The organism is Paenibacillus polysaccharolyticus, from assembly GCF_023714295.1.
GTDB classification, from domain to species: domain Bacteria; phylum Bacillota; class Bacilli; order Paenibacillales; family Paenibacillaceae; genus Paenibacillus; species Paenibacillus polysaccharolyticus_A.
The window spans coordinates 1,268,773-1,326,443 of record NZ_JAMAUN010000001.1; the positions used below are offsets into that span (position 1 = coordinate 1,268,773).

The 57,671-nt window shown below is 45.2% G+C and carries 42 protein-coding genes, 3 pseudogenes and 1 riboswitch (2 of these 46 only partly in view); of the genes and pseudogenes, 36 read left to right on the forward strand and 9 right to left on the reverse strand.

Features of this window, described 5'->3' with window-relative positions:
* Both M3629_RS06070 and M3629_RS06075 read left to right on the forward strand, forming a co-directional pair.
* On the forward strand, positions 1 to 130 hold the 3' end of the coding sequence (locus M3629_RS06070; protein WP_251503303.1) for an NmrA family NAD(P)-binding protein. Its footprint begins 746 nt before the window's first position; the window shows 130 of its 876 coding nt (coding positions 747-876); the start codon falls outside the window, past its left edge; it ends in the stop codon at positions 128 to 130.
* A 163-nt stretch (positions 131 to 293) separates the two neighbouring features.
* A complete protein-coding gene (locus tag M3629_RS06075; protein WP_251503304.1) occupies positions 294 to 902 on the forward strand; it encodes a DUF1349 domain-containing protein in 609 nt (202 codons plus the stop codon).
* Between the two features lie 233 nt (positions 903 to 1,135).
* Here the strand turns inward: M3629_RS06075 and M3629_RS06080 are convergent, their stop codons facing one another.
* Complete coding sequence (locus tag M3629_RS06080; RefSeq protein WP_251503305.1) at positions 1,136 to 1,597, reverse strand: SET domain-containing protein; 462 nt, start codon at positions 1,595 to 1,597, stop codon at positions 1,136 to 1,138.
* Between the two features lie 193 nt (positions 1,598 to 1,790).
* Between M3629_RS06080 and M3629_RS06085 the strand changes: the two genes are divergently transcribed.
* From M3629_RS06085 to M3629_RS06105, 5 genes are all read left to right on the forward strand, one after another.
* The gene (locus M3629_RS06085; RefSeq protein WP_251503306.1) at positions 1,791 to 3,347 is read left to right on the forward strand and encodes an ABC-F family ATP-binding cassette domain-containing protein; all 1,557 of its coding nucleotides are present in this window, start codon (positions 1,791 to 1,793) and stop codon (positions 3,345 to 3,347) included.
* A gap of 406 nt (positions 3,348 to 3,753) precedes the next feature.
* Positions 3,754 to 8,487: an S-layer homology domain-containing protein gene (locus M3629_RS06090; RefSeq protein WP_251503307.1), complete on the forward strand. Its 4,734-nt coding sequence runs from the start codon at positions 3,754 to 3,756 to the stop codon at positions 8,485 to 8,487.
* A gap of 273 nt (positions 8,488 to 8,760) precedes the next feature.
* Positions 8,761 to 10,596: an assimilatory sulfite reductase (NADPH) flavoprotein subunit gene (locus M3629_RS06095; protein ID WP_154984161.1), complete on the forward strand. Its 1,836-nt coding sequence runs from the start codon at positions 8,761 to 8,763 to the stop codon at positions 10,594 to 10,596.
* Between the two features lie 53 nt (positions 10,597 to 10,649).
* Positions 10,650 to 12,371 (forward strand): assimilatory sulfite reductase (NADPH) hemoprotein subunit, encoded by a 1,722-nt coding sequence (gene cysI / locus M3629_RS06100; RefSeq protein WP_251503308.1) that lies wholly within the window; start codon positions 10,650 to 10,652, stop codon positions 12,369 to 12,371.
* Between the two features lie 152 nt (positions 12,372 to 12,523).
* Positions 12,524 to 13,240 carry a YebC/PmpR family DNA-binding transcriptional regulator gene (locus M3629_RS06105; RefSeq protein ID WP_090924069.1) on the forward strand — a complete coding sequence of 239 codons (717 nt, stop codon included), beginning with the start codon at positions 12,524 to 12,526 and terminating at the stop codon, positions 13,238 to 13,240.
* 175 nt (positions 13,241 to 13,415) lie between these two features.
* On the opposite strand, the gene M3629_RS06110 is transcribed toward M3629_RS06105, so the two are convergent.
* The 4 genes from M3629_RS06110 to M3629_RS06125 all read right to left on the reverse strand — a co-directional run bounded on the left by M3629_RS06110 (position 13,416) and on the right by M3629_RS06125 (position 16,272).
* Entirely contained in the window at positions 13,416 to 13,910 is a 495-nt protein-coding gene (locus tag M3629_RS06110; RefSeq protein WP_154889595.1) for a DMT family transporter, read from the reverse strand.
* Positions 13,911 to 13,928: 18 nt separating this feature from the next.
* Positions 13,929 to 14,627 (reverse strand): Crp/Fnr family transcriptional regulator, encoded by a 699-nt coding sequence (locus tag M3629_RS06115; protein WP_154889435.1) that lies wholly within the window; start codon positions 14,625 to 14,627, stop codon positions 13,929 to 13,931.
* Positions 14,628 to 14,660: 33 nt separating this feature from the next.
* Positions 14,661 to 15,086: a DMT family transporter gene (locus M3629_RS06120; protein ID WP_090924008.1), complete on the reverse strand. Its 426-nt coding sequence runs from the start codon at positions 15,084 to 15,086 to the stop codon at positions 14,661 to 14,663.
* Positions 15,087 to 15,447: 361 nt separating this feature from the next.
* Positions 15,448 to 16,272, reverse strand: coding sequence for a Nif3-like dinuclear metal center hexameric protein (locus M3629_RS06125; RefSeq protein WP_251503309.1), 825 nt, complete (start codon positions 16,270 to 16,272; stop codon positions 15,448 to 15,450).
* A 380-nt stretch (positions 16,273 to 16,652) separates the two neighbouring features.
* On the opposite strand from M3629_RS06125, the gene M3629_RS06130 reads away from it, so the two are divergent.
* From M3629_RS06130 to M3629_RS06215, 18 genes and pseudogenes are all read left to right on the forward strand, one after another.
* A complete protein-coding gene (locus M3629_RS06130; protein WP_251503310.1) occupies positions 16,653 to 17,249 on the forward strand; it encodes a biliverdin-producing heme oxygenase in 597 nt (198 codons plus the stop codon).
* Between the two features lie 87 nt (positions 17,250 to 17,336).
* A complete protein-coding gene (locus M3629_RS06135) occupies positions 17,337 to 19,877 on the forward strand; it encodes a diguanylate cyclase domain-containing protein (protein ID WP_251503311.1) in 2,541 nt (846 codons plus the stop codon).
* Between the two features lie 217 nt (positions 19,878 to 20,094).
* Positions 20,095 to 21,675 (forward strand): TerB N-terminal domain-containing protein, encoded by a 1,581-nt coding sequence (locus M3629_RS06140; RefSeq protein WP_251503312.1) that lies wholly within the window; start codon positions 20,095 to 20,097, stop codon positions 21,673 to 21,675.
* Positions 21,676 to 21,680: 5 nt separating this feature from the next.
* Positions 21,681 to 23,072 carry an ATP-binding protein gene (locus tag M3629_RS06145; protein ID WP_251503313.1) on the forward strand — a complete coding sequence of 464 codons (1,392 nt, stop codon included), beginning with the start codon at positions 21,681 to 21,683 and terminating at the stop codon, positions 23,070 to 23,072.
* Positions 23,069 to 25,276, forward strand: a complete 2,208-nt coding sequence (locus M3629_RS06150; protein ID WP_251503314.1) for a DEAD/DEAH box helicase — start codon at positions 23,069 to 23,071, stop codon at positions 25,274 to 25,276. The genes M3629_RS06145 and M3629_RS06150 overlap by 4 nt, the downstream gene beginning before the upstream one ends.
* Before the next feature lie 135 nt (positions 25,277 to 25,411).
* Positions 25,412 to 25,522, forward strand: a riboswitch (purine riboswitch).
* Between the two features lie 105 nt (positions 25,523 to 25,627).
* The gene (locus tag M3629_RS06155) at positions 25,628 to 26,593 is read left to right on the forward strand and encodes an EamA family transporter (protein ID WP_251503315.1); all 966 of its coding nucleotides are present in this window, start codon (positions 25,628 to 25,630) and stop codon (positions 26,591 to 26,593) included.
* A 102-nt stretch (positions 26,594 to 26,695) separates the two neighbouring features.
* Positions 26,696 to 27,121: a cupredoxin domain-containing protein gene (locus tag M3629_RS06160; protein ID WP_251503316.1), complete on the forward strand. Its 426-nt coding sequence runs from the start codon at positions 26,696 to 26,698 to the stop codon at positions 27,119 to 27,121.
* Positions 27,122 to 27,274: 153 nt separating this feature from the next.
* On the forward strand, positions 27,275 to 28,297 hold the full coding sequence (locus tag M3629_RS06165; RefSeq protein WP_251503317.1) for an SDR family oxidoreductase: 1,023 nt from the start codon (positions 27,275 to 27,277) through the stop codon (positions 28,295 to 28,297).
* Between the two features lie 206 nt (positions 28,298 to 28,503).
* Entirely contained in the window at positions 28,504 to 29,214 is a 711-nt protein-coding gene (gene treR, locus M3629_RS06170; RefSeq protein WP_251503318.1) for a trehalose operon repressor, read from the forward strand.
* A gap of 309 nt (positions 29,215 to 29,523) precedes the next feature.
* Positions 29,524 to 31,593 carry a bifunctional aldolase/short-chain dehydrogenase gene (locus tag M3629_RS06175; RefSeq protein WP_251503319.1) on the forward strand — a complete coding sequence of 690 codons (2,070 nt, stop codon included), beginning with the start codon at positions 29,524 to 29,526 and terminating at the stop codon, positions 31,591 to 31,593.
* Positions 31,594 to 31,607: 14 nt separating this feature from the next.
* Positions 31,608 to 32,864: an L-rhamnose isomerase gene (gene rhaA, locus M3629_RS06180; protein WP_251503320.1), complete on the forward strand. Its 1,257-nt coding sequence runs from the start codon at positions 31,608 to 31,610 to the stop codon at positions 32,862 to 32,864.
* 365 nt (positions 32,865 to 33,229) lie between these two features.
* On the forward strand, positions 33,230 to 33,835 hold the full coding sequence (locus M3629_RS06185) for a hypothetical protein (RefSeq protein WP_251503321.1): 606 nt from the start codon (positions 33,230 to 33,232) through the stop codon (positions 33,833 to 33,835).
* A 555-nt stretch (positions 33,836 to 34,390) separates the two neighbouring features.
* The gene (locus M3629_RS06190) at positions 34,391 to 36,064 is read left to right on the forward strand and encodes a ribonuclease J (protein ID WP_251503322.1); all 1,674 of its coding nucleotides are present in this window, start codon (positions 34,391 to 34,393) and stop codon (positions 36,062 to 36,064) included.
* 284 nt (positions 36,065 to 36,348) lie between these two features.
* Positions 36,349 to 36,913, forward strand: a pseudogene (locus M3629_RS06195) (terminase B); the annotation flags it as partial.
* Positions 36,914 to 37,225: 312 nt separating this feature from the next.
* Entirely contained in the window at positions 37,226 to 37,744 is a 519-nt protein-coding gene (locus tag M3629_RS06200) for a hypothetical protein (protein ID WP_251503323.1), read from the forward strand.
* A gap of 279 nt (positions 37,745 to 38,023) precedes the next feature.
* Positions 38,024 to 38,728: a hypothetical protein gene (locus tag M3629_RS06205; RefSeq protein WP_251503324.1), complete on the forward strand. Its 705-nt coding sequence runs from the start codon at positions 38,024 to 38,026 to the stop codon at positions 38,726 to 38,728.
* 116 nt (positions 38,729 to 38,844) lie between these two features.
* On the forward strand, positions 38,845 to 39,570 hold the full coding sequence (locus M3629_RS06210; RefSeq protein WP_251503325.1) for a hypothetical protein: 726 nt from the start codon (positions 38,845 to 38,847) through the stop codon (positions 39,568 to 39,570).
* 209 nt (positions 39,571 to 39,779) lie between these two features.
* A pseudogene (locus tag M3629_RS06215) lies at positions 39,780 to 39,962 on the forward strand (terminase B); the annotation flags it as partial.
* A 223-nt stretch (positions 39,963 to 40,185) separates the two neighbouring features.
* On the opposite strand, the gene M3629_RS06220 reads toward M3629_RS06215, so the two are convergent.
* Positions 40,186 to 40,485 carry a hypothetical protein gene (locus M3629_RS06220; RefSeq protein ID WP_251503326.1) on the reverse strand — a complete coding sequence of 100 codons (300 nt, stop codon included), beginning with the start codon at positions 40,483 to 40,485 and terminating at the stop codon, positions 40,186 to 40,188.
* A 299-nt stretch (positions 40,486 to 40,784) separates the two neighbouring features.
* Between M3629_RS06220 and M3629_RS06225 the strand changes: the two genes are divergently transcribed.
* The 5 genes and pseudogenes from M3629_RS06225 (at position 40,785) to M3629_RS06240 (ending at position 46,692) form a co-directional block, all read left to right on the forward strand.
* Positions 40,785 to 41,363: a hypothetical protein gene (locus M3629_RS06225; RefSeq protein WP_251503327.1), complete on the forward strand. Its 579-nt coding sequence runs from the start codon at positions 40,785 to 40,787 to the stop codon at positions 41,361 to 41,363.
* 123 nt (positions 41,364 to 41,486) lie between these two features.
* Positions 41,487 to 41,693: pseudogene (locus M3629_RS28810) on the forward strand (IS3 family transposase); the annotation flags it as partial.
* 336 nt (positions 41,694 to 42,029) lie between these two features.
* Positions 42,030 to 43,013 carry a LacI family DNA-binding transcriptional regulator gene (locus tag M3629_RS06230; protein WP_251503328.1) on the forward strand — a complete coding sequence of 328 codons (984 nt, stop codon included), beginning with the start codon at positions 42,030 to 42,032 and terminating at the stop codon, positions 43,011 to 43,013.
* A gap of 176 nt (positions 43,014 to 43,189) precedes the next feature.
* Positions 43,190 to 44,680 (forward strand): glycoside hydrolase family 32 protein, encoded by a 1,491-nt coding sequence (locus M3629_RS06235; RefSeq protein ID WP_251503329.1) that lies wholly within the window; start codon positions 43,190 to 43,192, stop codon positions 44,678 to 44,680.
* Between the two features lie 26 nt (positions 44,681 to 44,706).
* Positions 44,707 to 46,692, forward strand: coding sequence for a sucrose-specific PTS transporter subunit IIBC (locus M3629_RS06240; protein ID WP_251503330.1), 1,986 nt, complete (start codon positions 44,707 to 44,709; stop codon positions 46,690 to 46,692).
* Between the two features lie 84 nt (positions 46,693 to 46,776).
* On the opposite strand, the gene M3629_RS06245 is transcribed toward M3629_RS06240, so the two are convergent.
* Entirely contained in the window at positions 46,777 to 47,676 is a 900-nt protein-coding gene (locus M3629_RS06245; protein WP_090924024.1) for a manganese catalase family protein, read from the reverse strand.
* A 58-nt stretch (positions 47,677 to 47,734) separates the two neighbouring features.
* Positions 47,735 to 49,462: a cellulase family glycosylhydrolase gene (locus tag M3629_RS06250; protein ID WP_435368180.1), complete on the reverse strand. Its 1,728-nt coding sequence runs from the start codon at positions 49,460 to 49,462 to the stop codon at positions 47,735 to 47,737.
* Positions 49,463 to 49,674: 212 nt separating this feature from the next.
* Here M3629_RS06250 and M3629_RS06255 point away from each other — a divergent pair, with 212 nt between their 5' ends.
* From M3629_RS06255 to M3629_RS06270, 4 genes are all read left to right on the forward strand, one after another.
* Positions 49,675 to 50,505, forward strand: a complete 831-nt coding sequence (locus M3629_RS06255) for an amidohydrolase family protein (protein ID WP_251503332.1) — start codon at positions 49,675 to 49,677, stop codon at positions 50,503 to 50,505.
* A 290-nt stretch (positions 50,506 to 50,795) separates the two neighbouring features.
* Positions 50,796 to 52,238 (forward strand): 6-phospho-beta-glucosidase, encoded by a 1,443-nt coding sequence (locus M3629_RS06260; protein ID WP_251503333.1) that lies wholly within the window; start codon positions 50,796 to 50,798, stop codon positions 52,236 to 52,238.
* A 294-nt stretch (positions 52,239 to 52,532) separates the two neighbouring features.
* Positions 52,533 to 53,363, forward strand: coding sequence for a BglG family transcription antiterminator LicT (gene licT, locus M3629_RS06265; protein ID WP_251503334.1), 831 nt, complete (start codon positions 52,533 to 52,535; stop codon positions 53,361 to 53,363).
* A 397-nt stretch (positions 53,364 to 53,760) separates the two neighbouring features.
* A complete protein-coding gene (locus M3629_RS06270) occupies positions 53,761 to 55,686 on the forward strand; it encodes a beta-glucoside-specific PTS transporter subunit IIABC (RefSeq protein ID WP_251503335.1) in 1,926 nt (641 codons plus the stop codon).
* A gap of 152 nt (positions 55,687 to 55,838) precedes the next feature.
* Here the strand turns inward: M3629_RS06270 and M3629_RS06275 are convergent, their stop codons facing one another.
* A complete protein-coding gene (locus M3629_RS06275; RefSeq protein WP_251503336.1) occupies positions 55,839 to 56,426 on the reverse strand; it encodes a biotin transporter BioY in 588 nt (195 codons plus the stop codon).
* Positions 56,427 to 56,539: 113 nt separating this feature from the next.
* Here M3629_RS06275 and M3629_RS06280 point away from each other — a divergent pair, with 113 nt between their 5' ends.
* Positions 56,540 to 57,397: an energy-coupling factor ABC transporter ATP-binding protein gene (locus M3629_RS06280; RefSeq protein WP_251503337.1), complete on the forward strand. Its 858-nt coding sequence runs from the start codon at positions 56,540 to 56,542 to the stop codon at positions 57,395 to 57,397.
* Positions 57,394 to 57,671: the 5' portion of an ATP-binding cassette domain-containing protein gene (locus M3629_RS06285; protein WP_251503338.1), read on the forward strand. 1,534 nt of this gene lie beyond the right edge of the window; only the first 278 of its 1,812 coding nucleotides appear in the window; its start codon is at positions 57,394 to 57,396; its stop codon lies off the right edge, out of view. The genes M3629_RS06280 and M3629_RS06285 overlap by 4 nt, the downstream gene beginning before the upstream one ends.

The window sequence follows — 57,671 nt, forward strand, 5'->3', positions numbered from 1 at the left end:
TATTAGAGAGGACGGGAGAGAAGCTCAGGTAACGGATACTGTTCTTCGCGTAACGGGTAAACTTCCGTTATCCATCGAGGGCTTGTTTTCAAAACAGATGATGGAGTACCATAGTGGAGAAATTTCATGAGAAAATCTTGGTGAGTATTAGATCAATGCATAATCTATTATTACATGAGGTAAGAGCATAAGTGAAGCATATAAGGTAGATTATGAGGTAGTTTACAAGGTAAATGTACAGAGTATGTCGAATTCGTACACGTATAGACAAAGCAGAAAGGATGAGAATGAAGATGTCCGCCAACTTTACAAATCTTGAACGAGGAAGCTGGACAACCGAGCCTGTTCATACCCAACATGATGGAGAGCGGTTGATTGTACAGGCTCAGGAGGGTAGCGATTTCTGGGAAGAGACGTTCTATGGTTTCTGTCACCGAAATGGCCATGCCTTGCTTGCGCCGTGGGACGGGGAACAAGCTGTTGAAGTTTCGTTTGATCTAAGTTCATTCACAGAATTATATGATCAGGCGGGATTAATGCTGTGGCATGGAGAACATCAGTGGATTAAAGCCGGGGTTGAAGTTAATGATGGCATTGTGCATGTGGGCGCTGTTGTCACAGATCAATTTTCAGATTGGTCACTCTCACCTGTACCGGAGTGGGGGGGACAAATCGTTACCATTCGTGCATCGTATCACCAGGAATCCGTTGTCATTCGTGCGCGTACAGATGAGCATCCGTGGCGTACGATTCGAGTGGCGAGATTTGCTTATCCAACCGATAAGCAGGCAGGACCGTTCCTTTGCTCGCCCAAACGGGCCGGGTTTGAAGTTGCTTTTACAAGATGGATATACACTGCACCAGATGCAGACTTGCATACCGATCCACCGATCCATGATTAAACAGGGAGTGGTGCATGAACATTATCGTAAAGGCATACTATGCGTAGAGGATGAGTTGTCACAAGAGCATGTAATCCAATGGCATAGAAAGAAAGGAAGCCAGTTTCTCTATTGGAAACTGGCTTTTTTGTATTTTTGTTTCTCTCAATGAATACTCAAGCTTAATGAGTGAGTGGGCATGATTCGTTTCATACATGCTTAATGAATCATAGTACCGGGATTAGAGAGCAGAACTACGCATTATTTTTTTCGGATTCCTGAGTAGGTTCGGCCTCTTGTTCTTCCTTGTCCTGCATTTCGCGCATACGTTCTTCGTAATCGTCCAGGAACCATAGTGGGTCCATATTATCTTCTTCGCCGTTATAGTTAATGAGGATTTCTTCGCCAGCCTTGATGTCTTTATACGCATAGAAATCAAAGGTGTGATTTTCGAAGTTGATATCATACGTGGCATTAGGCTCGTAGGAATGATTAATCAGACTGCCGTATCCTAACAGGATCGCGGTATGATTGGCCCCGTATTCGAAGACGTAATCCTCCAGAATCGTTTTCTCAATATGTTCGTGATCTTCATTCGGATAAGGCACCACGGGGGCCTGATGGATCAGTTGACCTTTTGCAATATCCACTGTAGCAAATACCCCGCGATTAAACTCACCGCCGTCACCCAGCTTGGACTGTTTTACTTCAATCATGACATTCACCTGATGCTCTCGCTGAGAGCTCCGTTCTATATAATAGTTGTAATTGGTTTAAGGCAAAATTTTACCGCATACGCCGGGATAAGGCAAATGGAACATCACATTTTTAAAATAGGGCGTTGAGTTGTGCGGCAGATAACGCTTATAATATACAAAGAATTAAGTCTATATAGAAAAGGTGTCATGAATGAGCATATTGAATGTAGAAAAATTAAGTCACGGTTTTGGTGACCGTGCTATCTTTAACGACGTTTCATTCCGCCTCCTTAAAGGCGAGCACATTGGTCTGATCGGGGCGAATGGAGAAGGTAAATCGACCTTCATGAACATTATTACAGGTAAACTTCAGCCTGACGAAGGTAAAGTGGAATGGTCCAAACGTATGCGTGTAGGTTATCTCGACCAGCATGCGGTACTGAGCAAAGGACTATCGATCCGCGATGTGCTACGTGGCGCATTCCAATATCTGTTTGACATGGAACAAGAAATGAATGAGATGTACGGCAAGATGGGTGACGTTACGCCAGAGGAACTGGAGCAGTTGCTTGAGGATGTAGGCACCATTCAGGATACACTGACGAACCAGGACTTTTACATGATCGATGCCAAAGTCGACGAAACCGCGCGTGGTTTGGGCTTGACCGACATTGGTCTGGATAAGGACGTTAATGACTTGAGCGGTGGACAACGGACCAAAGTATTGCTTGCCAAACTGTTGCTGGAAAAACCGGATATTCTGCTCCTCGACGAGCCGACGAACTATCTGGATGAACAGCATATTGAGTGGCTGAAACGATATCTCCAGGAATATGAGAATGCCTTTATTCTCATCTCGCATGATATTCCGTTCCTGAACAGCGTTATCAACCTCATTTACCATATGGAAAATCAGGATCTGACTCGTTATGTGGGCGATTACGACCACTTCCAGGAAGTCTATGAGATGAGGAAACAGCAGCTGGAATCGGCTTACAAGCGTCAACAGCAAGAGATTGCAGATCTGAAAGACTTCGTAGCGCGTAACAAAGCGAGCGTTGCCACACGTAACATGGCAATGTCCAGACAGAAAAAGCTCGACAAGATGGATGTCATCGAACTGGCCAAGGAGAAACCAAAGCCACAGTTCAACTTCCGCGATGCGAGAACGTCAGGCAAGCTTATTTTTGAAACGAAAGGCCTGGTTATCGGCTATAACGAACCGTTGTCCAGACCGCTTGATCTGCGTATGGAGCGCGGCCAGAAAATTGCTCTTGTCGGTGCGAACGGTATCGGTAAAACAACCCTGATGCGTAGCATTTTGGGTGAAATTCAGCCTTTGGAAGGAAATGTCCAGCGCGGCGAGAATCTGGAGATCGGATACTTCCAGCAAGAGATGAAGGATGCCAACTACAATACGTGTATCGAAGAGATCTGGCAGGAGTTTCCTTCCTACACCCAGTTTGAAGTTCGTGCCGCACTTGCCAAATGCGGACTTACAACCAAGCATATCGAGAGCAAGGTCGCAGTCCTCAGTGGTGGCGAGAAAGCGAAAGTGCGTCTTTGCAAGCTGATCAACAATGAGACCAACCTGCTTGTGCTTGACGAGCCGACGAACCACTTGGACGTGGATGCGAAGGATGAGTTAAAACGTGCGCTTCAAGCGTACAAAGGCAGCATTTTGCTGATTTCACACGAACCTGAATTTTACCGTGACGTCGTGACAGATACATGGAACTGTGAATCCTGGACGACGAAAGTATTCTAAAAGGCGCGTATTTCACTTGCATATAGCATGTGGAATACGCGTTTTTTGTCAGTTTAGAGGGTGGGGAAATAGGACCAAAGAATGGTTGACAGGTCTAAAAGCAAACGATATTCTAATTCTAGAAAGCGGTTACATTTTGTGGTTAAGAAACCTGTTTTACGACATGGGCAAAAAAGAAACGGTTCTCGGTATTCCGTAACGTGCATGATTGCACCTGCCTGAGTAAACGGGTCTTTTTTTGCCTTTGAATGAAACCGGTTTCATTGAATGGGGAGGTGTGACCAGCGGAAGAAGTATGGTCTGTGCTCTGATTGACTGATTCATGTGTACTGGGGCGTGTTTAACCACTACGCTGGATGTGTAAGGAACCTGCTTATATGTTCAGACGCAAAGGAGCGAATCGAGATTGGATAAACTGAGAAAACCGGTTGCAATTCTATTATCCGCTGCACTGATGTTGACTTCCGGGCCGTTGATGTACCCGAACAAGGCTCTTGCAGATGGAGCGCTTATTCCCGGATTGTGGATTCAAGACGATTTTTCCGATGGAGACTATACCGTTTCACCAGAGTGGCATGTGATCTCAGGCCAGTGGCAAGTGACATCAGATCCGGCGGACGCAGCCAATCAGGTTCTTTTTCAAAATGGGACGGATGAAGGTTTTATCACAACCGGGGATTCCATACCGGATAAGACAGTGTCAATGCGTTTTTATACAGGAGCGGGTGAGGGATTTCCCGGCATTTTGCCGCGGTTTCAAGACAAGAGCAACTATTACTACTTCCAAATGCAGGTGCCCGCCAACAAACTCGTTTTCAGCAAAAGAGTAAATGGCGCAGAAACGACACTAAAATCGATGGACTATACATTCAGCAAAAATACATGGTATACGCTTAAAGCGGTAGTATCGGGAACCTCCATCCGCGCTTATATCGTCGAAAATGGAACTGACCGATTGATTTTTGATCTGAACGATACATCTATTGCAACCGGTACCGTTGGCATTCGAAATAAGTGGCAGACCCTACATATCGATGATGCAATGATCGCGGAGCCGCCTCGAGTGAATGAAGCTGTGCTTGCAAAGGATGGAGAGACGGCATCTTCAATTTCATTGCATTGGCCGGAGATTGAAGGGGCAACGGGTTACCGTCTGTATCGTTCGAACAAGCAGGAAGGCGGCTACTCTTATGTAAGTCAGACGTCATCAACAAGTTATGTAGATGAAGGACTAAGCTCGGATACAGCCTATTATTACAGACTTGCCTATGACTACGGGGCATTAACCGAGTCACAGTTGTCTGTCCCGCTTGAAGCTAAAACGGCTGCCGAGGCACCACAGGCACCGGGGGACTTGAAGGCGACAGCGTTGACAGCGACAAGTGTCAAATTGAGCTGGAATACGGTCAGTAAGGCGAATGGTTATCGTGTCGTTCGCGCCGAGCAAGGAACGGAAGATTATGAACAGGTATATGACGGCAACCTATTGTCTTTTACAGATCAGGCACTTGAGCCTGGAAAGAACTACAGTTATCGGGTGACGGCGTACAATGCTGCGGGTGAATCGGCCTTTAGTACAGCGGAAGCGCAGACGTACACGGTAGATTCTCCTTCAGGATTTGGTGTTACTGCTATAACGGATACGTCCATTTCCTTAGGATGGGCTGCACTGCCCGGATCGGAAGTCTCCTACACGGTTTCAAAGGCGACAAGCGCTTCGGGGACGTATCAGCAAGTCTACACAGGGAAGTCTACTTCGTTAGACGATACAGGTTTGACGATGGGCACGGGATACTTTTATACAATTCAGGCCAAAGTGGACGGAATGGACACTCCTGTATCTGCACCGCTTGGTGTATCCACGGTGCGCACAAGTATTACGCCAGGACAAATCTGGCCGGATCAAAACGGCAAACCGATTGATGCTCATGGCGCAGGTTTCTTTTACGATGAAAAAACAGAAAAATATTACTGGTATGGCGAATATCATACCGGGGGGTGGCCAGCTGCAGGGGTGCGTGCCTATTCTTCCAAAGATCTGATGAACTGGACAGACGAAGGCATGGCATTGACGATGCTGCAATCGATGGATGATTTTGACACAAACCCGTTAATCAAGGAACTCTATGCAGGTCGTGAGGATCGTGTGGACATCTGGGCCGATATTCGCAAAGGACGGATTATCGAACGGCCAAAGGTCATTTACAATGATAAAACGAAAAAATATGTCATGTGGGCTCATATGGATGGAGACAAGGACCCTTACAACAATAATGCGAATTACGGTAAAGCGAAGGCCGGTTATGCAATCAGTGACTCACCTGCTGGACCTTTTATATATCAGAAAAGTTACCGTATGGACATGGCCCCTGAAGGCGAGAAGGACTATTTCCCAAGTGACAGAGGTATGGCCCGTGACATGACGCTATTTAAGGATGATGACGGCACGGGTTACCTGATCTACTCCAGCGAAGAAAATCTGACGTTATACATTTCCAAGCTCACCGAGGATTACAGTGACGTCACAGGCTGGCATAAGCAAGGTCTTAAGGATGATAAAGGCAATCCTGTTCGCGATAGCGTGTATAAGGCGGAATACGGCGTAGACTATGTCCGGGTATTCCCGGGTGGACAGCGTGAAGCACCGGCCATGTTCAAGTATCAGGGCAAATACTATATTATCACATCGGGTGCAACAGGCTGGGCTCCTAATGAAAACAAAGTTACGGTCGCGGATCACATCTTCGGACCTTGGTCGGCGATGACAAATCCGTTTGTCCGCACACTGCCGAGTGATCCTGATCCCGGGAAGGCATTTGGTACACAGGCAACTTCAATCATCCCGGTTGATCCGGAAAAGGGAAAGTTTATTTATGTAGGAGATATGTGGAACGGAGGCAATTTCGCCAACGATGCAGCCAAGTACGTGTTTTTGCCAATCGAATTCGGTATAGGGTCAGACATTGCGATCAAGTGGTATAACAGCTGGACACCCGATCTGCTGGATTCGATGGGTAAGGTAGATATCGCAGATAAACTGCCTGAAGCGGTGAAGCTTGGCGAAGTTCCAGTCCTTCCTTCCACGGTAAAGGTGCGTGATGGAAATAATCTCGTGTCAACGCCAGCCGTCTGGACGATTAATCATCGTGCGATGACAGCGGAGGATTTTGCTAAACCAGGCCCCCTCACACTGCAGATTACGACACCTGAGTATAACAACAAAACACAGGCAGTTCGTGTGTTTGTCATTCCCGAGAATACACTATACTTTGTGAACAGCGGTGGTTATGATACGGCAGATTACAAGCTGATGAGTAGCTATATGAAAGATACGCTCATGCATCCGGGAATTGTGGATCAGATGTACGCTCCGGCTGAAGGCCGAACATGGGGATATGTCAGTGCCGATGCGCTGCCTTCCGGTTCGAACGGCGGGGATATATTCTCAACCGTGCGATACCTGAATGGAGGCAATGTCAGCAATTCGCCTAAAGGCAAGGATTTGACGTATAGCTTTGATCTGCCAAACGGTGAGTATGATGTGTACGCGGGATTCAATGATCCGTGGACAAATACTTCACGCCGAGCGGATTTGTTAATTAACGGTAAGAACACCGGGGCGGTTACCTATATCCCTGCAAGTGTTCGGGCGCAAAAGGGTATTCAAGTGTCAGACGGTAAACTGGATATCACGGTGCGTAATACTGCTTCCCAGGACCCGCTGATCAGCTGGATTATGGTTGTAAAACCTGAACCAAAGTCTCCGGGCGGTAACGATCCAGGAGGAAATCCGGGGGGAGGTTCGGGAAGCAACCCTGGAGAAGGATCTGGAAATAACTCGGGCGGGAATAATGGAAATGCTTCGAATCCGGGCAGTAACGGTGTCCAAATAGGCAACAGTAACAGTAATTCAGGACCAGAAACATCGCAGTCTGGGGCTCAACCTCAAACGGAAAAGGACCGCGCTGTTGTGGAACTGCAGACTTCGTCAGATGCCAAGGGTAACGCACAGTCCAAAATCGAAGCTTCTGCGATTGAAGCTGCAGTCCAAGCCGCACCACTTACAGGTGCAGGTCAACGACTGGTTGAATTTCGCTTGAAGTCTGTTCCTGAAGCGACGGCATATGAGCTGGTCCTGCCTGTTTCATCTCTGCTGGAGCAGAAGCCATCCGACGTTTTCCGAATCGTATCAGCGTTTGCAACGGTTGAGTTGCCTGCTGATTTCCTGGCTAAAGAGGCAAGCAAAGAGGGTACAGCGGCAATACGTTTGATCCGCATACCGCTTCCACAAGGGATAACGGATCGTTACGGAGCAGAGCATGGTGTACAGCTCGAATTTACCCTAGATCATCAGACTTTCTCGCCGACTAGTGGGATTTCCATTGAAATACCGTATTCCCCATCGAAAGATACCGTGGCCGATAAAGTCGTAGTTGTGCAAATTGGAGCAAGCGGGGAAATCATACCGCTTCCACAGAGTTATTACGATCCGGCACGCGGTGAGATTATATTTTCTGCAAAAGCTTTATCCTTGACTGGTGCATATGCTGTCTTATCTATGGAAGAGAACTTTTTGGATCTAACCGGAGTACCATGGGCACAAAAAGCGATGGAGGCACTCGCTGTTCGGGGCGTGGTGGATGCAACAGGTAGTGAGGACACCAGACAGCTTCATCCAAAGCAAGATATGACACGCGGGCAATATGTGCAGTGGCTTGTAGCTTCGCTTGGTCTAAACGGGGGTTCTACTGAACCATTCAAGGATGTGAATGAACAATCTTCTTATTATAAGGCTGTTAACATAGCACGATCACTCGGTATTACGGATGGGGCTGGAGATGGACGTTTCAAGCCAGAATCCGCAATTACTCGTCAAGAGATGATGACCTTAACAGTAAGGGCGCTCGTCGCGGGTGGATTCATTGATGATGAAGCACAGAATTCTTCCGCAACTGATCTCGCTCGTTTCCGGGACGCAGGTCAGATCAACTCGTATGCAAGAGAAAGTGTAGCTGCGCTTGTGAACCTGGGCATCGTAGGTGGTTACAACGGTGAAGTAAAACCTGCGGTTGAAGCCAGCCGAGCCGAATCTGCTACGCTGATCTATGCAATGATGAGCAAGCTGGTCTGGAAAAAGTGATGAATCACTGTAACTTATAAAATAGAAAGAAGCTTGTTTTCACCTGAAGTCAGGTCAAAGCAAGCTTTTTTTGCTGTTCATTGTCGATTGTTGTTGATGTATTTGCAACGAGGTGATTTTCACGTTTTGTTCCTTTATCAGTGAAACTGATAAATGGTATAAAATCATTGAAATTGACCCTCAACCCCCGGTGTGTTAGGTTCTAGAGAGAAGAAATTAATATGATCATTTTAGTAGGAATTAAAATCGAAGTAATGCGTGAGGTGGCAGATGGTGGAACTTCAAGTGACAAATAGTCCTTTTAATCAAGAGCAGGTAGAATTGCTCAATCGACTTATTCCTACATTAACGGACGGACAAAGACTCTGGCTTGGTGGGTATATTGCAGCGTATCAAGCAGGTGTGGCAACAGCACAGACTGGCCTGATTGGGCAAGTTGGACAAAATCCGGTAGCAGCGCCAGTCAGTGCTCCTGCCGTTTCCCGTGAAGTTACGGTGCTGTACGGTTCCCAGACAGGGAATTCCATTGGATTATCGAAAAAACTCGGTAAGAAGCTGGAAGAACAGGGACTGCAAGTAACCTTGTCATCCATGGGAGATTTCAAACCGAACGGACTGAAGAAAATTGAAAATCTTCTGATTGTGGTCAGCACACATGGAGAAGGCGAACCGCCGGATAATGCAATTCCTTTTCATGAGTTTTTGAATAGCAAACGTGCTCCAAAGCTGGACGGACTTCGTTATTCCGTATTGGCGCTTGGAGATACCTCTTATGAGTTCTTCTGTCAAACGGGTAAGGATTTTGATAAACGACTACAGGAACTGGGCGCAACAGCTTTGGTTCCGCGCGTAGACTGCGATGTTGATTTTGATGAGCCGGCTGCAGCGTGGATGAACGATGTGCTTGCTTCGCTTAGCGGCGCAGCAACTACAGCCGGTGCGGTAACCAGTGAAGCAATCACAGCAGCGGTAAGCAGTGGAGAATCGGAATTCAACCGTACCAACCCGTTCAAGGCAGAGGTGCTGGAAAATCTCAACTTGAACGGCCGAGGATCGGATCGTGAGACACGCCATATTGAGCTGTCTTTGGAAGGCTCAAATCTGGATTATGAGCCAGGCGATAGCCTGGGCGTGTTCCCGGAGAACCACCCGCGTCTGGTAGATGAATTAATTGCAGCAATGGGTTGGAATGCAGATGAACAGGTTACGGTGAACAAAAATGGAGATCAGGTATCGGTTTACGAAGCACTGCTGCGTCATTACGAGATTACAGCAGTAACCAAACCGGTGGCAGAGCAACTCGCCAAGTTGAGTTCAGGCAACGAATTAACAGCATTACTCGCCAATGATTCCGAATTCCGTAACGTCATGAATAGCTCCGATCTGCTAGATGTGGTTCAGGACTACGCACTGAAGGGCATTCCAGCCGCTCAATTTCTAGCGGTTCTTCGGAAAATACCAGCACGTCTGTATTCCATTGCAAGCAGCTCGAAGTCTTTCCCGGATGAGGTTCATCTAACGGTTCGGACTGTACGTTATGAAGCACGTGGCAGACAACGTTATGGTGTATGCTCGGTACATCTCGCTGAACGTATCGAAGCTGGTGACACTTTGCCAGTATATATTCAGCATAATCCCAACTTCAAATTACCCGAAAATCCGGATACACCCATCATTATGGTTGGACCTGGAACAGGGGTTGCTCCATTCCGCTCTTTCCTTGGCGAAAGAGAAGAAACGGGTGCAGAAGGAAAAACATGGCTCTTCTACGGGGACCAGCACTTCTCTACAGACTTCCTTTACCAAACGGAGTGGCAGCGTTGGCTCAAAGATGGCGTTCTGACGAAAATGGATGTTGCCTTTTCTCGTGATACGGAACAGAAAGTATATGTACAGCACCGTATGCTGGAACATAGCAAGGAATTGTACCAATGGCTTCAGGATGGAGCAAGCGTGTATATCTGCGGCGATGAGAAAAAAATGGCTCATGATGTACATGCGGCGCTGATTACGATTCTACAGCAGGAAGGCGGCTTGTCATCCGAGCAGGCTGTGGAATACATGACACGGTTACAACAGGAGAAACGTTATCAGCGGGATGTGTATTAATCCAAGGCTAAGCCGAAAGGTTATATTCCGCAGAAACGAGAGGAGAAAGCGGCATGGCTTATAATAACTTACTTAATCCGCAACGTACCAACAGCGATGTGGAAGATATAAAGATCAAGAGCAATTACTTGCGTGGAAGTCTCACGGAGACACTGGCCGATCGCATTACTGGCTCAATTCCCGAAGATGATAACCGGCTGATGAAACATCATGGCAGCTATATGCAGGATGATCGTGACCTGCGCAATGAGCGTAATAAATCCAAGCTGGAGCCTGCATATCAGTTCATGCTACGTGTGCGTGCTTCCGGGGGAATCGTAACGCCGGAGCAGTGGCTGATGATGGACCGGGTTGCCCACAAATATGCGAATCAGACGATCCGTCTGACCACTCGTCAATCTTTTCAGTTGCACGGGGTGTTGAAATGGGATCTCAAAAATACGATTCGTGAGGTCAATGACTCTTTGCTCAGTACACTCGCTGCATGTGGAGACGTTAACCGTAACGTGATGTGCAACCCGAATCCGAATCAGTCTGAAGTTCATGCTGAAGTGTATGAATGGGCTTGTCAGGTGAGTAATCATCTCGATCCGCGAACTCGTGCATATCATGAGCTGTGGCTCGATGGGGAGAAGATCATTGACTCCCAGGATTCGGACGAAGAGGTTGAACCGATCTACGGCAAAGTATACTTGCCACGTAAGTTCAAAATTGGTATCGCGGTACCGCCTTCCAATGATGTGGATGTATTTTCACAGGATCTCGGTTTTATCGCCATTGTAGAGAACGGCAAACTGCAAGGGTTCAACGTATCTGTTGGCGGAGGAATGGGCATGTCTCACGGCGATTCGAAGACATATCCTCAAGTATCCAAAGTCATTGGTTTCTGCACGCCGGAGCAGATGATTGATGTTGCAGAGAAAACGGTCATGATTCAGCGTGACTACGGGGATCGTGCGGTTCGTAAACATGCGCGTTTCAAATATACCATCGATGACCATGGTCTGGAGTGGTTTGTTGATGAGTTAACGAGTCGTCTTGGCTGGAGTCTGGAAGCGGCACGTGCATATCATTTTGACCATAATGGGGATCGTTATGGCTGGGTGAAAGGCAGTAATGGCAAATGGCATTACACGTTATTCATTCAGAATGGACGGGTAAAAGATGTAGATGGTTATCCGCTCATGACGGGTTTGCGTGAAATTGCCAAAATACACACCGGAGATTTCCGTCTGACGGCGAACCAAAACCTGATTATCGGTAATATCAGCAGTCAGAAAAAGAAAAAGATTGAAGCACTGATGCAACAATACAATCTGACGGATGGCGCGCATTATTCAGCACTTCGCAGAAGTTCCATGGCTTGTGTTGCGCTTCCAACTTGTGGCCTGGCTATGGCTGAATCTGAGCGTTACCTGCCGTCCTTAATCGACAAACTGGAGCCTGTACTGGATGAAGCGGGTTTGAGGGATGAAGAGATTGTCATTCGTATGACAGGTTGCCCGAATGGGTGCGCCAGACCGATGCTGGCAGAGATTGCTTTTATCGGAAAGGCACCAGGCAAGTACAATTTCTATCTCGGTGGTAGTTTTACAGGTCATCGCCTGAACAAATTGTACCGTGAAAATATCGGCGAAAACGAGATTCTAGACACACTGACACCGATGATTAATCAATATGCCAAAGAGCGCAATGAAGGCGAGCATTTCGGAGATTTCGTGATCCGTGCGGGTTATGTCCCTGAAGTGCTCGATGGAAGACAGTTCCACGCGTAACTTGACGTTTACTCAAAAAGCATTCCTTATGGAGTGCTTTTTGTTTCTTCGATGCAGAATCGTTTGATGAGATGAACTTGTTGAACCAAGCGCAACACGATATAATGACAAAGTAGAAAGCAGATTACATGTTGAAAGTGAGCGGAAACGATATGGGTCGTAAGTGGAATAATATTAAGGAAAAGAAAGCGTCAAAAGACGCAAACACAAGCCGGGTCTATGCGAAATTTGGCGTTGAGATCTATGTAGCGGCGAAGAAGGGCGAACCGGACCCTGAAGCGAACCGTGCACTGAAGGTCGTTCTGGAGCGTGCCAAAACGTATAACGTACCTAAAGCCATCATTGATCGTGCGATGGAAAAAGCAAAAGGCAGCGGCGATGAGAACTATGAAGAGTTGCGTTACGAAGGCTTCGGACCAAACGGTGCGATGGTCATCGTGGATGCGCTCACGAATAACGTAAACCGTACAGCACCTGAAGTGCGTTCTGCGTTTAACAAAAACGGAGGCAACATGGGCGTGAGTGGTTCTGTTGCTTACATGTTTGATCCGACAGCAGTCATCGGCGTTGAAGGTAAAAATGCGGAAGAAGTGCTGGAAATCATGTTGGAAGCAGATGTAGACGTTCGTGATATCGTGGATGAAGATGAAGCGGTTATCGTATACGCAGAACCAGACCAATTCCACGCGGTACAGGAAGCATTCAAGGCTGCGGGTGTGAACGAGTTTACCGTAGCCGAGCTGACGATGCTGGCGCAAAACCACATTGAACTGCCTGCAGACGCCCAAGTTCAGTTCGAGAAGCTGATCGATGCGCTCGAAGACTTGGAAGATGTGCAGCAAGTGTATCATAACGTGGAGTTTGTGTAAGCGAGCTAATTACTCACTCAGTCTGATATTTTTTGATTGATTAATATCGTGACTCCAGAGCAATCTACTTAACTTACTTACGTATGTTCTAAATTTAATTAGGCTCTAAATTGTCTGAATTAAAAAGAGTGTCTATCCAATCCAGTTTGATTGGAAGACACTCTTTTTTTTATGGTTAAGATTTACTCGGCACAGTGTGGGCTTGCTTATCCGATGAATCGGATGTTTCTTTTTTCAGTCCGCCAAATTTGAAGAGCACGATGCCACCTACAATGACAAGTACACCAATAAGTTGGTTCCATGAGAACGGAATTTGCTCCAGACCGAGCCAGCCCATCGAATCAAATAGTAAAGCGAAGCTTAACTGAGAGGTTAATACGATGGAAATTGCATAGGTTGGGCCAAGTAACTTCATGCCTTGAACGAGACAGAAGACGACGCCTACACCAATCGCACCACTCAGCCAGTACCACGACTGCATGTGCTGAATGCTAAATGTATTTTTTCCTTCAACGAGTAAGGAGATTACAAAAGAAGCAATAAATCCGGTAAACAACACCATCGTTGTGGTCGACCATGAACCGGTGCGCTCATTGACTTTACTATTAAATATCGTTTGCAGACTGACCAGTGAACCGGCAAGCAGCGCAAGTAAAATACCTGTAATGATCATGCGTGTCCTAACTCCTTATTCATAAATGTTATGTCCCGCAATGTGCCTAAGGCCTGCACGATTTTTTATTCGGATTAATCCTTGATCCCGTTGGATGTAACCGTCAGCACATAGCTTCTGAATCACCCGATTCAAATGGCGATAACTGGTGCCGATCAGGTTGGCGATGTCCGTCAGGTTAAAAGCATCCAGTTCCTCATGCAGTACGGTTCCGCCTTCATCCGTTGAGATGGATAACAGATAACTGGCTAAGCGAACATCCACCGGATACATCAGATTAAAGTTCGAAAAGTTCGAATCGATGTAAAACTTGTGTGAGATGATTTTTAGCAAAAATTGCAGTAATGGCGCGTAATCACTGGCAAGCTCAGTTAGCCAGCGGTAATGAATACGGAGCATTACAACAGGAGACACCGCCTGAACGGTGTTAACGATGTTACTTTCACGCACATATTCGATATCTCCCACCACTTCAAGGGGTGTTTTGAAACAGAGCACGAGTGTTTTGTCTTGCGGAGAGGTGGTGAAAATTTTAATTTTCCCCTCTACCAGGACATATAAGTATTCGGAAGCTTCGCCTTCGCGGCAGATGAGCTCACATTTTTCAAATTGACATAGGGTCATATGAGGACGTAGGTGTTCGTGAAAAACCGCCTCCAATTGATACTGTTTTAAATAGTCCATAATTTGCTGGGATTGATGAATCTCTTCCATGCGGTTCTCACCTCTGCGTTAATTGTAATGAAACTACAGTTTCATAATGATGACACCGGCGATCATTAGAGCAATACCTAGGAATTGCGGCAGTTTCATTTTTTGTTTGAGCACGCCAAACCATCCATTGCTGTCGATCAAAAAAGTTAGAAACAATTGGGCAATCAACAAAGCCGAGATCGTAAAAGTGACGCCAATTTGCTGAATCGCGGAGACTTCACTGAAAATAATAACCGCACCAAATGCGCCTCCGGCGAGATACATCGGTTTAACCTGTTTAATTCCCTGAAGATTGGTGTCCCGCACAAACATCAGGATGATCGCCGCGAGTATAAATCCCGTTAACTGGGTGATCGAGGCGGCCTGCCATGTGCCTATATCTGTGCTGATTCTGGTGTTAGCAACCCCTTGTAGCGTAATGCAGGCTCCGCCCAGCAAGGCAAAAATAATCCCTCTCATCTTTCTCCGTACACTCCTTCAATGCATGACTTCGACTTCTATTAAATGATAAATATCTCCAAACAGCCAAGGACAAATGTCCTGAGTCTGAAATTTACAGCATCTAGCGTACACTAAAGCTTCAGGATATTCCAGAAAAGCAAGAAAAGAAGTAGCTATGGAAGGTATGAAGGGGAGGAAGGAGGTAGAAGTGGATTAACGATCCCAGGAACGCTATTCCACCAAACGAGGTCAAAACGCTGGATATGTGGAAAAATGGAGGAGATAGCTTCACTGAGGATCGTCAGGTTTATAAATGAGACAAGTTACGTAAAAAGGTATGTCAGCTGTAGTTCAATATGTTCTCCAACCTAGCCTAACGTTAAAACACCTTAAATACAGGCTGTTCCTTCACAAAAGTAATTTTGGTCTCTGGAAAAGACTCCTTCAGTCTGTCCGCCAAAAGCTTCATTCCCGGGGCCTCACTTTCGGCATGTCCAACCATGATGAGTGCTTTGGATTTACCTTGCTGCACAGCATCACGAACATATTCAGGCGTTTCCCATTCAAATCCTTCCCCTGCGATAATCAGATCCACCTGTTCATTCTGAAGAAGAGGTATCGTGACGGGTCCATTTCCACGAAATCCAACCAGAACGGCAGCGCGTCTGCAAACGATTTCAGAATTGCCTGCAATGCGGACATAGTCAATACCCAGACGTTGCTTTAAATGTTGAGCAATTTCCTGAACGGTCATTCCTTCTGGAAATGTAACTATATCCGACTCTGCTGTTCGCCCGCTCAGATATGTAGTCCAGCCAAGCTCCTGAATGAGTCCATCTGTAATGCCATCTGGCTCGAAACGGTGGATTATATCATGGCAACGAAAAAGAGCAATGCCTGCTTGGTCGATCAATGTTCTTTTATCCGTATAAACGGAGTTGTTCACAAGCCAGTCGGTCGCACTGTGGTGATTATAAAATGGGGATTCATGGGCAATAATCAGATTAGCTCCGCCCTGAATAGCCTGTTCAATGACCTGTTGTGTAGGCATAAAAGCAACCACAATGCCAGTCACGAACTGATCCGGTGAACCCGTGATCAGCTGATCCACTGTATTTTCCGGAAGTGTTATCCCCTCTGTGAGGTGCAGTATAATCTCTTGAACCGTGAGTTCCTTTGGCCCTGTCATATTTTTAATTTCCATTAGATTCATTCCTCCAAAATAAGGATATAGTGCTAGTGTATCATCTTCATAGGTAAAAACCAGCTATACATACGATACTTCATTACCCTGAAAATGAACGATTTTCAGATAGACTCTACGGTACTCTAGGCATGTTCAAGTCCGTATTTACCCTTGTTTGACCCATGCTTACAGCACACACAGCACTTCCGCAGTTACCCTAACAACGTTGATGGAAAACCAGCGCTCAAGCCTCTTGAATTCAAGTAGTTTTCTGATACGAGAAACCGTATACTTACATAGAGTCTTTTTTGAATCAGGTAAAATTTACTATACTCGCAATAGATTTTTACGCTAATCATAGCCTGGATTCATATCACGATACGAAAGGGGATAACAACATGACGGCAGTTAGTATTATGGAACGCCTGAAGAGTGAGACAGCACATTATCATAGACAAGTAGAACAGAACCCCTATGCGAAAGCAATTATGGATTCAACCATAACGATTGAACAATATAGAGTGTATTTGGAGAAATTCTACGGTTTCCTAAAACCTTTGGAGGATCAAGCGATAGCACAGTCTTTTTGGGCGGAAACAGGATTGGATATCGATGTACGAGGCAAGGCTGGTTTATTAGAACAAGATCTGAGGGATCTTGGCTTAAGTGAGGAGCAGATCAAGCAGATTCCACAAAGCGACGGCAAGAATTTACCCGACATTTCAACACCTGCACGACTGTTCGGATATCTCTATGTCATTGAGGGCTCAACCAACGGTGGACAGATCATGACCAAACGGTTGTCACAATTTTTGCCTATAGAGGCGGATCGTGGACTGCAATATTTCAACGCATACGGCACACAGACACGCACGAGATGGAGCGAGTTTGTGGAATTGTTACAACAATCGATTCAGACATCCGAGGATGAAGACAGCGTTTTGCATACGGCTTCGGAGACATTCAGGCTACTGGATCAGTGGATTAATACGTAAGAATTACGCCTGCAACACCCGATTAGCTACCCGACGTAAGTTCTGTAACAATGAAACAACACATGCTGAGAGGGGATATTCAAGTTCATGGCTGAACCTAGGTCGAGGCAAGAAATGAGCATGCTTAACCGCACCTTACTCCCGCAAGGGACATATACGAATGATCCTATCGATTTAAATAATTGTGATAAGGAGCCTATTCATATTCCTGGCTTTATCCAGCCACATGGCGTGCTTTTGGCAATCGATCCCAGAGGAACAGCAACCATTGTGCAGTGCAGCCAAAATACACAGGATCATCTGGGCATAGACTACTCAGATATTTTAGGTATGCCTCTAAGCGACTTGATCGCTGAAGAAGATGTACACAAGCTCCTGAACAACCGCTCGAACGCAGCTGTAACGTCAGACTTGCATTATATGGATCTGATTATAGAAGTGGCAGGGGAAGAGAAAGTTTTTTCAACGGTCCTGCATGAGAGCGAAGGTCTGTTAATTCTTGAAATCGAGCCTTATTATGAAAAAGAAAACATCGAATCGAACGATTTTGAATGGATATCCCGTTTCTTCGGAAGAATCAAAAGCACGGACAGCCGCGTGGATGCGAGCCAGATTGCGGCTGAACAAGTCAAAGAAATGCTTGGATATGACAGAGTCATGATCTATGAATTTGACGAGCAATGGAACGGCAAAGTGATTGCGGAAGCGCGCGAACCGGAACTCGAACCATTTCTAGGGCATCACTATCCGGCCTCGGACATTCCCAAGCAAGCAAGGGAGCTGTATCTTCGTAACTGGCTACGAACCATTGTCAACGTGCATTATACCCCTGTTGAGATTGTACCTACACTACAGCCCCTTACAGGCAAACCTTTGAATTTAAGTCTGTCTGTGTTGCGGAGTGTATCTCCGCTTCATATTGAATATTTGCAAAATATGGGCGTGGGAGCTACCGTGACCATTTCGCTCATCCATGATAATCAACTCTGGGGACTTATTACGTGTCATCATTATTCTGCAAGATACGTCCCGCATCGTGTTCGTAATCTGTGTAACTTCCTGGGAGCCTTTTTCTCCAATGAGTTGTTCCAGCGTCAGCAGCTGGATGATTACCAGGCAGAGATCAAGTCGCGTGAGGCTGCTACGCGGATCGTCAACATTTTCATCGGAAATACAAGCCCGGCGCGAGTGGTGGAAGAGCTGCAAGGAGAGCAGGAAACCATTCTTCGGTTAATGAATGCATCCGGTGCGGCAATTTGTTACCAGGACAAGTTGCTGTTATTCGGTGAGACTCCGACAAATGGACAGATTCGTGAATTGGCCGGATGGCTGGCTGGACAGGCAGAGGATCACAGCTATCACACGTCGAAGCTGAGTCTGGAATACGAGACAGCCAAGCGATATCAAGATGTAGCCTCCGGGGTTATTTATGTTGCCATCTCACCGGGTCACCACAACTATATGTTATGGTTCCGTCCCGAGGTGGTTCAGGTGGTCGAATGGGCTGGTGATCCGGCGAAAGCCGTGCTGAAGACGGATGATGGTGTACGTTTGTCTCCGAGGAAATCGTTTGAAAAATGGAGGGAGGTTGTGCAATCGACCTCCTATCCATGGACAACGAGAGAACTGAGCATATTACCTTTGCTAAAGTCTATTGTGCGTCGTCAGACGGAAAATCAGCTGGCTCAAGCGGAGGAGCACGCTTTTCAGAATGCCCGTATTTTGAAGCGAAACGAGCAACGTTATTTGCAATTGATGGACTTCTCGCCTGTTGCCTTTTTCACACTTACCGAAGGGCGGATTATTTACTGTAATAGGATGGCGGCCGAACTGTTTGGATATGAAAATACAGCCAGTCTGATCGGGAAGAGTTTTAACGATTTTTTGCCTGATAATACACGGGACATAATACGGCAAGACTTTGAAAAATTGCAGCTCGACGTCACAAGTTTGATGAACAATCAGTTGTATTTTACAACAGCTTCTGGCATGTCTTCGCTCTTTGAGATTACAATGGCCTCCGTTGTTCATGCAGGCAAACCTTCCGTCATGTTGTTGCTTCGCAGCAGAACATCACAACAGGGGCAGGATGATTACAGCGAAACAACAAACCAATTACGCAATTACCTGACCACCGATCCGTTAACCGATATGCCGGTTCAAACGGTGTTCAAGCAACAACTCGAAGGGGATTGGAAGGATTGCTTGCAGGATAACTGTAGTCTGGGGCTGCTGATCATTGATATTGACGATTTCCGTTCTTATAATACGGCGTATGGCCTGCAAGGTGGCGACCTTTGTTTACAGTGGATTGGCGAGGTGTTAACGGTGGTTAGCGAACAGCATAACGCTGTCATTTCCCGCCAACGCGGAGGTACGTTTATGCTGAAATTAAAAGACACAACCTCAGCGTATTTAATGGAACTGGCTGAGGAGATCAGGCAACATGTGCTTGCTCTGCATATCCAGCGAGAGCTCACGGGTCAGAGTGGTGTGGTTACCGTCAGCGTTGGCGGGGCGGTTCTGCTTCCTGATGAGAACACTGTCGCAAGTGATTTGATCGAGCTGGCTACTCAAGCCCTGTCTCAAGCCAAGGATGAAGGCAAAAATCGTACGCGGGTGGTTTGAGTTGAACGGATAAGTTCGCACTGTGTATCAAAAAAAGAGATTCAATTACCTGTAAAATAGATAGGAAAGACAAAATAGAGAAGAGGGCAGTGATGCCTTCTTTTTTGTGTGAAAAGAAAGTATGATTTTGCCGCCCATAGAAGCTACACAAGTGTTATAATGATGCGTATGGATACACGTGTTCGTATTTTGCCCTGAAAGAGGTGGATTCAATTCCATGAGAGATCATTCGGAACAGCTGGAATTCATGGAGATTGATCTAAGTGAAGATACAGAGACAACCTCGATTCGTATACCTGATCGTTCATCTATAGAGAACCAGACTCGTCAACCACACAAGTCGCAGGGAGCTGTATTGTCTTCGGAGAAGCGATTTGTGGAGGAAGCTAGACGCCTTGCAGAAGTTACGGGAGAAGAAACTTCACCTGTTCCCTTTATGAGTTACTGGCCGACGTATGGGGTGATGAATGACGCACAGCTGAAATGGTATTTGTACTGGAGAACGCAGGTACGCCAGGAAAGATACCCGGATGTCGACCTGTCGTATCTGTTTGTTCATGTTTACGAGTTGATTAACGGGATCGGCTGGTTACATCCAGAGGATGGTTATCACCAATTAAAACAATTATGGTTGAATTACCGAGAGCGGCTTCCTCAGCTTCATGTTTATATGCAAGAGTGGATGGTCGATTACGTTCTGGTTCACGATCTTCATACATTGCTTCATGATGTGATGACGCTCTCGAATGGTTATTTGCCAGCATCATTGATGGACAAGGAATTAGAACGGGTGTTACAGGATAATGTCGCTGAGGTAACGCTGGATATGCTGAAATGGTATTTTGACTATGATGTTACTTTAAATGCCTTTTACCGGGATGGCGGCAAAGAATGGATGGAACGATATGTGCCCAAAGTGATGGCTGTGATGGATTCGTATTTGCAGCGGACGCAACAAAGAGGGTTGTTGCCTGCGCTTGAATCCAAAGCCGAGCAGAAGGTGAAACGCACGCTGTTTCATAAAGCGGTATATGACGAGTCCATTTACGGCAGATTTGTTACGTTCACTCATGTTCCTCTCATATTGGAACGTGAATTTGTGGAGAGGTTAACCCACATTTACCGCTGTACGGAAAATAAGCTGCGTGAATTGAGAGGTTTCCGGGGCCGTCTGCGAGGTAAAACGCTGGAGCCTGAGCTTGCCAGTGTGATTGAGCGTTATCTGGACAGAGCTTTTGCCATGGAACAAGCTGAGGCTGTAACTGCGCCAGTCATTCAGATTGATACGGCCAAACTGGCTTCTTTGCAGAAGGATAGCGAATATGTGCGTAAGGCGTTGAGCATTGAAGATAGCGCACATTCCGAATCGGATAATGCTGAATCTGACCTTGAAGAAAACGCAGACGAGAATGAAAGACACGGAATGGATGAGCCGCTTTTCCAAGAACAGCAAAGTCGTTCATTATCGATCCTAGACAACGGGAGTCAGCCATCCATGAGTTCGGATCGTTGGAATGAAGTGCTTATATGGGACGAAGCTGCGGAAGCCCATGTACCAGAGGAGTGGCGAGAATTTGCCGAGAGGTTGGATGCCCGGCATGTAAGAGCCATCCACGCTTTGCTTGGTGAACATCCGGATGGTGATTTGATGCGGCTTGCCGAAGAAACGGGAACGATGCCAGCTCTTTTGCTAGATGAAATGAACGATATCGCTATGGAAACCATCGGAGATCTGCTGGTGGATGGTGACCGAATCGTTGCTGATTATATTGATGTATTTGAACATGTGAAGAGGTGATTGACATGACTGAGCATACAGTGAATGAACATCAAAGGACAGAACATCAACCAAACCAGCTTAAGATTCCAAAACGTTTGACCACCGCACTTGTGAATTCATTAACGGCAGGCGTCGTGCCACGGATTGGACTGGAGCAAATTGCTGTAGGGCGAAAGCCGGAAGTGGAAGCGATCTTGCGAGACTTGGATAACATTGCTGAAGGCGGTGCAGCATTTAAACTGATTACTGGCCGTTATGGTAGCGGTAAAAGCTTTCTTTTGCAAATGATTCGAAATTATGCGATGGATCGTGAGTTTGTGGTTGCAGATGCGGATCTCTCCCCAGAGCGTAGACTTGTCGGCACAAAAGGGCAAGGTCTGGCGACTTATCGTGAGCTGATGACACGACTGTCTACACGAACACGCCCGGATGGTGGGGCTTTGGAGCCTATTTTGCAAAAATGGATTGCAGGCTTGCAGCAAACAGCGATGACCCAGTTGAATATTCGTCCAGATGATCCTGCGTTACCACTGGAGGTAGAAAAACAGATTTACCTCGTGACGGGTGAAATGCAGAACCTGGTTCACGGTTTTGATTTTGCCAAAGTGCTGGCCTCTTACTGGAGTGGTTACAAACTTGCTGATGATGACCTGAAACAGTCTGCACTCCGCTGGCTTCGGGGTGAATTTGCTACCAAAACGGAGGCAAAGAAAGAGCTTTCCGTGGGTGTCATTATCGATGATGATAACTGGTATGATTATTTCAAATTATGGTCTGAATTTACGGCGCGCATTGGGTACAAAGGGCTGTTACTCTTTATAGACGAAGCAGTGAATCTGTACAAAATTACAAACAGCGTTTCGCGTCAAAGCAACTACGAGAAGTTGCTAACGATGTTTAATGATACGATGCAGGGGAAAGCCGAGCATCTGGGCATTTTTGTGGGGGGGACCCCTCAATTTGTGGAGGATGAACGCCGTGGTTTGTACAGCTATGAAGCGCTTCGATCCAGACTTATTGACGGTCGTTATGCCGCAAGTGCGTATGCGAATTATACCGGGCCCATTATCAAACTTGCGATGTTGTCGCATGAAGAAATTTTGATTTTGCTACAAAAGCTACGCCAGATTCATGCCCTTCATTTTGCATATACCGCTAGCTTGAGCGATGAACAATTAGTAGGTTTTATGCAAATGGCTGTGAATCGTTTGGGTGCGGATGAACTTTTGACAACACGAGAAGTGGTGCGTGACTTTATGGATGTGTTGCATACGCTACATCAGAATCCGGATGTGACTTACGAGCAGTTACTTGGTGAGCGTGCGGCGCTTTCCGATGGTTCGGCTCGTGGAGCCACAGGTTCCCAGAAGGAGTCCGATGAGCTGGATGATTTTCTTGCGGAGTTCGAGCTATGAGTGAGAACCTCAATCCATTTTATAGACTGGCTCCGTTTGTGCAGGAATTTATTTATAAAAAAAGATGGGAATCGCTACGTCCTGCGCAGATTGAAGCGTGTAACATTTGTTTTCACACTCCGCACCACATGCTGATTGCGGCGGGGACGGCTTCCGGCAAGACGGAGGCCGCTTTTTTCCCCGCGTTGACTGAACTTTATGACCAGCCTTCCAAATCGGTGGGCATTCTGTATATTGGCCCTTTAAAAGCACTGATTAATGACCAGTTCGAACGACTCAAAGACTTGCTCACGGAAGGAAATATTCCTGTCTGGCACTGGCATGGGGATGTGCCGCAGGCTGAGAAAACCAAGCTGATGAAAAATCCGTCAGGTGTGCTGCAGATTACGCCCGAATCGCTGGAAGGGCTGTTGATGAATCGACCGAATGCGATTCCTGCGCTTTTTCATGATCTGCGCTATATCATTATCGATGAAGTGCATGCGTTCATGGGAGCGGATCGGGGCATTCAGGTGTTAAGCCAGCTGGCTCGAATTGAACGTATGGCTGGCTGTGCTCCTAGAAGAGTTGGATTATCCGCTACACTTAGCGATTATGAAGCAGCGACAGCTTGGCTTGCAGCAGGAACACGGCAAGGAGTCGATGTCGTATCCTCCCCGGGCGGACGTAAGCTGCGGCTCCGGGTGGAGCATTTTTCATTTCCAGATGCACAGAACGAAGAGCAGGCTGAGCAGCTTCATCATGCGCGTAAAGCCTATTACGACTTTATTTATGAGAGCACACATCGCAAAAAGGCTCTGATTTTCACCAATAGCCGCACGGATGCGGAAGTCACGATTCTGGAGATGCGCCGTGTTGCAGCGCGCAGAGAAGAACGGGATGTGTTCCATGTGCATCATGGAAGTATATCGGCCATGCTGAGAGAAGAAACCGAAGCGGCTTTGCGGACAGGTGCAGGTCCGGCTGTTGCTGCTGCGACGGTTACGCTGGAACTTGGCATTGATCTGGGAGAATTGGAGCGTGTCGTTCAGCTTGGGGCACCTTATAGTGCTTCGAGTTTCGTTCAGCGGCTAGGTCGCTCGGGTAGGCGTGATGATATGGCATCGGAGATGCTTTTTGTATGCCCAGAGGAAGAAGACGAGGAAGCACAGCTGCCGGCCCGTATGCCATGGACATTAATGCGTGCAATAGCGGTGATTGAGCTGTACGTTAAAACCAAATGGGTAGAGCCACTTGAAGCTCGGAAAATGCCTATTGGGGTTCTCTATCACCAGACGATGAGCATGTTGAAAAGTATGGGGGAGGCTGAGCCAAGAGAGCTTGCGGTCGCAATCCTCTCCCTGGCGCCTTTTTCAGAGATTACACCGGATCAATATCAAACGTTCCTGAATTACCTGATCGCGACAGATCATCTGCAATGGACGGAAGAACATACGCTGATTATCGGACTCACGGGTGAAAAGATTGTAAACAACTACCGCTTCTATGCCGTGTTCAAGGACGATGAAGAGCATAAAGTGCTGAACGGCTCGGAAGAGATCGGGTCAATCACGACCGTGCCGCCGCCGGGTTATTGTTTCTCTCTCGCAGGCAAGCTGTGGAAGGTAGAAGAGGTCGATCACAAGCACAAGGCTGTGTATGTGAAGTCCGCGAAGGGCAAAGTCGATACACTGTGGCTTGGTGCAGGTGGAGATATTCATACGGCGGTTGTACAAAAAATGCGCGAGGTGCTGTCCGAATCCGTGATCTACCCGTATCTGTCTCCACAAGCGGTGAACCGCTTGGAGCGTGCACGTCGCTTGGCTCGCGAGAGCGGATTGCTCAAACAGGTTGTCATTCCGGCAGGCGGGGATTCCATGTATGTGTTGCCTTGGGTGGGTAGCAAATCGTTTCGCACGCTGGAGCGGTTGATGAAACATAATTTGTCTGAAAGGCTCGCTTTGCGTTCCGTTGTGCCGATGGAACCATATTATTTTGTAGTATCAGGCAAAGTGGACGAACGAACCTTGTTAGCCGAGATGATGAGTGAATGTCGAACGGCTCAGGATGCATCTGATCTGCTTGCTGAGGATGAAGCACCGTATCTTGGCAAATATGATGAGTTTATTGCACCGCCCTTGATTCGTGAAGCTTTTGCAGTAGATGGTCTGGATCTCGAAGGATTGAAATCAGGATTGCAAAAGACGCTGGAGTGGGACAGCTAGAGGAGACATTGGAGTGAACAAATGAGAGTGGCCATGTTAAGCTTTCATTTTTTAACGTTTAAAATTGAAAAGAAATGGGTTGACACCACTTGACCTCCCATGTAATATATGAAAAGTCGTCACACATGAGCGATAGTTAAATTGCATACTTCATTTCGTATAACCTCGCAGGCCGAAAGTGTACACAGGGCGAGGGTCTCTACGGGAAGCCTATACTTCCTAACTACGAAGCAAAGGAATCAACATATTCCTTGCTCGGAGTTAGGATTTTTTGCATTTAATACGTGGTTGTGACCTTACATGAACCCGGACTCCGGGCGCATTATTGAATCATCGGGAGGTTAATTACACATGAAATATTATTTGTCAGTCCTTGCAGGCGCGATGAGTTATGGTATTCTGTCCACCATTGTTGTACTGGCGTATGGCCAGGGATATCAACTTGGTGAGGTTGTGGGAACACAGCTGATTACCGGTTTCATCTTGTCGTGGATGCTGGCTTTATACACGCGTTTTAGAGCTAAACGCAAAGCACCGGCTGGTGGCCAAGTAAAGGTTACATCGGCTAGTCCTTCAAACGTCTTCACACGTTTAACTTGGAAACAGCGTTTGATGCTGATGGCGGCTGGAACGCCAACGGTAATTACCGGACTCGTGTATTATCAATCGTTACGTTACATTCCGGCATCGCTTGCGATCATCCTGCTCTTCCAATTTACATGGATCAGTGTGCTGATTCAGGCGATTAGCAAACGTCAGCGTCCAGATAAAATCACGTTCCTGACCCTCTTTATTTTGTTTGGTGGAACCTTGCTGGCAGCAGGTTTTCTGGAACAGGGCATTAGTAATGTAAGTGGGATCGGGATTGCTCTCGGATTAATGGCAGCAGTTAGCTACTCCTTGTTTGTATTATTCAGCGGTAAAGCAGTTCCTTCTGCACACCCGGCATTTCGGAGTGCTTGGATGGTTACAGGCGGATTGATTCTGCTTTGCATTTTATTCCCGCCGACGTTCCTCTTTAACGGTCTAATCTGGAGTCAACTGCTTGTGTTTGGATTGTTACTTGGATTCTTTGGAGCTTTTATCCCGCCCGTGCTGTTCGCCATCGGCGTACCTCATATTGGTGGAGATATGGCAGGTATTCTGGGGGCGGTTGAACTTCCGGTTGCGGTGTTGTTATCCTCCATCGTACTGCATGAACATGTTAGTGTTCTACAGTGGTTCGGTGTCGTTATCGTACTGATTGGTGTGGCTCTGCCAGAATTGTATAAAATGAGGGCACGGCGAAGTCGGAGCACACCTGTATATTCCGGATAGCCCAGAGGGGTCATTTTCATTAAGTTAAGAATGGGGTATGCTTGTATAGTACATCCATCCACTTACAAATGAAGATGGGACAACGGAATAAGGAGTGTGTATATGAATAGCTGGTTTAAAAAGACATGGCCTTTCTTAACGTTAGGTGTGGCTGTGATTGCTCTGCTTGGTGGATTTTTTGTATACTTCATGGGCAAAGACGTATCTCCGGGATCGGGCAATGCAGTAACGGCCAAGGTAGAAACACCGGAAGATTTGAAGGGATATGAGATCATTAATGTGAACGTGAGCAACGATGGATTTGAGCCGAATGTCATTGAGGTGAAATCTGGAGTGCCTACGAAAATTAATTTCATCCTGACCCGAAGCGTGACACACGTCAAATCTGTCGCTGCAGAGAAGTTAGGCATGGATCTTTATATGCAAAAGGGAGATAACTACTACACGGTTGATCAGAACGTCGCCCCAGGGGAATACGAGCTTCATTGCGGGATGTACATGATCTACGGTACGATTAAAGTTATTTAAAGAGTCAACGAATTGAACCGGACAGAACATGTAGGATAGAGTTCTTTATATCAATTTCAAAAGGAGGAGCAGAGTTCGGGCAACCGGACTTTGCTCCTTTTTCGCCTGCATGATATCATGAACGGGGAACATAATCGATCTGGAGGTGCAGCAATGAAAGCGCTATTTATCGGAGGAACAGGCACTATAAGTACAGCTATCACCGACATGCTTGCCAAGCAAGGTTGTGAATTGTATTTGATGAATCGCGGGAATCATAATGACAATTTGCCTGCAGGAGTCAAGGTTCTTCAAGCCGACATTAATGACGAAAAACGGGTTGCCGATCTGATTGCCGATTTACAATTTGATGTCGTTGCGGACTTTATTGCTTTTGTACCCGCTCAGCTGGAGAGAGATTATCGTTTGTTTCAAGGCAAGACCAAGCAGTTCATTTTTATAAGCTCCGCATCAGCCTATCAAACGCCGCTGTCGGATTACAGAATTACCGAAGGAACGCCATTATCCAATCCATTCTGGGAATACTCCCGAAATAAAATTGCGTGTGAAGACTACCTGATGAAATTATATCGGGATGAAGGTTTTCCCGTGACCATAGTTCGTCCAAGCCATACTTACGGGGATAAGTCCGTACCGCTTGGTGTACATGGCGCGAAGGGAAGCTGGCAGGTTCTGAAGCGTATGCTTGAAAATAAACCAGTGATCATTCACGGTGACGGCACTTCGTTATGGACGATTACACACAACACCGATTTTGCCAAAGGTTTTATCGGCTTAATGGGCAATATCCACGCCATCGGAGAGGCTGTACATATCACTTCGGATGAGTCTGTCACATGGAACCAGATTCATGAAATCATTGCTGATGTACTCGGGGTCAAGTTACATGCAGTTCATGTGCCATCGGATTTTTTGGCGGCTAGCAGTGATTTGGATTTCAGGGGTGGTTTGCTTGGAGATAAGGCCAACACAGTTGTTTTTGACAACAGCAAACTGAAACGACTGGTTCCTGAATTTGTAGCTACAACAAGGGCGGATCAGGGTATTCGCAGCACGATTGAGCATATTCTGGAGCACCCAGAATTACAGACGGAAGACCCTGAATTTGATGAATGGTGTGATCTTGTGGTCAGCACATTGGATGAGGCATTGCTCAAAATTAGAGATGGAAATTAAGGGGTTGAGCTACTATTGCGTTTGAATAAACGGATGCAGGTCATTGCCAGCAACACAAATTCCCTTTGAATTCGTTTTAATGTTATTATTGGTGTGATGATACTGTATATACCTTGGACTATTAATTTACTCATAAATATTTTTAGTTCAGTTTATACAGGTTGCTAATATGACATAAAAAGGGTAATGAACTATGGTGATGAAAAATGAATAATAAATTTATCCGGATATATGAAGATATCGCTGGACGTATTCGGAATGGAGACATCGAAGCGGGCGCACTGCTTCAATCGGAACTGGATCTATCAGAACGGTATCAAACATCCAGAGAAACGATACGTAAAGCACTGAAAATGTTATATGAAGAAGGTTATATTCAGAAGATTCAAGGTAAAGGTTCCATTGTGCTGGACATCCGTAAAATTGATTTTCCCGTGTCAGGCCTCGTTAGCTTTAAGGAGCTCGCGCAAAAGATGGGACATCGCGCACAAACGGTAGTGAAGCTGTTTGAGGAACAAGCGGTGGATCAGGCGCTCAGCCATAAGACTAGCTTTGGTCTGAATGAACAAGTGTGGCAGATCAATCGTGTTCGCGTTGTGGATGGAGAACATGTCATTCTGGATAAAGATTACATCAGTCAGCGGTTAATTCCAGGACTGAACCAGGAAATCTGCAATGACTCTATCTATGAGTATATTGAACAGAAACTTGGGTTATCGATATCCTATGCCAAGAAAGAAATTTTGGTGGAGGAGCCTACTGCTGAGGATCGCGAGCTGCTGGACCTTGAAGGTTTTCACAATGTTGTTGTCGTGAGAAGTCAGGTTTATCTTGAAGATACTAGTCAGTTCCAGTACACGGAATCGCGGCATCGACCGGACAAGTTTACATTTGTGGACTTTGCCAGACGCAAGTAAACGGAGTAGAAAGGTTAGGATATATAGGCTATACGTATTCAGTAATTCAATGCGTTACCTACTGTCGACAAGAAAAGAGTATCGGGTCACTGTATTCAGATGTGATCAGGTACTCTTTTTGTCGTGCAACATTAGGGCTGATATCCTGTTTTTTTTTCATATCTCAAATGATAAAACGTAATAAAGATCGCTTTTCATATGTATTCTTTGTATATTTCTGTTTTTGTTTATAAAATATTTGTTTTCAAAACAAAACAAAGATGATAAACTCGATTTAGGAAGAAAACAAACATTATCGGAGGGGAACAAATGGTACAGAGTTTATGGAATGCAGCGAAGGCATCAGAGAAAACAACAGGGCTTGAACAATTAGTCTACCGCTCTAATCTGATCGGAGCGGATCGTCGGGTCTGCAATATTTATGGGGGGAACACATCTACTAAAACAACAGTAAAGGATTTTCGTGGTCGTGATGTCGAAGTGATGTATGTGAAGGGGAGCGGATCGGATCTCGGTTCCATGGAAGCAAAACATTTTACCGGACTGGCGCTTGAAGATATCGGCCCCCTCATGGAACGTGACTCGATGTCGGATGAAGAGATGGTTGAATACCTTGGGCATTGCATGATTGATGCGAAACATCCGCGAGCTTCCATTGAAACGTTGCTACATGCGTTCCTTCCGTACAAACATGTGGATCATACACACCCGGATGCAATTATCAGCCTCTGCTGTGCGGATAACGGGAAAGAGCTGGCACGTGAAATATATGGCGATCGTTTTGTATGGGTTCCTTATGTGCGCCCAGGTTTTACACTGTCCAAGATGATTGCTGAAAGCGTATTCGCCAATCCGAATGCCGAGCTTGTACTTATGGAGAAACATGGTCTGGTGACTTGGGGAGAGACCTCTGAGGAATGTTACGCTCAGACGATCAAAATCATTAATGAAGCGGAAGCATTCATCGAGGCACGTGTCAATGAAGCTAATCTGTTTGGCGGCCTGAAGCATCCTGCACTTCCTGCTGAAGTTCGTCGTCAGATTGCTGCTCGGGTGATGCCTGTCATTCGCGGAGCGGTGTCGGACAGCAAAAAAATGATTTTGTCCTTTGACGATCAGGAAGATGTTCTTGCTTTTGCAGGTGGAGTAGATTCTCCGCAGTTGTCTCAGGTTGGCGCGGCTTGTCCGGATCATCTGGTGCATACCAAAGTGGTACCGCTGTTCATTGACTGGACGCCGAATGCGGATGATATTGACGGACTGAAAGCCAAGCTGGCGGAAGGCATTGCTGCGTACAAAGAGCAATATAAGCAATATTTTGAGGACAATAAAAACGAAGGCGACGTAATGTTCGAAGCCGCTCCTCGCGTTATTCTCATTCCAGGCGTAGGGATGATTAATACCGGCAAAAGCTGGGCGTTGTCACAAGTAAGCGGTGCGCTGTACCATCGGGCAATTGCAGTTATGCGTGGGGCAACAAGCCTCGGTAAATTCGTTTCGCTCAGTGCGAATGAATCTTACAATGTGGAATACTGGCCGCTGGAGTTATATAAATTGTCGCTGGCTCCTGCAGAGACGGAGTTTTCTCGCAAAGTAGCGTTTATTACGGGTGGTGCAGGTGGTATCGGTAGTGAAACAGCACGCAGACTCGTTTCGGAAGGTGCCCATGTTGTGCTTGCAGATTTGAATTTGGAAGGCGCGCAGAAGGTAGCACAGGAAATTAACGATCAATATGGTGCCAATCGTGCATACGCGCTCAAGATGGACGTGACAGATGAAGAAGCGGTACAGGCAGCTTATGCAGAAACGGCTCTGCAATACGGTGGTGTGGATATCATCGTGAATAATGCGGGTCTGGCCACATCCAGTCCATTTGACGAAACTTCATTGAAGGAATGGAATCTGAATATGAGTGTGCTGGGCACAGGTTATTTCCTGGTCGCTCGCGAAGCGTTCAAATTGATGAAAGAGCAGGCCATCGGCGGAAGCATGGTCTTCATCGGCTCCAAAAACTCGGTATATGCAGGTAAAAGTGCCTCTGCTTACAGCTCAGCGAAAGCACTCGAAGCCCATCTGGCACGCTGTATTGCAGCAGAAGGCGGTGAATATGGTATTCGTGTCAACACTATTCTGCCGGATGCCATTTTGCAAGGTTCCGCGATCTGGAACGGTTCATGGAGAAACGAACGTGCGGCCGCATATGGCATTGAACCGGATCAATTGGAAGAATATTATCGCAAACGCACGACATTGCTCGTTAACATCTATCCGAGAGATATCGCGGAAGGTATCGCCTTCTTCGCTTCATCGAAATCGGAGAAAACAACAGGTTGTATGCTGACCATTGATGGTGGTGTACCAGCAGCATTTACACGTTAAGGGAGGTTAGATCGATGCAAAATCAAGTGGAACAAGCGTATCAAGCTGCGAAGACTTTGTATGCACAATACGGCATCAATACAGACGATGTGCTGAGCAAGCTGGCGGATATCAAAGTCTCCGTGCACTGTTGGCAAGGAGATGATGTCAGGGGTTTTCTCAACCAGGAAGGTGAACTGACGGGTGGTATATCGGTTACGGGAAACTATCCGGGCGCAGCAACAACCCCTGCGGAGCTTCGTGCCGATCTGGAGAAGGCTTTTGCACTCATTCCCGGTAAACATAAAGTCAATTTGCACGCGATCTATGCGGATACAGACGAACAAGTGGAACTGGATCAGATCGAGCCAAGACATTACGAAAATTGGGTGAAGTGGGCGAAAGAGCACGGGCTTGGACTGGACTTCAACCCAACGTGTTTCTCACATGAAAAATCAAGCGACGGCTTCACACTCAGTCATCCTGATCCGGAGATTCGCAAATTCTGGATTGATCACTGCAAAGCTTCACGGCGAATTGGTGCGTATTTCGGCGAACAATTGGGCCAAACCTGTGTGACCAACGTATGGGTGCCGGATGGATTCAAGGACAACCCTGTTGACCGGATGGCTCCCCGCAAACGTTTGAAGGACTCCTTGGACGAAGTATTCGCAGAACCACTGAATCCGAAGCATAATCTGGATGCGGTTGAAAGCAAGCTGTTTGGTCTTGGTTCTGAAGCTTACGTTGTCGGCTCACATGAGTTTTATATGGGATACGGTTTGCAAAATGATACGTTAATCTGCCTGGATGCCGGCCATTTCCATCCAACAGAAGTGATATCTAACAAGCTGTCCTCCCTCGCATTGTTTACGAGCGGTATTCTGCTTCACGTTAGCCGTCCGATGCGCTGGGATAGCGATCATGTCGTTATTATGGATGACGAATTGCTTGAAATTGCCCGTGAATTGGTACGTCATGAGCTTCTCAGCACAACCCATATCGGACTGGACTTCTTTGACGCCAGTATTAATCGTGTGGCGGCATGGGTGGTCGGTACACGTAATACAATTAAAGCTTTATTGCGAGCTATGCTGGAACCGGTAGAAGCTTTAAAACAGGCGGAACTGGATGGAGATTACACGACACGCCTGGCTTTGACGGAGGAGTTCAAATCCTATCCATTTGGCGCAGTATGGGACTACTATTGTGCTCAGCAAGGTGTGCCTGTCCGTGAGCATTGGATTAAAGAAGTTAAGTCTTATGAGCAGGATATACTTCAAACAAGGTGAAATATTGATAAAACCCTGTTATTACAGGGTTTTTTGTTTACATATAAAATATTTTGATCATACAGGTTGATCGATGTTATTTGTCGACAGCTGAATGGTAGCTTGCAGGCCCAGTAACCTTACTGCTATTCTCCATTTTTAAAATACTTTCTGCATATGTAATTTATTTTTTAGTCAATATGACAGTATTATACATGCTTCGACAAAGGTATTCCAGTAAATAAATCGAATTGTAATATAGTGAATTATTTTACATTTATGTAATTCAAAGTTGTGTGTTAGGGGGCCGTAGTAAACTATGCTTTACGTACTTAACAGCATGTCTATCAAGATGAGCTTCATACAATATTTAAGGAGATGATATTTTGAAAAAGATTTTAAAAATTATTACCAGTTTAGCTCTTGGCTTTTCATTGTTTGTTGGGTTCTCGCCAGCTACCAGCAATGCTACTGCGGGGCAATCTACACCTACTGTAGATCTTTCAACAAATACACATGTTGATTTCAACATAAGTTCAGTAGATCCAACAGAGCCGTTTATCCAAATTAGACAATACAAGGACACTGAAGGAAATCCGTACACTATAGGAATGAGATATACTCCTAGTGATAATATTACACCCTTGTCTGGAGGAAGCAGTGATTCTGTAAAAGTGTATCCAGGTACATGGACAGCTTCGTATGATGGAATGGCTATAAATATGAGCTACGATTTTGATGTGGAAAAGTCAGGGACACATTGGAAGATATCAAACCCAAGAAATCATCAATATAGCGGATGGTTTACAACATTTAGCGATGCTAAATTAAGCATTTCTCGTGCTACTTCGACGGCTAGTTTCCCAGCTGAAATTAATGCTTCAGCTGAAGCGAAGATATTCGATAATATGTGGATACAAATTAAATCTGCTACCTGTCTTTTGTGGACTAAAATTACAGATGGCGGTTTAATAACGACATATTATAACTAAGCCCTCAATGAATCATGAAAGAGGTCCCCCTGAACTTATAACGTGGGAGGACTTCTTTTATTGGACCAAAAATGAGAGTTAATATTTAATTACTTTATATCTAGTTTTTACTTCATAAAGTTGAATTGATTAAAGTATACTTTAAGTATCCTACATTTAAAGGAGAGGGGGGTTTGGTATTTCTAGTGCAGATACGACAATTATAGTTGGTGTCTCCGGAGCCATTATTTTTTTTATTGCAGTAGTCGTTGTTATTACCTGGTTAGTTTCAAAGAGAAAGAAGAATGATAATAAACGATTATAAAATACAGAGCAGTTACTGATTAAGCCTTGTTTCAAGAAAGGCTTTTTTTCTTGTTTAATATTTAATAATAACTTGAATTCTCATTTGGTCATATAAATTAACTAACGTTCTTAAACCACGTCGGAACGAACGTTCCGTATGTGGTTTTTTGGTATACATACATACTTATGCATAACCAAAGCGATTCTTTCCATACTAGGGATACACAAGAAGAAATTGAGGATCACTATACAGAGGCGGGTGAAGGTATATTGAAGTTTGCTCATAACAAACTGTATGTTGCTGCACTTGGCGGCGTGAATGAAATCGGTAAAAACATGTATTTGATTCAATATGATCAAGACATCATTGTGATTGACTGTGGTTCGAAGTTTCCCGATGAAACGATGCCGGGCATTGATCTTATCGTGCCGGATGTGACGTATCTGCTCGAAAATCAGGATAAAGTAAAGGCCCTTGTTGTCACGCATGGACATGAAGACCATATTGGAGGAATTCCGTATCTTTTAAAACAAATCAATATTCCCGTCTACGCTTCCAGGCTAACACGAGGTCTAATTGAGTTGAAATTGAGAGAGCATAACCTGCTACGTCAATCCGATCTGCACACCATTGATGCAAACTCGCAGATCACGCTTGGGAGTATCGCCGTCTCATTTTTCGCAACGAGTCACAGTATTCCGGACTGTCTGGGTATTTTCTTTCAGACGCCGGCAGGCAATGTGGTTCACACGGGCGATTTCAAATTTGATATGTCCCCTGTAAACGGCCCTTTCCCGGATTTACACCGCATGGCTGAGATTGGGAAACAAGGGGTGCATGTGCTTCTTTCCGAGAGTACCAATGCCGAAAGACCGGGTTTTACTCCTTCAGAACGTGTTGTCGGAGATCATATTCTGGATGCTTTTATTCGTGCGAAGCAAAAGGTGTTTATCTCTACCTTCGCATCCAATATCAGCAGAGTTCAGCAGATCGTGAATGCTGCATTTCAGACTGGCCGCAAGCTTGCACTGCTTGGACGAAGCATGATTAACGTCGTAAATGTGGCAAGTGAACTCGGATATCTCGATGTTCCTGACGGGCTATTAATTGAGGCCGTTGATTCAGGACAGTTTCCGCGTGAGCAGGTGGTAGTGTTATGTACGGGAAGTCAGGGGGAGGCGATGGCTGCTTTGTCCCGGCTGGCTGCGGGCAAACATCCTCAAGTTAGCATTGAATCGGGAGATACGGTTATCATTGCAGCAGGAGCTATACCTGGCAACGAAAGAAACCTCGCCCATGTCATCGACAATCTATATGTTCTGGGCGCTCGTGTAATTTACGGCTCCAGCGGAGCGGCGGGCATGCACGTATCAGGTCACGGCAGTCAGGAAGAGCTGAAACTGATGCTTACACTGATGAAACCGGATTATCTGGTACCGATTCACGGCGAATTCCGGATGCTGTACCAGCACAGATTGCTTGCAGAATCTGTAGGAATTGAGCAAAGTCATGTGTTTATCGTCAATAATGGAGATATGGTGGAATATAGGGACGGGACAGCTTCATTGGGTCCGAAGATTGCCTCAGGTAACAGCTTGGTGGACGGGCTTATTATCGGTGACGTTGGCAATGTTGTGCTTCGGGATCGCAGGCAGCTATCATCGGATGGGATGCTAGTTATTGTAACCACGCTCAGCAAAACAGAAAAACAAATGGTTGCCTCCCCGGAGATCATCTCTAGAGGTTTTGTTTTTGTGAAGGACTCAGAACAATTCATGAAGGAGATTCATGAACGGGTCGTTAGCCGGATGGATGAATTAACGGGTGCCGGGGTCAATCAATGGAATGTGATCAAACGGAAGCTGAAGGATGAGATTGGTCATTACATTTATGCACAAACCAAGCGCAGGCCGATGATTTTACCGATTATTATTGAGGTTTGATTCATAGAGTGAAGAGCTAACCGAAAATATTGATATAGAAGGAGAATTTCAAGTTCATGAATCAAGGTGACCACTATTAGACGACAAAAGTTTTATTTTTCGGCCTCTGGCCACTTCTTGCTAGTTCAAAATTTCGCACTGCTCACGTCAGAATGACCTAAGCGTTTTTCAGACATTTTTGTAGGGAAGAGTATGGAAGGTCATTTTTACAGCTGGAATGAACCGGCTATTCCGAGGCTTTCAGAGAAACAAACAGAAAAATGTAGAGGTTGCTGCGTAAGGACATGGACGCTGTTGTTCAGTTCTGCATTCGTGCCGTGCTGCTGGAAGTTGAAACATGGTCCAGAGAAGGTGATGAAATGAGAAAGGTACAGCCTATCGCTGGGAACCCACAGGTGTCTGTACGATCGGGTCAAGACGTAGGAAAGGTGGGGCTTGAGGCGGCGGTAGCACTTTGGGTTTCTCTTGTGCTTTCCATTTCCTAAGGTGATATGTACAGCTCCGAGACGTCAACAGCTTCACGATGTCTTAAGGACAGAGATAAGTAAATGGCAAGGTAAGAATCCTCTACTCAAGCGAATACTCAAGTGGTTCAAAACGATGATTTACACGCGATATTATAAGGAACGGTGGTTTGCTACGGCCAGTACAGCCACCAAGCCCGAGAACATGTAGGGTTTCCCTGAAGACTACATGCTTTTCATTGTGGACGAAGCTTCGGGGGTTGAAGATCGTATCATGGAAGCTATTCTGGGCACGCTCTCGGGTGAAATCAATAAGCTGCTCATGTGTGGAAACCCAACTCGGACCAGCGGAGAATTCTATGACTCTCACAATCGAGACCGATCAGATTAACATATAACACATAAAAGTCGTTCCTTCACTGGATCGGCTTTTTTATTAGAGGTATATATGATCAGCAGAAGACGGAAGAAGATTCGCATTCGCCTCAACAAGCAGCCGGAGAAATGCAAAGGATGTGTATGGGGTAGATGGGATGGTGTTAAACAGTTTTGCAGCAGGCCTATTTGTACTAAAAACATAAATAATAAACTAACATTTTTTTAAATAGACTAAATATTAGGTATAAGTTGCAAATATTTACAGATGATGTTATGGTTATATTGTAATAATAATACAATTAGAAAGAAGGAATTTTGGATGAAAGCAAAAGCATTGTTATTGTCAGGACTATTTCTAGCACTAGCAACATCAGCATCTGCCGCTCCATCAACTACGCTACATACAGAGGCGGTTCCAACTTCTAGTTCAGTACGTGATTTTGCCGAAATTGCTCGGTCAGGTAATTTTGATGATTTAATTATTACACCTAACAAGATATTTAATGATGTTTCTGGAACAGCAATTTCCAAAGAAGGGCGTATTGAAAAACATTTTGAAGTAGAAGGTGGATATGGATATCTTAAAGTGTATATAGAGAATAAAACTAACTCAAGATTAGATGTAGTTGTAACTCATGTAGGCACCAATTTCACATATAAAACAATTTCAGTTCCAGCTAAAGATAATAGAGATTTTATAAGCTATCAATTTAAAGAATATGAAAAAGGAGTACGATCTGGAGGATATGTATTAACTTTTAAAGGAGGCGGGGATGCAGGAAAACCAGTCGATGCATATTATAAAGTTCTTACATCAAATAACAAAAATGATTTTTAAATAATATGAGAACATCATAGAAAAAAGAGCCGATCAACATTAAACGGCTCTTTTTTCTATCATATGACAGAATGTGCGCCGTTCTGAGCCTCTTGACATGAGAACATACGTTTGCATAGATCGGTCAATTGAAGAGCGGAGAACAGCGTCTGAGTGAGCGTACGCACGAATATGAAGCTTACCCAAACGTTGAAACCAACTCAACACAATTCTTAGACAGAATAAATTTATTGTCGGAAATTAGGACGTGATATATCATGTGTTGAGGGAGGGATTTGTTTGGAAAATCGAAATTCAAAAGACTATGTTAACAAGTTACACTTTATTTACATAATTGTTTGTCTTACGTTAGTTATTCTCGGAATTCTTGCAATGACAATCTGGGATAAAGAGGAAGCGGGAATAGGACTAAATAATGCGGCCACTGCATCTTCTATCGTATTAGCAGTTGTTGCAATTGTCATGACTATTGTTGATATAGCTGGTCAGCGTTCAACTATCTCTGATCTAAGGGACACTGCTGAAACTTTGGAGTCAAACCTAAATCAAACAAATGATAATCTCAGAACGTTATCGGAACTTCAAGATCAACTTTTAAAAACTATGAAAAGTATTTCGAAAAGTCAGGAGGATTTGAAGGATAATATCTCGAAAATAGAGAAGGCATATGAGAATGAAGAGACGATTAACCCTCAAAAACTTAATAGTGATTTGAAATCTTTGAAGGAGAAAGTCTCGTTTATCCTTCCAAACAATCGAATCTCAGATTATGCTAATATTAACTATCTTTCGGAAGTAACCGAACTAAGTGAAAGGATTCTCTTTTTCCTACGTTATGGAAATGAACACTCAATAGCTGAATTAATGAATCAACCGCTGATAAAGATATTAGGTGTAACTCGAGCAAAATTGAAAGATGAGTTGACTCGCTTGGTACGACAAGGGAAAGTTTATAATAATAATGGGAAATATTCTTTAATGTAGGGATAGCACCCAAGCACCTTCGGGTGCTTTTTGTTTATCCTCGCGATATCTTGACTGATGTCATTTATTGTCTGATACTGGAAGAGGTTCTATCAGTATGTATAAGGAGTGGGTGAATGAAACGGCATATTTTCTTTGGATCAGTAGTAGCAACAATCATTTTATTGTGGGGGGCTTCGTGGTACCTCATACCCAAATTGTATAACGCTCAGTCTTTAGAAGCGGGGACATTCGGAGATATGTTTGGGGCGGTTAATTCGCTGTTTTCAGGTCTTGCATTTGCTGGCCTTATTTATACTATAACGGTTCAAAGGCAAGAACTTGCTCTCCAGCGCGAAGCTATTACAATGCAAACAGAAGAACTGAGAATGCAGAGAGAAGAAACAGCTCGATCTGCTGATCAATTAGAAGGACAAAAAAACTTGTTGGATCTTCAGATGGCAATGGGAATAGTAAACGACCTTATTCAAACTAAAAATAGAAGAGCAGAGGAAATGCAGTATTATTTAAACGGTGAATGCCTCACCGGATATCATGGGATTTCTATAATGGTTTCATATAATCAATATGTTGGAGCAAAGAAGCCTACAGAGGATTCCGGTTTCTTACAAAGCTACCTTAATACATTCTTTTTTATATTAAGTTTTATTGCAGGATATAAACTTCAAAATGAACAAAAAGATCTTTTGGATGATCTTGTGAACATGAATACGACAGACGATGAAGTTAGGCTGATATATATGGCAGCAGAACAAAACCAGCACAGATTAATGATGCTTAAGATTCACGGTTTTTATCCAAGACATCAAAAACTAATAGATATTATCACAAAGCCATCCTAATACGAGGATGGCTTTTGAAACAGAAATTAACATCAGAATCGTACCAATCGATAAGATTAATGTAGCAGCCTACAGCCCCCCGTGTTGACCTTCAGCCTGGGAATGTTGAATACGAAATGCTTCACCGCAGCATAGATGAATTCGGTTATGTTGAGCAGATTGTCTTGAACGAACGTACTGGGCATTTGGTCGGCGGTCATCAGCGATACAAGAAATGGTCATTGACCAGTAAGGGGAAAAAACTCCTTGATAGCAAGGAGTTCATGAAGAAGCGCGGATTAAAGTCGCCGGATAGAGCAGATGCCTGTGTACTTACATTCGGTAAATATTTGATAGAAGAACTTCAACACATCAACCTTCCAACAATTGGCAGTGTATTAGTAAAGAGGTAAGATGAAACAATCCAGAGGGTCTTGCGAAAGAACGTAGATCTAATTATCATCGGGCAGATAGATATGAATTACGTGAAGGAGAAAATTTACCCATGCTCAAGATGTTCTCTATTGGCGTAGTGCCTGAGAGTGGAGAACTTCTTGGTGTCGATTTATTTCCACCCTGATAGAAAAAATGGAAAGGGCGAGATATAAGCCCTTTCCACTCTAAAATCCGAACACCTTAATTATTTGGTTTGGTTACTGTGTGTTCTTTTAACCCATCCTGTTCTAGATTGATAGCTATCGCGCAGTTAGAGGGAACATCAGACTTGCAGAAACCTCTAAGGCTTACTCCTAATGGATCGCCTGGAAGTGTGTCAAACTTTTGTCCTCTTGCATAAACAGTTTCCACATGAACTCCATTAATATCAGCTAAAGAGACATTCGGGGCTGCGTCGCTTCCAGTGATGATCCATGTAGTGAACCATTTGCCATCCCGAGTCATATTTTCGCCATCGATTCCAATTCTTTCAATAGACATCTCGAAACCCTCCTTTAATTTTATAAAAAGTATGTTGCCTAATTATTTTTTTAATAAAATAAAATAATTATACATTCTGTTTTTAGATTCACGATTGGGCTCTCAGGTGATGTTCTGTCAAGGTAGCTCTTATTTGTTGGGGGTGGTGATGAATGATGTTATTGCTGAGTAAATCCGTAGTAACATTATAGTAACTCGATATAATAACTCGATGATATTATAAATCCATAGAAGTATGAAGAACTTTAGGAGGTCAGGAAACTTTTCCTGCCTTCTTTTTTATGTCTGGAGGTGAAACATTGAAATGGTATCATAAAGCTATTTATTCATTTGCGAATTCAGTTCTTCCGGCCGCCGTAAAGCGTCAGATGGTGGGTATTGGTAGAATGACCACGCCAAGATCATCAAACGGATGGGATATTTTCAATTGGCTACCGAAAAAATATCAGAGTGCACACAATATTGATCTAACAAAGCTTCAAAATCACACAGCGGAAGAATTGCTTGAGATTCTTATTTCTGTTCATCCAGACATATCTCATGCACTATACAACTTCTTGCGTATGGGAGATACGGCACTTTCGTTTACAGCCAAGAAGCAGAGTGGCAGTGACGACAAAAGCGGACAGAAGGCTTGGGACTCCATCAAAAATATGCTAGACTCTCCGCTTCCTTCACCGGGTTACCTACACGGAAGATCATTGGATAAATTGGACACAATCCAGCGTATGATGATCATGGTTCGCGGGGCTTGTGCAGGAGAAGTTGTTTTGAATGAACGGTGTAATGATGTGATTGATATTATTCCGGTTGATCCAGCGACGATTTGGTTTCGGAGGGAGAATGGAACAGACAGGTTGTCCCTTGGCAGTATGTGAAGAATCCACGTCCTCAATCTGGCGAGGAATGGTTTGGTCAATACAAGAAGATTGATACACCGACCTTCATTTATGAGGAATTTAATCCGATGGTGGATGATTCGTATGGTGAGTGTTGGGTAATCCATGTTCAGACGTGGGAACTGTATAGGTAATGCACCACAGGGATCGTTCTTTGGTTATTTTAAGGACGAAACTTCGTTGAAAAGCTGACACAGTTAAACGAGAATTAAATCCTATATAACCTACTACAATCACTATAGATACCATTGGAACCTAAAAAGGATGACCCTTGTACTATACAGAGATCATTTTCTTAAAGCAGTGTAGTCTTTTTAGAAATGTCCTTCACATAGGGTACTGCCCATACTCGCTGAGGTTTGTGATTCGAGTTATAATACATAAATGAATGATTTATAAATAATTTAGACTAATTATTTACACAAAAACGGAGAGGACAGAAAAAACCTGGAAAAGAGGAGCGGCCGCCTAAAAGCTTTCTGAAAGAAAGCTGCCTCGGAAGCATATGCTTATCACCAGATTTTTACCTTTGGAAGGGGAATTCATAAAATCTGGGGATAACAGCGGTTGGAAGGTTATTCTGTCATCGAAGTGAAACGTGTAAATCAATTTATTGCAATTCATTTAGATCAAGAGGAGTTTCTTATGAATAAAACGATTTCAGATATTGCTCAAATGGCAGGCGTGGCGAAGAGTACCGTGTCCCGTTTCCTGAATGGCGGATCGGTTAGCGAAGATACCCGTCAGAAGATTGAGCGTATTATTAAACAATATAATTATGTTCCGAATACCTTTGCACAGAGTCTCAAAGCCAAAAAGACCAGCATTATCGGTACAGTGGTTCCAAGGCTGGATTCCTATGCGACATCACAGACACTGATCGGCATTGATGAGGAGCTAAGAGGGTTGCAATATCAGATGCTCATCGCCAATACGAGTCAGGATATGCAGCGTGAGATTGATGCCATTTATGATTTTGCCAGACAAAAAGTATCGGGGATCATCCTGCTTGCCGCTGAAATAACGGATGCACACCTGAAGGCCATAGAAGACATCCAGCTTCCCGTGTTACTGGTAGGACAGCAGCATGAGTTACTGCACAGTCTCATTCACAACGACGAACAAGCCGGGTATCTGATGGGCAAATATGTTGTGGAACAGGGACACCGGGACATCGTGTACATGGGGGTAAGCGAGAAGGACCAGGCTGTAGGTATCCATCGTAAACAAGGGTTTAAACGTGCCATTGACGAGTGCAGTGATTGTACGGTGAGGTATTATGAAACGAGCTTCAAAATGTCAGAGGCAGTGCTTACGGCAGCGGAGATTTTGCAAGAAAACAGGCCCTCTCTTATCGTTGCAGCGACAGATAATATTGCGATGGGCGTCATGAAAACCGCGTCCTTTCAAAAAGTCCGCATCCCGCAGCAAATGTCAGTAGCCGGGTTCGGCGGATACGATATCACGGAAATGATTCATCCGACACTGACTACGGTAAAATATCATTATTTGCAGGCCGGAAAACTCGCCGCAAGTCATATTAGCAAGCTGGTTAAAGGGGAGAGTGTAAGTCAGCACACCGTTATGGATGTTGAATTAATTCCCCGAGAAAGCGTTGACAAAATATAAATCGATCCTTTATGATAATTCCATCGAACCGGTTCCATTCTAGTTTTTAGTTTGAGAATGATGACACCGGTCGGCAACAATAGTTGTATGGAATTATTTTTTTGTCTAATTTGGAACCGGTTCCTCTAAGAGTGGAACTTCTGATTTTGCATCATGATTGGAGATTGATATGACGTATGAAAATGACAAGAGAGCAGCTCTATCGGCGGATTGAGCAAGCTGAACCGGGAGAGATTGCCGCACTGGAAGCTAAGATCGCTGCATGTCCATGGAGACAGGGTTACCATATTCAGCCCGTAACCGGTTTGCTTAACGATCCGAACGGATTTTCCTTTTATGAAGGTTACTACCATCTGTTTTATCAATGGTTCCCTCTTGGAACGGAGCACGGCATGAAATACTGGTATCATACCCGTTCTAAAAATTTGGTGACTTGGGAGAATGTTGGTATTGCGATTGAACCCGGAACTCCTTATGACTCCCACGGAGCGTATTCCGGAAGTGCGATTGAAAAAGATGGCATGTTAAACCTGATCTATACAGGCAATACGCGAGATGAGAATTGGATAAGACATCCGTTTCAGTGCTTGGCGTTCATGGATGAGCAGAATGTAATCACAAAATTCGAGCATCCTGTCATTTCTGACGTACCGACTGGATATACCGAACATTTCCGAGATCCGAAGGTGTGGCTGCACGAAGATGTCTATTATGGTGTCATTGGAGCCCAGCGTACGGATGAGACAGGATGCACGGTTCTGTATTGCTCGGCAGATTTGAAACATTGGCAGTTTCTTGGGGAGATCGGCACAACATTGTCTTCCTTCGGTTACATGTGGGAATGCCCCGACTATCTGGAGCTTAAAGGGCGAGGAGTACTCATCTTCTCACCACAAGGCATTCCGGCCGAATCAGACCGCTACCAAAACATTTATCAATCGGGATACCTCATTGGTGAACCTCTAAACCTGGATACGAGAGAATTCACACATGGCGAGTTTGAGGAACTGGATCGTGGATTTGACTTTTATGCGCCGCAAACGATGCAATCCCCAGACGGAAGACGAATTCTGGTTGCATGGATGGGACTGCCTGATCTGGCGTATCCCACAGATGACAGTGGCTGGGCCCATTGTTTAACGATTCCACGGCAATTATCGATTCAAGGCGGCAAGCTTATTCAGCGACCCGTTCCTGAAATGGCTCAGCTGCGCAAGGATCAGCAAGGTATTCGGACTCAGGACTCGCTTAGCAATGAAAGCCGATCCTTTGCAGGCTTTAATGGTATCGCTTACGAACTCCAATGTGAGATTAGCCAGAACGATGCAGACCTTGTGGGCATTGAGTTCCGGGCGAGCGATACGGAGAAAACGGTCATTCAGTATGATCGCATTCAGCGCAAACTTATATTGGATCGCAGTCAGTCTGGTGCGACACTATCTGAAGCCAATGGCACCATTCGCACCTGTACTTTGGATGAAGATATAGATGTAGATGCTGTAATCAAGCTGCATATGTTTGTGGATTCGTCCTCGGTTGAGATATTTGTCAACGATGGACAGGAAGTCTTCACTAGCCGAATCTTCCCAAGCCGGGATAGTACGGATATTCGATTTTTTGCACACGGAGGCAAGGCGGATTTCAGAGCGGCTATGTGGAATGTTTAGATTGAATGAGAGAGGGATGAGACAACATGTCGGATAATCAGCGTATTGCTAAAGAGGTCATCCAGGCTGTCGGGGGAAAAGACAATATCGCCTCCTTTGCACATTGTGCAACGCGGCTTCGCATCATGGTGAAGGATAAAGAGCAGATTGATCAGAAACAAGTCGAGAACATTGACAAGGTGAAGGGTGCCTTTTTCAACTCGGGACAATATCAGATTATTTTCGGCACAGGTACGGTCAACCGAATTTTTGAAGAGGTTGAGAAGCAGGGGATTGAAGGGACATCGAAAGAAGATGTGAAGAGTCAGGGGAAAAAGGAAGGCAATGCATTCCAGCGGGCTATTCGCACATTTGGTGATGTCTTTGTTCCGATTATTCCTGTGTTGGTAGCGACAGGGCTATTCATGGGGCTGCGCGGTCTGCTTACGCAAAATGAAATTCTGGCGTGGTTCGGCGCAACGCCTGATGACATATCGCCAAACTTTTTGCTGTTCACGCAGATTCTAACGGATACGGCTTTTGCATTCCTGCCTGCGCTTGTCGCCTGGTCTGCATTCCGCGTATTCGGCGGGAGCCCCGTGCTCGGGATTGTACTTGGTCTGATGCTGGTGAATCCAGCGCTGCCGAATGCTTATGCTGTAGCTGATGGCTCGGCACAACCCTTGCATATGTTCGGGTTTATCCCCGTCGTAGGGTATCAGGGATCGGTCCTGCCTGCCTTTTTTGTAGGTTTACTCGGTGCAAAGTTTGAAAAAGTATTGCGTAGACGTGTGCCTGAGGCACTGGATTTGATTTTGACTCCATTCATTACGCTAACGGTGATGATTACGCTAGGACTTTTCGCTATTGGTCCTGTATTTCACTCACTTGAAGAGTGGGTTCTGCATGGAACAACGGCTGTACTCGATCTGCCTTACGGAATCGCAGGCATTATTATCGGTTTTTTCCATCAGATCATCGTGGTTACGGGTGTACATCATATCTTTAACTTTCTGGAGATTCAATTACTTGAAAAAACGGGCTTCAATCCGTTTAACGCGATTATTACATGTGCGATGGCTGCACAAGGAGCGGCATGTCTTGCGGTGGGTCTGAAAACCAAAAATATGAAGCTCAAAGCACTCGCGCTTCCTTCATCGTTATCTGCATTCCTTGGTATCACTGAACCCGCCATCTTTGGTGTGAATCTGCGTTATATGAAACCATTTGTAATGGGCCTGATCGGGGGAGCCGTTGGTGGTTTCATCGCTTCACTCTTTCATCTGCAAGGTACGGGTATGGCAGTAACGGTAATTCCCGGAACACTGCTATATCTGAATAGTCAATTGCCTTTGTACATTTTGTCCAACGTAACGGCAATGGCGATTGCTTTTGCACTGACATGGTTCTTTGGTTATAAAGATCAAGCTGTTGAGACAGCTTCCGGTAACGGTTCGTCTGTGGAATCAACGACGGAACCTTCCGCATCGGACGTAACTTCATCTACTTCTACATCGGTAACGGAATCGGTCAATGCTGCATCCCGTCCCAAAGTGAGGCAGTTGGAGATCGCATCCCCGATCCATGGTACACTCGTTGAACTGGAGCAGGTACCTGATCCGGCATTTGCGGAAAAACATATGGGAGAGGGCTTCGCCATCGAGCCTTCCGAAGGCAAAGTTTTTGCTCCGTTTGATGGCGTTGTGGCCCATGTCATGGATAAGAGTAAACATGCGGTTATTTTAGAGCACGAGACAGGAGTTCAACTGCTAGTTCATATCGGTATCAATACCGTCGGTCTGAAAGGAAAAGGCTTTGTTACTCATGTGAAAAGCGGGGATTCCGTGCTTGCTGGACAACTACTCATTGAATTTGATATGGATATCATCGAGGAGGCTGGACTGCCGTTGATTACTCCTGTGCTGATCCCGAGCGGGAATGAGTTTATTGCTTCTGTGAGAGCGATAACAAGTGGTATCGTGCAGGCGAATGAGAAAAAGGTACTGACGGTGGAGTTTACAAAGCCACAATAGTAAATATCATGTAAAATAAGAGCTACAAAAAAAGGGAAACCGGGTGGATTCATCCTCCGCAGGTTTCCCTTTTTTCTAATCCTATTATAATCCGGCATTCCGCTTAAGTCGTTCAGCAATCTGAAGAAAGTCCTCCGGTGATATTCCAGGAGCAAATTCTTCCGGTAGATCAGGAAGCTCGGGAATGGGCCCTCCGTAACCCGGTAAACCTGCAAAGGCCTCCAGTTTACCTCCGTCGGTAGGATGCACACCCTTCCATATCTGGGCAATCTGCTGATAATCCTTGTCACTGAACGTGTACAATCGTCTTTGTTCACCCATCGCTTCCCATTTGCGGGTGGTCTCAAACGCTTTGTTGTCAAGAGAGGGGATAGGAATCAGCTTCGTCACATCAACCCCGGTCGCAATCTCCAGCGCTTTGGCGTATGCCAGAATGTGCACACCGCCCCGGACAAGCAGATAACCTGTCATCTCACGAGCCGTATTGTTGTCGGTCATTTCGTACACTCTCATTTTGTGTGTTCTTGCACCACATTCCAAAAAGAAATTATGCAGCAGATCCAAAATCAAGTTACCACTGCTAAAAACATACGAGCCATTCCAAGGTCTTCCCATGGAATCATAGGGCAGTGCCGTCTGCGCGGATTCAATAAAATGCGAAGTCATACGTAAATCCTTGGCTATGCGAAGCGGTGTGGAGTCTGGTTCGCCAGGTGATGTTGAACCTTCAAGCATCAAATTAATCGTGTTCGCGACAAGTTCGACATGACCGAATTCTTCTGCCGTAATACTGGCAACAATGTCATAGAAGGGACGTAGCTTGGATCTGCCTCTGAAGTTAAACGACTGATACATGTAATTGTTCAGCGTTGACATCTCGCCATATTTTCCACCGAGCAATTCCTGTACGGCACTTGCTCCGTTGGGGTCGGGATTATTCGATATAGGCAATTCAATGGCAAGGCGATCTACACGTTTAAACATGTCAATTCCTCCTCAATCCTCATTACAATCAAGGTATGAAGGTTGACTTGTACGTTATTCAATCTAATGTTGCGCCCTCTACGATGGAGCCTTTTTTCGTAAGGGTATACTCAATGACAGTACCACTCCAGAAATGGAACTTGAGCTGGATTTCGCCATCTTTGGTTTCGTTAAAAAAGTTAGGTTTCAGTTCAATGACGTTACGATCATAATCCGGGCTAAACGTATAGGCGAATTCCTTGAATGACGTCCAGTTCTGAGGGCCGGCATTTTCTCCATTGGCATAGGTCGCTTCCATCGTTGCGAGTTGATCGCCACCAAATGTGACAGGAATAGCGAAAGCACTGGTTGTACCCTGCGCGTCATTTATAACAGGTGTGTTGTATTGAATAATATTCAACGTCCAGTCTGCACCTGCACTGAATCCGGCTGTCAGTGTGGCATTTACCCCCAGCTTGCTTTCAGCAGTTAATCGGGTTAGCAGGCTTGATTTTAAAGTGAGTACACCGTTTCGAATCGAGTAATCTTTACCTCGTAGAAGTGGAGTTGAGCCATTTTTCAGAGAAAAGAAGCGATTTCCATTCAAATGGAGATTAATTTTCACATCCTGAACGGGTTCATGTTGTTTTAGATAAACCTGATCGGTCTCTGCGGTGGAGGAACGTCCGTTCCAGCTCGCCTGAATCATATTAAACAGTTGTGGATCTGACCAGGTAAAGCTGGTGCGTCCAAAGTGTTGTCCATTGTCCCAAAGCATGGTTGTCATCTGTTTTTGCCGGGAATAATGTCCAACGAATTCAAAAAATTTCAATTTCTCACCTTGTTCAATCACACCTGTATGCTGGTCAAATCCGAGCAAACCGTACTCACCGATGATGACTGGAATACCTTTGGCTGTAAAGGCATCGTGCACACGATCAAACGTATCGGTAACGTCCTTTTGTACTTCATCGTTGAATTTGGTAAATCCCGCAATGTTCACGCTGAAAGGCCAGAACCCGTAATAATGTACGGTAGTGATGAGATTAGGATCATCCAGCTTTTGAATCGTCTGATTCAACGCATCCAGATCAGGCTGAGCCGATGAAGTATGCATGGTAGGCAGTACAAGTGGACGGGTATCATTGTTACCGCCGGACGATCTTACGATATGATGAAAAGAAGTATTTAACGTATCCAGCATGCGGTATCCGGTATCTGCATTCGTAGTGCCACCTTCGGTGAACCGGGGTTCATTGACACTCTCGAACATCAGTTTCTCGGGTGCATCCTTGAACTTGTTTGCAATCTGCGTCCAAATGGCATTGTAACGCGCAAGAACGTGATCATAGTCTTTCTCCATGGTGCTGATCCAGCGCCAGGAATCATGATGCAGATTGATCATGACATAGAGGTCGGCATCAAGCGCCCAGCCTACGACCTCCTGAACCCGATTTATGTAAGCCGCGTCAATGTTGTAATCCGGTTTGTCACCGATGTGCGCTTCCCAGGTAACGGGTATACGAATGCTTTTGTACCCTTGATCGGCAATCGATTGTATCAGCTCTTTCGTAATGCGCGGATTGCCCCAAGCCGTCTCATCATCCCCGACTGCATCCAGCGAGTTACCCAGATTCCAGCCTGGTTCCATTGCATTAACATAAGTTTGCATTTTACTTACGGGGGCTGGTTTACTGTCGGGTTCGTGGGAGCTTGTTGCAGCAGAGGCCATGGCCGTGGAGAACATAGACAGAACCAAGGCGGCAACAACGGTGATCGAGAGGATGGACTTTCGTTTTTTTGGCATCAATAACATCTCCTTTTTTAAAATCAAGATGATGAACCTAAAATACTGAAAGCGTTTTCTGAACAGTAAATATATCACAGTTAACAGGAAGGAAATACCATTACAATTGGAATAAAATTCATTCGAAAATTAGTGCTTATCTGCTGCATTTGATTTATATTAATATGAATGTTAGTAGACTGAACTAACGTGGACAACAGAGGAGGGCACTTATGATGAAACTCGATGCACATCAACATTTTTGGAATTATAACATTCGTGATTATGGATGGATCGGTGAAGAGATGAGTGTGATTCAACGCTCATTTCTGCCAGAAGACCTAGAGCCAATACTTACGGATTCCGGCCTCTCGGGCTGTGTAGCTGTTCAAGCGCGCCAAACTCTTGAAGAAACCGAGTGGCTTCTCGAACTTGCGGACAAGCATGGTTTCATTAAAGGCGTAGTTGGCTGGGTAGATCTACGCTCTAAGGAAGCCTTATCTCAACTGGAAAAGTTTGCGGCTAACCCGTGGCTGAAGGGGGTTCGTCATGTCATTCAGGACGAGCCTGATGAAAAGTTCGTGTTGCGTGAGGACTTCCAACGAGGCATTGCCCTGCTGGAACAGCACGATCTAGCCTACGATTTGCTCGTATCGAAGGAGCAACTTCCTTATGCGGTAGAATTGGTTCAAAAGTTCCCACAGCAGCGCTTTGTCATTGACCATCTGGCTAAACCGGACATTAAGGCTGGAATCGGTTCGCCTTGGAAGGAAACCATGGAAGCGATTGCGGCATATCCAAATGTCTATTGCAAATTGTCTGGCATGGTCACCGAAGCGGATTGGAACCAGTGGACACAGGAAGACTTTGCGCCTTATATAAATACCGTGCTTCAAGCCTTTGGACCAAAGCGAGTGATGTATGGATCAGACTGGCCGGTATGTACCGTAGCTGGTACATACGCACAGGTTTTCAATCTGTTGCAAACGCATGTTCAGAGCTTGCCAGAAGCGGAGCGGCAGCTGATTTTTGGTGATAACTGTGCTACATTTTACAAATTATAAGCATTTGAGAAACGGGGCTGACATAAAAAAAGTAAACCTTTGATGAGCCAACAGGTATGTCTAATTAAAATGCGCGCGTTGACATATTTCCTGTTTCTTGGTAATGTTTTATCTAATCCGCATAATGTTTTCTGGGAATGTTACCGAATACGGGCATAACCTGAGCTGGCTTGTGAGACACGCTATCGTGTATACAGGCTGGTTCGGGTTTTTTCTATTTTCCAAGTGGCAGATCTGGAGGGCAGAAAAGGGGCGGATCATGGAGTTACATATTTGAAAGGAGAATACAAATGACAACATTTAAATTTCCTGAAAACTTTCTGTGGGGGGGAGCGATTGCGGCCAATCAGGCAGAGGGAGCATACCTTGAAGGTGGTAAAGGGCTGAGCATCGTTGACCTGTTGCCGACGGGAGAAAACCGTAGAAGCATTATGAAAGGCAACGTTCCAGCGTTTACACCGCTCGCTAGCGAGTTTTACCCATCACATGAAGCGATTGATTTCTATCATAGATATCCGCAAGATATTGCTCTTTTCGCCGAAATGGGGTTCAAAGCATTACGTGTATCAATCGCCTGGGCACGGATTTTCCCGACAGGTGAGGACGCAGAGCCGAATGAAGCGGGTTTGAAATTTTACGATGATCTATTTGATGAACTGTTGAAACATGGCATCCAGCCGGTGGTTACGCTGGCTCACTTCGATGTGCCTGTACATCTGATTGAGAAATATGGTAGCTGGAGAAGCCGCAGATTGGTTGATTTGTTTGAGACCTATGCCAAAACGGTATTTACCCGTTACAAAGATAAAGTGAAATATTGGATGACGTTCAACGAGATCAACATGTTGCTTCATCTTCCTTTCCTTGGTGCCGGACTGGCGTTTACGGAAGGTGACAACATCAAAGAAATTCAATACCAAGCGGCACACCATCAACTCGTTGCAAGTGCGCTTGCCGTTAAAGCTTGTCATAAGATCATCCCTGATGCCATGATTGGCTGCATGCTTGCAGCAGGTAGTTTCTACCCGTATACATGTAATCCCGAAGATGTATTCCAGGGCATGGAGAAAGACAGAGAGTCCTACTTCTTTATCGATGTACAGTCACGCGGGGAGTACCCGGGTTATGCCAAACGTTTCTTCAAGGATCACAACCTGAACATTGTAATGGAGCCGCAGGATGCTGACATTTTGCGAAACCACACGGTAGACTATATTGGATTCAGCTATTATTCAAGTCGGACAACAAGTACTGACCCAGAAGTGAACAAAAATATGACCAGTGGCAACGTGTTCGGTTCCATAGCGAATCCATACTTGGCCAAATCGGAATGGGGATGGACGGTTGATCCCAAAGGTTTCCGCATTACGGCGAATCAGCTACATGACCGTTATCAGAAACCGCTGTTTGTGGTGGAAAATGGCTTTGGTGCACATGATGAGGTGACCCCTGAGGGTGAAGTCGATGACTCGTACCGAATCGATTATTTGAAACGCCATGTAGCTGAGATGGGTGAAGCCATTCAGGATGGCTGCAACATCATTGGCTATACCAGCTGGGGGCCTATCGATATCGTCAGTGCTTCTTCCGGGGAGATGAGAAAACGTTACGGTTACATCTATGTGGATCGTGACAATGAAGGTAAGGGCGAGTTGACTCGGATCAAAAAGAAAAGCTTCGAATGGTATAAAAATGTCATTGCGTCTGGCGGTACGGACCTGGGAGAAAAGTAATCTCAGTATTTTTGAGCCCAGCTGTTTCCAAGCACGGGGAAGTTGCGCGATTCATGTAACTTCCTCGTGTCTGACCGTTGAAAGCGTTGACATATAACGCAGTTCACGCTATACTTGACGCAAATATATCGTTACTGGGATTGTTACTACATCACACGCGTAGGCAAAACCTGAGCACCAAAAAAAGCAGACCGCCACGTCTTGTTTATTTTGTGATGCTCCAGGTTTTTTTTGCATGCCCATAATTGAATATATCTTGGCGACTAGAGAGTGGAACGTGACGGGGGGATTGAAGTGAAAATAGCAAAGGTTATCAACAATAACGTCATTAGCATCTATCAGGCCGACGGGGCAGAGCTTGTGGTGATGGGACGTGGGATTGCCTTTAAGAAGAAGCCGGGAGATAAAGTAGACGAGACCCGCATTCAAAAAGTATTTGCCTTGAAAAACAAACAGACATCCGATAATTTCAAAACGCTTTTGCGTGAAGTTCCGATGGAACTTGTTGAGATTGTGGAGGAAATGATTGCCCATGCGCGTGACAATTTGGGGCGTAAATTGAATGAGAATATCTATGTTTCGCTTACAGATCATATTCATTTTGCCATCGAGCGTTATCATGAGGGAATCGAAATTAAAAATGCTTTGATGTGGGAGATCAAGCAGTTGTACAAGGCCGAGTTTGGGCTGGGACTTCGCATGCTGGAGCAGATCAACAGTAGGATGAATATCGAGCTACCGACAGATGAAGCGGCTTTTATTGCGCTACATATTGTGAATGCGGAAATGAACGAAGAAGTGATTACGACGATGAATATCACGAAGTTTATCCAGCAGATTATTAATATCGCCAAGTATCATTTCAAAATGGAGTTTGATGAGGAGTCTCTCAGTTACTTCCGTTTTATCACACACCTCAAGTTTTTCTCCCAGCGAGTGCTTAGTGGGACGCATTATGACAACAATTATGATCATTTTTACGACATGATTAAGGAGAAACATCCCGAAGCAGCAGCATGTGTGGAGAAAATCGCATTGTTTGTCAAAAAAGAATATGATCATGAACTCACCAATGAGGAAAAGTTATATCTTACGGTACACATCGAACGTGTCGTGAACCGTTAACATTTTAATTATTGACATAAATGGGCATATTATAATATTATGTTTATAACAGGAATTGAATACGATTTAACTGGGATTGTTACTGGTTATGCAGGCAAAACCTAAGTCATGTGTATTTCGGCATTTTATGTCCATTTACGCAAGGCTTAGGTTTTTTGTGTGCAAAAAAATCGGTAGGAGCCTGTTATATAAATTGAATTATCATTTACACATCAACGAAGAGGACAGAAAAAACCTGGAAAAGCGAAGCGTTCGCCTTTATCATCGGATTTTTCCCATTTTAAAAAGAATCAAAAAATCTGAGGATAACAGCGATTGGAAGGTTATTCTGTCATCGGAGTGACCGTGTAAAAGACTTTCAGTTCAATTTTATAGACACAACGTAGGAGGGCAAATTATGAGTCAAGAGAAATTAGCTAGAGAGATTGTTGAACGGGTTGGCGGTGAGAAAAACGTACAATCACTTGTACACTGTGCAACTCGGTTGCGGTTTGTATTGAAGGATGATTCCAAGGCCGACAAAGCAGGTTTGGAGAGAACAGAAGGTGTCATTGCCGTTAAGGAAAACGGTGGACAATTTCAGGTCGTTGTAGGCAACAAAGTTCCTGAAGTTTATCAGGCAATCGGGCAAATAAGCAATATTCTGGACGATTCATCGGGTAAAGAAAAAAGCAGCAAAAAGGTTAAGGGATTAGGCGGTATCATTGACGTCATCTCCAGTATCTTCGCACCGCTCCTTGGTGTAATGGCGGGGGCCGGTATTTTAAAAGGGCTGTTGCTGATTGCCAACAATGTCGGTTGGCTTGAAAAGACAGATACGACCTATATCATTCTGTATGCAGCAGCAGATAGTTTGTTCTACTTCTTGCCTTTGCTGTTAGCGGTTACAACGGCACGTAAGTTCCAAGGAAATGCATTTGTCGCATTGACCATAGCAGGTGCACTGATCTATCCAACGATTATTCAGTTGAAAACGGACGGAACGCCAACGGACTTTTTCGGTATTCCTGTAGTCCTGATGAGTTATGCTTCGACTGTTATTCCAATTATTCTAGCTGTTATTGTGATGAGCAAGCTGGAGAAATTCTTCAACAAGCTTCTTCATGAAAGTCTCAAAAACTTTATTACACCGCTATTTTTGCTTGTTATTATGGTGCCGCTCACACTGCTTGTCTTCGGACCATTCGGTGTATACGTCGGTAACGGCATTGCATCGGCGATGGTGGCTGCATTCGGATTCAGTCCGCTACTTGCCGGAGCGGTAATGGGTGCAAGCTGGCAACTGCTCGTGATCTTTGGTGTACACTGGGGTCTGGTGCCTGTATTTATTAATAACATTGCCGTACACGGTCAGGACGGTGTGAAGCCAGCAGCGACAGCTTCTGTCTTTGCTCAAACGGGTGCAGCATTTGGTGTCATGCTCAAAACAAAAAACAAAAAATTGAAAACACTCGCTGGTTCTTCAACACTTACAGCTCTGTTCGGGATTACAGAACCGGCCATTTACGGTGTAACGTTGCCGCTAAAACGTCCGTTTATTGCAGGGGTTATCGGTGGTGCCGTTGGTGGTGCCATTATCGGTCAGGCAGGTACGCAAGCTTTTGCTTCCGGTGCGCCTGGATTGCTGACTTTGCCAATCTTCTACGGACCGGGTGGCCAAGGTTTTCCAGGCTTGATTATCGGTATCGTGGCATCGTTCATTGTTTCCGCGGTATTAACGTATATCATGGGCTTCAAAGACCCTGTCGATGATGAAGAAACAAAGGCAGAATCCGTACCACCCGCTGTAGCAGCGGCTACACCTAGTAAAAATACTTCTTCGAAATCATCTGCTCAGGCTACAGCTACTTCCGATCAAGAGGTATTAAGCCCGATTGAAGGTAAAATTGTTGATTTGGCCGAGGTTCCAGATCCGGCGTTTGCTTCAGGCGCAATGGGTAAAGGGATTGCAATCGAGCCGTCAACTGGACGGGTTGTTGCTCCTTTTGATGGGACGGTAACCGTCGCTTTTAAAAAGAAACATGCGCTTGCCGTGGTTTCGGATTCAGGTGCGGAGATTCTGGTACATGTGGGTGTGGATACCGTTAAACTTGATGGACAGCATTTTATCTCTTACATCGAGGAAGGCGATAGAGTAAAGGCAGGTGATCTGCTGCTGGAATTCGATATTGAACAAATTAAAGCGGCTGGTTATCATACCGTGACACCAATTATTGTAACGAATTCGGCAGATTATAATGATGTTGTTCCGCAAGCTACTGGACAAGTAAGCAACAAGGATATGCTTTTGAAAATTGTCGGAACAGAAGCAAGTAAAGCCTAAGTCTAGCTTAACGATATACATTTCGATGATTCATTAATGGATGAATTGCAATAATTTATCTTCATATTAAACAAACAACCGCTCAAGAAAAATGTAGCGGTTGTTTGTGATTCGTTCATAATAAATAGTTGGTTATGGAAGGAAGATTGCTGTTAGCTTGCTTTTACTACATTAGAGTGCATATGACCTGTCAGCCGCGAAGGTGGATATACGATGCGAACTGGAGCAATGATAATTGTGGCGAAGATGGCTTTGACCAAATCACCGATAATATAAGGGTAGAAGCCTTGAATCATCGCATCCGATAACGACATACTGAATCGATAAGCCAGCCAAGGAACACCTGTAACATAGTTTAATAAGGATCCAAACAGCTCAATGATAATAAAAGCCATCAAAAATCCTTTATATCCTCGAATTTCAACTTTAGAGAGCAACAAACCCATCAGCAATGCGGCAAACGGCCACATAATTACGTATCCTCCGGTTGGCCCCAGTAGCACACCAAGACCGCCTGTACCATGTAACAGAGGAAAACCAAGCCCCGTAAGCACAACGACAAGAGCTATACTGAGAAAGCCATAGAGTGGCCCAAGCAGTCCACCAGCCAACATCACTGCTAAAGTTTGTAATGTGATGGGTACAGGTGAAAAGCCAAGAGGTATGCTTATGTATCCGAAAATAACGAGGATAGCAGCCATAAGTGCACTAAATACAATGCCTCTCAAAGATAATTTCATGTTTGTACAATCCTTTCGATTTTGATAGAATTATTGTTAACCTGTTATTTTTATTTGGTTGACGATTAGCATGTTATCATATAATTTCAGAATGTGAAAGGACTAATTTCGAAATGCAAGACAAGTTACCTATCATTTCATTGCTAGATGTCCGTGTTCACTACGCTACTGAAGGCGGTGAAGTTAAAAAGGCACTGGACGGTGTCTCGCTTAATCTCAAAGCGGGAGAGTGGTTAAGTATCGTGGGCGCTAATGGCAGTGGGAAAAGCACGTTAGCCGGATTGCTGCTTGGTTTCATTCCCTTATCCGCCGGAGAGCGAAATATGCCTGCAAACCTGACCATTCGCGGTGTGTTACAGCAGCCCGATGCACAGGTGCTGGGAGATACGATTGAAGAAGAATTTCATTTTGCTTTATCGCATTTACATATATCGAGCGGGGAGAAAGCTAGACGTAGACAAGAAACGCTACAGCTTGTGGGACTTCACTATCCGCTGGATATGGTGATTGCCCGTTTGTCCGGTGGACAGAAACAGTTACTTAACATTGCTACAGCCCTTGCGGCCAAGCCGGATGTACTGATTATGGATGAACCTGCAGCGATGCTTGATCCTGATGCGAGAGACCGCATAGAACGTATTGTGCAGTCCGTCACCAGCAACGGTACGGCAGTAATCTGGATTACTCACCACCTAGAAGAAGCGACCTTATGTGATCGGATTATGGCTATGAGTAAGGGGAAATGTGTCTATGACGGCATGCCGGAGACTTTTTTCTATCCAGAGGTCACAGCTATGGAGGCATCATCAGATACGAAGCCGTATGAAAGGTTTCATTCTCCTTGTGAAGAGGTCGGGCTGGAACCGCCTTTCACAGTGAAGACATGCCTGATCTTGAAACAGCGGGGAAGACTGAAGGGTGTTAACCCCCTCCGGCCTGAGCAGCTTGTGAAGGAGGCTGCGCGTTGGTGATTGCACTTAATAATATATACGTGCGAGTTCATGACGAAACGAAACGAACCTTACTTGATCATATTTCGGTAACAATGAACCGTGGTGAGATCACACTACTTCTGGGCTGCACTGGCTCTGGAAAGACAACGCTACTGCAGACGATAGCTGGTCTTAAGCAACCGGATTCCGGGGACATTACGCTTGCAGGAGAGCCGATGTGGCATGACGGCAAGGTACCTAAGTCCGTTTTGTTTCAGATGGGACTTGTGTTCCAGTTTCCAGAGCAACAATT

Coding starts and splice junctions, on each gene's coding strand:
- M3629_RS06075 (WP_251503304.1), top strand. CDS start 294: ATGTCCGCCAACTTTACAAATCTTGAACGAGGAAGCTGGACAACCGAG.
- M3629_RS06080 (WP_251503305.1), bottom strand. CDS start 1,597: ATGATTGAAGTAAAACAGTCCAAGCTGGGTGACGGCGGTGAGTTTAAT.
- M3629_RS06085 (WP_251503306.1), top strand. CDS start 1,791: ATGAGCATATTGAATGTAGAAAAATTAAGTCACGGTTTTGGTGACCGT.
- cysI (WP_251503308.1), top strand. CDS start 10,650: ATGGCTTATAATAACTTACTTAATCCGCAACGTACCAACAGCGATGTG.
- M3629_RS06105 (WP_090924069.1), top strand. CDS start 12,524: ATGGGTCGTAAGTGGAATAATATTAAGGAAAAGAAAGCGTCAAAAGAC.
- M3629_RS06115 (WP_154889435.1), bottom strand. CDS start 14,627: ATGGAAGAGATTCATCAATCCCAGCAAATTATGGACTATTTAAAACAG.
- M3629_RS06120 (WP_090924008.1), bottom strand. CDS start 15,086: ATGAGAGGGATTATTTTTGCCTTGCTGGGCGGAGCCTGCATTACGCTA.
- M3629_RS06125 (WP_251503309.1), bottom strand. CDS start 16,272: ATGGAAATTAAAAATATGACAGGGCCAAAGGAACTCACGGTTCAAGAG.
- M3629_RS06130 (WP_251503310.1), top strand. CDS start 16,653: ATGACGGCAGTTAGTATTATGGAACGCCTGAAGAGTGAGACAGCACAT.
- M3629_RS06135 (WP_251503311.1), top strand. CDS start 17,337: ATGGCTGAACCTAGGTCGAGGCAAGAAATGAGCATGCTTAACCGCACC.
- M3629_RS06140 (WP_251503312.1), top strand. CDS start 20,095: ATGAGAGATCATTCGGAACAGCTGGAATTCATGGAGATTGATCTAAGT.
- M3629_RS06145 (WP_251503313.1), top strand. CDS start 21,681: ATGACTGAGCATACAGTGAATGAACATCAAAGGACAGAACATCAACCA.
- M3629_RS06150 (WP_251503314.1), top strand. CDS start 23,069: ATGAGTGAGAACCTCAATCCATTTTATAGACTGGCTCCGTTTGTGCAG.
- M3629_RS06155 (WP_251503315.1), top strand. CDS start 25,628: ATGAAATATTATTTGTCAGTCCTTGCAGGCGCGATGAGTTATGGTATT.
- M3629_RS06160 (WP_251503316.1), top strand. CDS start 26,696: ATGAATAGCTGGTTTAAAAAGACATGGCCTTTCTTAACGTTAGGTGTG.
- M3629_RS06165 (WP_251503317.1), top strand. CDS start 27,275: ATGAAAGCGCTATTTATCGGAGGAACAGGCACTATAAGTACAGCTATC.
- treR (WP_251503318.1), top strand. CDS start 28,504: ATGAATAATAAATTTATCCGGATATATGAAGATATCGCTGGACGTATT.
- M3629_RS06175 (WP_251503319.1), top strand. CDS start 29,524: ATGGTACAGAGTTTATGGAATGCAGCGAAGGCATCAGAGAAAACAACA.
- rhaA (WP_251503320.1), top strand. CDS start 31,608: ATGCAAAATCAAGTGGAACAAGCGTATCAAGCTGCGAAGACTTTGTAT.
- M3629_RS06200 (WP_251503323.1), top strand. CDS start 37,226: ATGAAAGCAAAAGCATTGTTATTGTCAGGACTATTTCTAGCACTAGCA.
- M3629_RS06210 (WP_251503325.1), top strand. CDS start 38,845: ATGAAACGGCATATTTTCTTTGGATCAGTAGTAGCAACAATCATTTTA.
- M3629_RS06220 (WP_251503326.1), bottom strand. CDS start 40,485: ATGTCTATTGAAAGAATTGGAATCGATGGCGAAAATATGACTCGGGAT.
- M3629_RS06230 (WP_251503328.1), top strand. CDS start 42,030: ATGAATAAAACGATTTCAGATATTGCTCAAATGGCAGGCGTGGCGAAG.
- M3629_RS06235 (WP_251503329.1), top strand. CDS start 43,190: ATGAAAATGACAAGAGAGCAGCTCTATCGGCGGATTGAGCAAGCTGAA.
- M3629_RS06240 (WP_251503330.1), top strand. CDS start 44,707: ATGTCGGATAATCAGCGTATTGCTAAAGAGGTCATCCAGGCTGTCGGG.
- M3629_RS06245 (WP_090924024.1), bottom strand. CDS start 47,676: ATGTTTAAACGTGTAGATCGCCTTGCCATTGAATTGCCTATATCGAAT.
- M3629_RS06250 (WP_435368180.1), bottom strand. CDS start 49,462: ATGCCAAAAAAACGAAAGTCCATCCTCTCGATCACCGTTGTTGCCGCC.
- M3629_RS06255 (WP_251503332.1), top strand. CDS start 49,675: ATGATGAAACTCGATGCACATCAACATTTTTGGAATTATAACATTCGT.
- M3629_RS06260 (WP_251503333.1), top strand. CDS start 50,796: ATGACAACATTTAAATTTCCTGAAAACTTTCTGTGGGGGGGAGCGATT.
- M3629_RS06270 (WP_251503335.1), top strand. CDS start 53,761: ATGAGTCAAGAGAAATTAGCTAGAGAGATTGTTGAACGGGTTGGCGGT.
- M3629_RS06275 (WP_251503336.1), bottom strand. CDS start 56,426: ATGAAATTATCTTTGAGAGGCATTGTATTTAGTGCACTTATGGCTGCT.
- M3629_RS06280 (WP_251503337.1), top strand. CDS start 56,540: ATGCAAGACAAGTTACCTATCATTTCATTGCTAGATGTCCGTGTTCAC.